Genomic DNA, 55,822 nt, shown 5'->3' with positions numbered 1-55,822 from the left:
GCTGCTCGGCTCGTGGCTGCACGTCCGCGGCGAGGACTGGCCGGACCGGGTGCGGTCGTGGGTCCCGGAGGGCTGCGACGCGTGGATCGTGCAGCGCGAGGTGACCGACCCCGCGCTGCACGTGGGCACCTGGCAGCGCGACGCCGGCCTGGACCCGTCGGCGCCGGCCACCCGCGCGCAGGCGGCGGCCTGGCTGGACTGGCTCGAGGCCGAGCGCGTCGAGGCCGTGGGGTTCGGGTTCCTGCTGCTGCGCACGGTGCCCGACGGGCGGACCCCGGAGGTCGTGGTCGAGGACCTGCCCGGCGAGCTCGCCGACCCGTTGAACGCCGAGATGGCGGGCTGGCTGGACCGCGTCGACTGGCTGCGGGACCACGCCCGCGACGAGGCGCTGCTGGGCGCCCGGCTCACGCTCTCGCCGAGCGCGACCCTCGAGCGCTACGCCGTGGCCGGCGACGAGGGCTGGTCCGACGCGGGCGCGGCGGTCGTGCTCGCCGACGGGCCGCAGTGGCGGCACGAGGTCGACGAGCCCGCCGCCGCGCTGCTCGCGGGGTGTTCGGGCGCGCTGCCCCTGGCGGAGCTGTTCACGCTGCTGTCCTTCGCCCACGACCGCCCGGTCGACGCCCTGGTGCAGGCCGCCCTGCCCGCCGTCCGCGAGTTCGTGCGGCACGGCGTGCTGCTCCCCGCCGGGGCCGCCCGGTGAGGGCGGTCGCCTCGCGGGTCCGCGGCGCCTCGGTCACCGTCGACGGCCGGACCGTCGGCGCGATCGAGGGCGAGGGCCTGCTCGTCCTGCTGGGTGTGACCCACACCGACGGCGACGAGGACGTCGAGCGGATGGCACGCAAGCTCTGGGAGCTGCGGCTGCTCGAGGGCGAGCGGTCGTGTGCCGACGCGGGCGCCCCGCTGCTCGTGGTCAGCCAGTTCACGCTCTACGGCGACACCCGCAAGGGCCGCAGGCCCTCGTGGTCCGCCGCGGCCCGGCCGGAGGTGGCCGAGCCGGTGGTCGACGCCGTGGTGGCCGCCCTGCGCGCGCGGGGTGCACACGTGGAGACGGGCCGCTTCGGCGCCGCCATGGCCGTCGCGTCGGTGAACGACGGCCCGTTCACGGTGATCGTCGAGACCTGACCGGCAGGTCAGACGGTCGGCGTGGTCTTGCGGGCCGCGGTGGTGCGGGCCTTGGCGGAGACCTTGTCCGCCTGCTCGCCCACGGTCTCGACGACCTGCACGCCCGCCTCGAGCACGCTCTTGGCGAAGTCGCGCTGGCTGGCGAGGACCTTCTCCGCCGCGCCGTACGAGCTGTCGAGCAGGCTCTGCGCCTCGGCCGCCGAGGGGCGGAACGACGTGAGCGAGCCGACGGCGTCGGTCCAGGCGTCGAACGCGGAGCTGACGGCCTCCTGGCCGCGCTTGGCGAAGTCGGTGAGCTTCTCGCTGGTGTCGGCCATCCCGGCCTCCCTTCCTCTGCCCCTTCGTGCGGGGCGGGTGTCTCGGAGAGTTCTGGTGGCGCACGCCGATCGGCGTCGCGCTACCTAAACTACGCAGCAGCGTTAAGTATGTCAATCAGACCTGGTCGTGGGCCGGGTCACGGCCCGGCCGGCGCGCGGTCAGGACTCCAGGAAGCTCCGGTACACCCCGAGCAGCGCGGTCTTCTGCTCCTCGGTCAGCCGCGACTCCGCGCGCACGGCCTCCTCGACCGAGCACGGGCCGGCGGGGGCCTCGTCGGCCGCGGCCTCGGCGCGGCCGTTCGCCGCGGCGGCACCGGCTCCGGCGCCCCCGCCCCAGCCGGCCTGCTGCAGCAGCTGCTCGGTGTTGAGGTGCAGCGCGTCGGCGATGGAGTGCAGCACCTTGAGCGACGGCTGGTGCAGCCCGCGCTCCACCTGGCTCAGGTAGGCGTTCGAGACCCGGGTCATGGAGGCCATCTCGCGCAGCGAGAGCTTGGCCATCTGGCGCTGGGCGCGGATGAACCCCCCCAGCGCGTTGACCTGATCGGACCAGCCCCCGTCCCGCACCCGGTCCTCCGCCGGACCGGCACCGCCACCCGTCGTCATGCCCCCAGTCTTCCCGATCCGGGGCCGCGGTGTCGCGGCCCCGGTCGGCCGGACGTCAGCTCCGCAGCACGTAGGTGCCCGGCGCGTCGCCGAGCGGGGGGTGCGCGTCGGAGCCCAGCGACGGCGGGGCGACCTTGTCGCCGCCGTGCTGCTCGGCCCAGTTCGCCCAGTCCTCCCACCAGCTCGCGCGCTGCTCGGTGGCGTCGTCGCGCCAGTCCTGCGCGGTCTCCGGCAGCTCGGACTGCTCGGTGAACCAGTGCCGCGACTTCGGCGAGGGCGGGTTGACGACCCCGGCGATGTGCCCGGAGTTCGACAGCACGAACCGCACGGTGCCGCCGAGCCGGCGCGCACCCAGGTAGACCGACTCCCACGGCGCGATGTGGTCCCGCTCGGCGGTGATGACGTAGGCGTCCTGGCGGACGTTCTGCAGGTCCAGCCGCTCGCCGGCGAGCTCGAGCTTGCCCTCGGCAAGCTCGTTGCGGATGTAACAGGTGCGCAGGTACTCGGCCTGCATCTCGGCCGGCATCCGGGTCGAGTCGGCGTTCCAGGTGAGCATGTCGAACGGCTCGGGGTCGCGGCCCTGCAGCCAGTTGGCCTCGACGTAGCGCCACAGCAGGTCCGTGGCGCGGAGCAGGTCGAAGGTCATCTTCATGCTCGAGGCGGGCAGGTACCCGTCCTTGCGCATGGTCCGCTCGAGCCGAGCGACGGTGTCCTCGTCGGTGAACACGCCCAGGATGCCCGGGCCGGTGAAGTCCAGGAGGGTGTTCATCAGGGTGAGGCTGTTGACCCTGTCGTCGCCGCGGGCCGCGAGCCACGCCAGCATCGACGCCGCGATCGTCCCGCCGAGGCACAGCCCGGCGACGTTGACCTTGGGCGCACCGGTGATCTCCTGCACGACGTCGAGCGCGGCCAGCGGCCCCTCGAGCAGGTAGTCGCTCACCGTCAGGTCGCGCAGCGTCGAGTCCGGGTCCCGGTAGCTGATCATGAACACGGTGTGTCCGTGCTGCACGGCCCACTCCACGAGGCTGCGCCCCGGGGCGAGATCCATGATGTAGAACTTGTTGATCCACGGTGGGCTCATGAGCAGCGGGATCTCGTGGACCTGCGGGGTCTGCGGGGCGTACTGGATCAGCTCGATCAGCCGGTTGCGGTAGACCACCTTGCCGGGGGTGGAGGCGAGGTGCTCGCCCACCACGAACTCCCCCGGCGTGTTCTGCCGGGGCAGGCCGCGGTTCTGCACGAGGTCGCGCAGGGCGTTGCGGGCGCCGCGGACCAGGCTGCGGCCGCCGGTCTCGAAGGCCTTCTGCACCATGCCCGGGCTGCCGGCCGGCCAGTTCGGCGGCGCGGCGGCCTCGATGAGCTGCGCGACCAGGAAGTCGATCTTGCGCCGGGTCACCGGCTCGAGCTCGAGGGCCCCGGCCAGCTCGCGGAGCCGGGTGGCGAGGAGCGTGTACTCCTGGCGGCACAACCAGTACCAGGCGTTCTCCTCCCAGACCGGGTCCTTGTAGCGCGGGTCGCGCTCGGAGAGCACGGCCGGGCCGGCCGTCGTCGCCCCGACCGCGCGCAGCGCCCCGACGGCACCGGCGCGGGACGCGTCGAGGCCCCAGCCGAGGCCGACCTTGGCGGCGGTGCCGGGGTGGGTGGCGACCGCTTTGGCCGCGTCCGCGAGCGCGGGCACGAAACCGATCGGGTCCAGACGGGCGGCGACGGCGCGCGGGTCGAGTCGCTCCTTCACCGCGTCCGCGACCGAGCCGACCACCCGGCGCGCACGCTCCTCGGCCCGTGCCCGGTCGGACGGCGCGTCCGTTCCGGGCGCGCCCGCGGCCGGCGGGACTGCTGCGAGTGTCTTCCTGGACGTCATCGGCGGTGGCCTCCCCCTTGAACGGCTTGTGCCCGCCCCGGGCCGATCGGGCTCTCCGGCAGGCGGTCGCACCATGGTGGGGGGTACTCCCCGGTAGCGGGGGGCGACAGATCCACGTCACTTCGTAAGCCCCGTCACCTGCGCTTGGCATAGCAAGCACTACTCCCGGGTAGGTCCCCAGTTGCTCGGGATCCCCATCACGACTTACCGTCGAGTAGCACACGACGGTCGACATCACCGGCGATGGGAGACGACCTATGACCAGCGCGCTGTCCGGAGACACGGGCGAGAGCACCCTCGAGCGGATCGGCACCGAGGAGCTCGCGGGCACCCCGGTCGGCGGCCCCGCCGCCGAACACCCCTACCGGTTCCTCCTCCGCTACGGCACGGAGACGGCGGCCCGCAGCCTGGCCGAGGCCGGCAAGGCGGCCGGCGCCGCCTGGTGGTCGCTCGCCCGGCGCCCGTGGTCGGCCCCTGCGCGCACGGGCCTGTGGTGGACGACCGTGCTCGACCGGGCGGAGCCGCGCTGGCACCTCCCGCACCGGATCACGCTCGAGACGGACTTCGCGCTGCTGCGGGACTTCACCGCGGACGAGGACCGCGCCGACCCCGTCGTCCCCACGCTGGTACTGCCGCCCCAGGCGGGGCACAGCTCGACGGTCGTCGACTTCGCGCCGGGCCAGAGCCAGCTGACCGCGCTGCGCGAGTCCGGGCTCACCCGGCTGCACTCCCTCGACTGGCGCCCGGCCACGCCCGCGACCAAGCGGGTCACCATCACGGACTACATCGAGGTCGTCGACCGCTCCATCCGCCGGATGGGCGGGCGGGCCAACCTGGTGGGCGACTGCCAGGGCGGCTGGCTGGCCACCATCTACGCGACCCTGCACCCGGAGCGCGTGCACACGCTGACGCTGGCGGGCGCCCCGATCGACTTCCACGCGGGCGACTCGGTGATCGCGGCCTCGACGCAGGCCCTCGCCGGCAAGTTCGGCCTCGCGCCGTACCGGGCCCTGGTCGCGGCCAACGGCGGCACGATGGCGGGCGCCGCGGTGCTGGCCAACTTCGTGATGATCCAGCCCCAGGCGGAGATCGGCCGCCAGCTGCGGCTGCTGGCCGACGTCGACAACCCCGCCCACGTGCAGCGCTACCGCGTGTTCGAGGACTGGTTCAAGCACACCCAGGACATCCCGGGGGCGTTCTACCTCTGGCTGGTCGAGAACCTGTTCTGGCGCAACCGGTTGGTGCGCGGCGAGCTCGAGGTCGACGGACGGCCCGCCCGGCTCGACGCGATCTCCTGCCCGCTGTTCCTGCTCGCGGGTGCCACGGATCACATCACCCCGCCGCCGCAGCTGTTCGCGATCGCCGACCACGTGTCCACGCCCGCGGAGTCGATCACGAAGCGGGTGGCGGCGGGCGGCCACCTGGGCCTGTTCACCGGGCGAAACGCCCTGCACCGGGACTGGCCGGCGCTCATGGCGGAGGTCCGTGCGCTCTCGACGAGCGGCATCTCGGGCGTCGCCTGACGCGGGGGGACGTTCCCGGCATCCGTCACCCGCACGGCGGATGCGCGGAGCCGGGAACGTTTATCCGCACCCGTGCGTTCAACCCTGTAGAACCCCGGCGGAGGGCCTTTCCCACCGGCGAACCGCCCGGGTCGCGTTAGGGGAGGAACGTCCATGACAGTGGCACCGACGGTGGATCCCGCACTGGACCCTGCACACACCGGATCCGCACGCCGGAGCACCGGTAGCGATTCCGCGACGGCGCCCACCCGGCGCCGCGCGCCGGCTCGCGTTCCCGGCCAGCGTACCTCGTCCTCGCGCTCCGGCGCCGTGAAGAAGCCGGTGCGTGGGCGGACCACGGCGGCCCCGGCGTCCCCCGAGGCGCCGGAGGAGGTCACCGAGGAGACGATTGACGAGGTCCAGGAGACCGTGCGTCCGGAGCTGACCGCCGAGGATCTCGACGCGCAGAGCCCGGCCGCGGACCTGGTCCGCGTGTACCTGAACGGGATCGGCAAGACCGCGCTGCTCACCGCGGCGGAGGAGGTCGACCTGGCGAAGCGCATCGAGGCCGGCGTCTTCGCGACGCACGTGCTCGACACCGCGCGCGCCGAGGGCCGCGATCTCGACGCCGCCTACGCCCGCGACCTGCGGGCCGTGCTGCGGGACGGCGAGCGGGCCCGCAACCACCTGCTCGAGGCGAACCTGCGCCTGGTCGTCTCGCTGGCCAAGCGCTACACGGGTCGCGGCATGCCGCTGCTCGACCTCATCCAGGAGGGCAACCTGGGCCTGATCCGCGCGGTCGAGAAGTTCGACTACGCGAAGGGCTTCAAGTTCTCGACCTACGCCACGTGGTGGATCCGGCAGGCGATCACCCGCGGCATGGCCGACCAGGCCCGCACCATCCGGCTGCCCGTGCACCTGGTGGAGCAGGTCAACAAGCTGGCCCGGATCAAGCGGGACATGCACCAGCGCCTCGGCCGCGAGGCCACCCACGAGGAGCTGGCCGCCGAGTCCGGCCTGCCCGAGGAGAAGATCGCGGACCTGCTCGACCACGCGCGGGACCCGGTGAGCCTCGACATGCCGGTCGGCAGCGACGAGGAGGCCCCGCTCGGGGACTTCATCGAGGACGACCAGGCGGCCGACGCCGAGAACACGGTCATCTCGCACCTGCTGCACGACGATCTGCGCCGGGTGCTCGGCACCCTGGAGGAGCGCGAGCAGGCGGTGATCCGGATGCGCTACGGCCTCGACGACGGCCAGCCGCGCACGCTGGACCAGATCGGCCGCCGCTTCGGGCTCTCCCGCGAGCGGGTGCGCCAGATCGAGCGCGAGGTCATGGCGAAGCTGCGGGTCGGCGAGCGGGCGGACCGCCTGCGCGCCTACGCCAGCTGAGTACCCGTCGGCCCCGAAGCCGAGGCCCCTTCGAACGAGGGGCACTCCGCTGATCCCCTTCACAGCGGATCGACACACGGCGCACGCGGCCCCGCACCCCGATCGGGTACGGGGCCGCGTCGCGTCCGTGGCCGGGCCGCACGGGCCCCACGCGGACGGGGCCGACGCCGCCCACCGGGCTCCCCACGAGCGGTGACGCCGCCGGCCGGTGATCATTCTGGGACCGGCCCCGTCCCGGGCCCCGGCGACAGGCGGGCCCGATCGGTGGATCTCGCCCGCCGCCCGCGCGGGGTGTGTCACACCGCCCTGTCGCGAGGCATGGAGATCCGGCCGGTCGCTGCCTAGGCTCGGGGCATGCCGAGAACGACGGAGACTCCCCAGCCGGTGACCCCCGAGGCGATGCGCGACGTCCTGGGGCACTTCGTGTCGGGCGTCGTCGTGATCACCGCGCAGGGACCGGACGGGCCGCTGGGCTTCACCTGCCAGTCGTTCGCCTCGTTGTCGCTGGACCCGCCGCTGATCTCCTTCTCCCCCGCGCGCACGTCCTCCACCTGGCCGCGGATCCGCGAGGTGGGGTCGTTCTGCGTGAACGTGCTCGCCGAGGACCACCAGGAGTACAGCAACGGGTTCGCGCGTTCCGGCACGGACAAGTTCGCCGGCGTCTCCTGGAACTCCGCTCCCTCCGGCTCCCCGGTGCTCGAGGGCGTGAGCGCCTGGATCGACTGCACCCTGTGGAACGAGTACGACGGCGGCGACCACACCGTCGTCCTCGGCCGGGTCTCGGACCTCGGCGCCGACGCCAGCCGGCTGCCCCTGCTGTTCTACCGCGGCGGCTACGGGATCACCCCGCCCGCGGTCAGCGAGTCCGAGGAGACCAGCTGACCGTCCGGCCCCGCACCCCGGCGCCGGGCCGCCGGCGGCTGGGGTAGGCCGAGCCGCGCCGGGAGCTCCACGACCGACTCGAGGACGTCGTGGGCTCCGGCCGCCCGCAGTCGCGCGGGCGTGTGCGCCCCGCTCTGCACCCCCAGCGCCAGCCCGGCGCCCGCCCGCGCCGCGGCGGCCATCCCGGCCGTCGAGTCCGCCACGACCACGCAGTCCGCGGGCTCGGCGTCGGCCGCCTTGGCGGCGGCCAGCACCAGGTCCGGCTCGGGCCACCCGCGCCCGCCGACGTCCGCCGGCGCGAACAGCAGGTCGGCGGCCAGGCCCGCGCGGGCGACGAGCACGTCCCGCGTCTCGGCACGGAGCCCGCCCGCCAGCGCCACCGTGGTGCCGGCCTCGCGCAGTGCGGCGATCGCCGCCCCCGCCCCCGGCACCTGCCGCACCCGGCCCTGCGCCGCGGCGTCCCGCAGGTGGGCCTCGTAGGCGTCGGCCGCGAGCCGCGCCCGCCGCAGGTCGCCGTCGAGCAGGTCGGCGAAGACCCGCAGGACCGGCCGGTCGGTGGTCGCGCGGGCCTGCCGCTGCAGAGCCGGGAACCGCGGGCCGACGACCGGCACGCCGACCGACACGAGGCCGCGCCGGACCGCGTCGAGGACCAGGCCGCCGTCGACGATCGTGGTGCCCACCAGGTCGAGGACCGCCAACCGCATCGGAGCACTCCATCGCGCCCGGGTGAGCGGCGGGCGGACGGCGGGCGGCGCCCGGGTGAACGGCTCACCTCCCGCGGGTGTCCCCGTCCTGGTCGGGGCCGGGGGCGGGCGCGTCCGGCCCGGCGGCACCGGCGGTGCGGGCCGCCATCACCCCCAGGCTGAGCAGCAGCCGGTCGCGCGGCTCGGAGATCCGCCGCCCCGTCACGGCCTCGATCCGGCGCATCCGGTAGATCACGGTGTTGCGGTGGCAGAACAGGGCCTGCGCCGCGTGCGTGGGCGAGCCGCCGTGCGCGAGCAGCGCCTCCAGCGTCTCGAGCAGGACCGCGCGGTCGGCCTCGGGCAGCGCCGGCAGCCCGCCGAGCCCGGCGTCGAGGACCCGCGGCAGCAGTTCGGGGCTGTCGGCGAGCAGCGCCTCGGGCAGCCGGTCGTCGAGCACCGCCAGGCCCGGCCCGGCGAGCGTACGCAGCGCGGTCCGGGCCATCCGGTAGGCCGCGTCGGCCGCGCCGAGGTCCGCGACGGCCGCGGACAGTCCCACCCGCCCGGCGACCTGTGCCTCCAGGATCCGCGGCACCTCCCCCGCCCGTCGCGGCGACGGCGCGACCAGCCCCACCAGCTCGTCCTCGCGGAGCATCCAGAACGAGGCGATCCGGTGCGCGGCCAGGGTCTCGTGCGGGTCCCGCAGGGGGTCGCACCCGGCCCGGTCGATCCCGCCGACCACGCACAGCACGGGCCCGCCGGACGGCAGCCCGAGGATCGCCGCGGCGTCGCGCGCGAAGCCGGGATCGCGGCCCCGCCCGGCCAGCAGCGCGTCGAGCGTGGCGCGCCGGCGGCCGAGGTCCCGGCCGCGCATCCGGTGCTCCTCGTGGCGGTACGCGTCGACGAGCAGCGCGGAGCTGCCGTCGTTGGTGCGCAGCACGAACCCGGCCGCGTCGAGCAGGCCGGCGTCGTAGGCGCCGTCGAACCGGGTCCGCGAGGCCGTGCGCAGCGCGTCCCAGAGGATGCGGCAGCCGAGCCGGTAGGCGTGCAGCACGGCCTCGAGCGGGACGCCCTGCCGCGCCCGCTGCCGCCCGGTCTCCCGCGTGGTGTCGCCGGGGTCGACGCCGTCGGGCACCGCGTCGGCCAGCACCTCGATGCCGCGCAACAGGTTCACGCGGCAGGCCTGGCGCAGCTCGTCGACCAGGTCGAGCTCCAGGTAGCAGCGCTCGTGCCGCAGGACGCTCAGGGCCAGCCGGTCGGCGAGGGCGTCGAGCTCGTCGAACAGGGCGGCGCCCAGCACGCGCAACGCCTCGTCGGCTGCCTCGTCGAGGTCCCGGACGGTCCGGTGGCGTTCGGTCCCGCGCCGGTCGGCCCCGGGGTGGTCGGCGCGGCGGCCCGGGGCGCGCCGCTCCTCGTCGACGGGACGCACCCGGCCACTGTGCAACAGGTCACAACGGGCCGTCCACCCATTCGGGCGTTCCGCCCAGGATCCGGACACGGATCCTGGGCGCCGCGCCCATGGCCTTCGCTGGTCGCGGCGCCCAATCTGGATCCCCGTCCGAGTGATCCCGCTCACCTCGGGTAACCGGATGCCCGTCCCGCCATGCACCCCGCCCGACACCGCCGTCGCAGCCCGGGAGGCCCGCAAGTGACCGCACCGCCCGCCGATCCCGCCCCCGGTCCCGGCTCCCCCACCGCGGGAAGCGGCGGCGACGACGTCCTCTTCGCCGTCGACGACGTCTCGGTGCGGTTCGGCGGACTGGTCGCCCTGGACCAGGTCTCCCTCGCCGTTCCACCCCGCGGCGTGCACGGCGTGATCGGCCCCAACGGCGCGGGCAAGACCACCCTGTTCAACGTCTGCTGCGGCTTCGTGCGGCCGGACTCCGGCACCCTGCGCTGGCACGGCGCCGCGGTCCGCCGGCTGCGCCCGCACCAGCTGGCCGGCATGGGGATCGCGCGCACGCTGCAGGGCGTCGGGCTCTTCCGCGGGCTCACCGTGGCCGAGAACGTCATGGTCGGGGCCGACCGGCACCGTCGCGCCGGGTTCCTCTCCGGCCTGCTGGCCCTGCGCCGCTCGGACCGGGACGAACGGGCGCTGCGCGAGCGGGCCCTCGCCGCGCTCGGCGAGCTGGGCGCGGCGCACCACGCCGACCAGCTGCCCGGCAGCCTGCCCTACCCCGTGCAGAAGCGGGTCGCGCTGGCCCGGGCGCTGGTCGCCGAGCCCGAGCTGCTGCTGCTCGACGAGCCGGCGAGCGGGCTGGGCGGCGACGAGATGGACGAGCTGGGCGACCTGCTGCGCGGACTGGCGGACCGGATGGCCGTGGTGCTGGTGGAGCACCACATGGACCTGGTGATGAGCGTGTGCGACCGGATCACCGTGCTGGACTTCGGGAAGGTGGTCGCCCAAGGCCCGCCCGACGACGTCCGAGACGACCCCGCCGTCGTCGCGGCCTACCTCGGCGAGGAGGCCCACCGGTGAGCGCGCCCGCCACCACCGCCGCTCTGCGGGTCACCGGCCTGACCGCCGGGTACGGCCCCGTCACCGCGCTCGACGGTGTCGACGTCGCCGCCGAGCCGGGCCACATCACCGCCGTGCTCGGGGCGAACGGCGCCGGCAAGACCACGTTGCTGCGCACGGTCTCCGGCCTGGTCCCCGCCCGGTCCGGCAGCGTGCACGCCGGCGACGTCGACCTCACCGGGGCGGCGCCGGAGAAGATCGCCCGCGCCGGGATCGCGCACGTCCCCGAGGGCCGCGGCGTGATCACCGAGCTCACCGTCGAGGAGAACCTGCGGCTCGGCGCGCTGCTGGGCAAGGCCCGCGGGCGCACCGACACCGCGATCGACGACGTCTACACGATGTTCCCGCCGCTGGCCGAGCGCCGCCGCCGCGACGCCCACACCCTGTCCGGCGGCGAACGCCAGATGCTGGTGATCGGCCGCGCCCTGGCCTGCGGGCCCGACGTCCTGCTGCTCGACGAGCCCTCGCTGGGCCTGGCCCCGCGGGTCGTCTCCCAGATCTTCGAACTGCTCCGCGAGCGGGTCGAGGGGTCCCGGCTCGCGGTGCTGCTCGTCGAGCAGAACGCCCGCAGCGCCCTGTCGGTGGCCGACGTCGGGGTGGTGCTGAACCTCGGCCGGGTGGTGGCGAGCGCCCCGGCCGCCGAGCTCGCCGCCGACGACGCCCTCCGGCATGCCTACCTGGGCTTCTGACCACGCCGCCGACCACGCCGCCGACCACGCCGCCGACCCGCACGACGGGAGGAGACCCGTGCTGCAGTTCGTGAACACCCTGCTCACCGGCCTGGGCCAGGGCGCGGTGTACGCCGCGTTCGCACTGGCCCTGGTGCTGATCTGGCGGGCGACCCGGGTGGTGAACTTCGCCCAGGGCGCGATGGCCGCCTTCACCACCTACCTCGCGCTGCTGGTCGTCGAGTCGACCGGGAGCTGGTGGATCGGGCTGCTCGTGGCCCTCGCCTGCGGCCTGGTGCTGGGCGCCGGCGTCGAGCGCGTGGTGGTGCGCCGGGTCGGGCCGCACAACGAGCTGGGCGCGGTGATCGTGACCCTCGGCCTGTTCGTGGCGCTGCAGGCGCTCGCGTCGATCCTGTTCGGCGCCCAGTTCCGGTCCTTCCCGGCCCCGGCCGGGCTCGAGGGCTTCTCGATCGGCGGCGTGACGGTCGCGCTCACCCCGAGCATGCTGATCACGATCGGCGCGGTCGCCGTGGTGCTGCTGGGCCTGGTCGCGCTGTTCCGGTTCACCGACGTCGGCCTGCGGATGCGCGCCTCGGCGTTCGACGGCGAGGTCGCCCGGCTGCTCGGCGTGCCGGTCGGGCGGATGCTCACCCTCGGCTGGGCGCTGGCCGCTCTGGTCGGCTCGCTGGCGGGCGTGCTGATCGCCAGCGGCAGCCTGGTGTGGCCGGCGTACATGGACACGGTGATCGTCAACGGCTTCGTGGCCGCCGTGCTGGGCGGGCTCGACTCCCCCGGCGGCGCCGTCGTCGGTGGGCTGGCGATGGGCGTGATCCTCGCGCTGGTCACGGGGTACGTGGGCGCCGACCTCGTGCCGCTGGCCGCCCTGGCCGTGCTGGTGGCGGTGCTGCTGGTCCGGCCGCAGGGCCTCTTCGCCCGCACCGCGGCGCGGAGGGTCTGATGGCCACCCCGGTGCGGCCGACGGAGAAGGCCGGCTCGGCACCGCGGTCGGGCCGCGAGCAGGGCCGCTGGGCGGGGCTCGCCGCCCGCCTGCGGCCCCGGGCCACCTTCGCCCGGCACGCCCTGCTCGCCCTCGTCGGGCTGGTCGTCGTCGTGCTCCTGCTGGAGCTCACCGGCCCCTTCCGCAACTCCCAGTTCGCGACCATGTCGTACTACGCGATCGCCGCCGCGGGGCTGACCGTCCTGACCGGGCTCAACGGGCAGATCTCGCTCGGGCACGGCGCACTGATGGCCGTCGGGGCGTACACGACCGGCCTGCTGCTGCCGGCCGGGATCCCGCTGCTGGTGGTGCTGGTGATCGCCGCGGGCGTCACGGCGGTGGTCGGCGTGATCGTGGGTGCGGCCGCGTCCCGGCTCAAGGGCCCCTACCTGGCCGGCGCCACACTGGCGTTCGCGGTGGCGGTGCCCGGCCTGGCGATCCACTTCGACGAGGCGCTCGGCGGCGAACAGGGCCTGGCGGTCCCGTCGCCGCGCGCCCCGGAGTGGTTCGCCGACGCCGTCTACTTCCTGTCCGCCAACGAGACCAGCAGCGCCAAGTACCTCGCCTACGTGGGCTGGATCGTCGCGATCGTGGCGTTCCTGCTCCTGGCCAACCTGGCCGCGAGCCGGATCGGCCGGATCTGGCGCGCGGTGCGCGACGACGAGGTCGCGGCCGAGCTGGCCGGCATCCGGCTCAGCCCGGTGCGGGTGCTGGCGTTCACGGTGAGCGCGGCCTGCGCGGGGCTCGCGGGCGGCGTGCTCGGCGTCGTGGTCCGCCTCGCCGCGCCGACCGGCTTCACGATCGTGCTGTCGATCTCGCTGCTCACGGCGGTGGTCCTCGGCGGGCTCGGCAGCCTGTTCGGCGCCGTGCTGGGCAGCGCGCTGCTGGTGTTCCTGCCGCCCGCGGTGACCAACCTCGGCGCCTCGGCCGGGCTCAGCGACGTGCAGTCCGCGCAGCTGGCGCCCTTCGTCTACGGCGCGGTGCTCATCCTCGTCATCCTGCTCGCGCCCGGCGGCGTGGTGGGGACCGTGCGCGCCCGGTGGCGCGCACGCACGACCGCTCCGGCCGAGGCGCCGGAGGAGAGGACAGGGAGGTCCTGATGCGCAGGTCAAGGCGGGTGCGGGCGCTGGTGGCCCTCGCCCTCGGCGCCGTCCTGGCGCTCGCGGGGTGCGGGGCGGGCGGGCGGCCCGACTCCGGCTCGGGCGGCGGCGGACAGAGCGAGGGCTCGACCGTCGGCATCACCGCCGACTCGATCAAGGTGGGCTCGCACTTCCCGCTCACCGGGGTCGCCGCGCCGGGCTACAGCGAGATCCCGACCGGCACCAAGGCCTACTTCGACTGGGTCAACGCGCACGGCGGCGTCAACGGCCGGAAGATCGACTACGTCTTCCGCGACGACGCCTACAACCCCACCCAGACCAGCCAGGTCGTCAACGAGCTGGTGCTGCAGGACCAGGTCTTCGCGATCCTCGGCGGCCTCGGCACCCCGACCCACGGCGCCGTGGTGGACTTCCTCAACACCGAGGGCGTGCCCGACCTGTTCGTCTCCTCCGGCTCGCTGCTGTGGGACCAGCCGCAGAAGCACCCCATGACCTTCGGCTGGCAGCCGGACTACGAGGTCGAGGCCAAGATCCTCGCCGACCACGTCGCCAAGACCTTCCCGCAGGCGCGGGTCGGCCTCTTCCTGCAGAACGACGACGTCGGCACGGACGCCGAGCGGGGCATCCGCCGGTACCTCGACAAGCAGATCGTGGCGGTGGAGCGCTACACCCCGGGCAACACCGACATCGGTCCGCAGATGTCGGCCCTTCAGGCCGCGAACGCCGACCTCGTGATCGGGTTCAACGTGCCCTCGTACACCGCGCTGACCCAGCTGCAGGGGCTGAAGCTGAACTACAAGCCGCAGTGGGTCTACAGCAACATCGGCGCCGACCCGGTGCTGGTCGGGTCCCTGCTCGGCCGGTTCTCGCAGGGCCAGATCACCGACAGCGCGTTGCTGAACGGGATCATCACGGACGAGTACCTGCCGCGGGCGGACAACCCGGCGGACCCGTGGACCGCGCAGTTCGACGCGATCTGGAGGGCGCACGGCGACGGCGGCGCCCTGTCCAACTTCCGGATCTTCGGCATGTCCCAGGGCTACGCGTTCGTCCAGGCGATGCTCGCGGCCGGGCCGAACCCGACCCGCCAGGGGCTGGTCGAGGCGATCGAGAAGGGCGGCACGCAGTTCCAGGGTCCGTGGGCCGCGCCCTACCGGTTCACCGCGGACAAGCACAGCGGGATGTCCGGGGTGAAGGTCGTGCAGGTCACCGGCCAGACCACGAAGGCGCTCACGCCGGTGCGCACGACGAGCAACGGCGACGCCCCGATCGAGGACGAGACCGCCGGGGAGACGCCCGTGCCGCCGAACGGGATCCCGACGAACCCGGGGGCCTGACGGCACCTGTCGGGAGGAGCGTGAGGGGCCGGCCGGGGGACGCGCACCCCGGCCGGCCCGTCACGGGTTCGGCCAGCTGTTCTGGGTGCAGCCGTGCAGGCCGAGGGTCTGCTGCTGCATGACGGGCGCGGGCAGCCCCGGCCCGGGGCAGGTGACGTGCCCGTGGCCCAGGGCGTGCCCCACCTCGTGGTTGACCAGGTACTGCCGGTAGCCCGTGGGGTTGTCGGCGTACTCCGCGGTCGCCTCCACCCAGCGCCGGAAGTTGAGCACCACCAGGTCCTGGTTGCGGCAGGACACCTCGCCCGCCGTGTCCAGCGGGGCGCAGAGCCGGTTCGTGGTGCCCGGGGTGGCGAGCACCAGGTGGATGGCGGCCTCGCCGTCCGTGCGCGCGAACGAGAGCGTGCCACCGGCACCCCAGCCGCGCGGGTCGTTCAGCGTGGTCATCACGAAGCCGGCGAACTCCCCGGGGTCGACGGGGAGCCCGGCTTCGACGGCGACGCTCAGGGTGCGGACCGGAGCCGGTCCCGGCGCGGGCGTCGAGCCCGGCACCACGACGAGGTTCCCGCTCCCGTCGGTGGGCACCTCCCGCGCCGTCAGGCCGGCCTCGACGTCGTCCGTGGGGAGGGCCGGGGTCGTCGGGGTGGGGCTCGGCGTGGTCGGCAGGGGGGTGCTCTGGGCGGCCAGTGCCGCCGAGGGCGTCGCCGTGGGGGGTGGCGCCGCCGCGGAGGTCGTCGCGGTGCGGTCGGCCGGGTCCGCGGCCAGCTGGTTCACGCCCGGCTGGGCGCAGGCCACCAGGAAGGGGAGGCACAGGAGCGCCACTACCCGTCCGCTCCGCGGGCGGACGGTCGGAACGGGCGCCGCTCCAGGTGATGGCACGGCGGGGAGCCTGCCATCACCGGGCCGTCGGCGCGCGGACACCACCGCGTCTCACATGATCGTGACCGGCGGGCGGTGCCCGTCAGGCGGCGCGCCGGACCTCGCCGTGCTCGGCCATGATCCGCAGCGCGGCGTCCGGGTAGTCGGCCACCAGCCGCTCCACCAGGTCCTCGCGGCCCTCCTCGACGGCGGAGTTGACCGCCGACACGTACTCGTCGTGCAGCAGCCGCAGCCGCGCACGCACTCGCTCACTCATCTCGCTCCTCGTGTGCTTGAACGTTCCAGCAGTGTCAACGGCGGCGGGCCCGGACGTGTTTCAGATACCGGCCCAGCTCACATCGTCAGTTCTGGGGAACTCCGACGGCGGCTCCCGACCAGCCGAGGGCCGGCGCGACGTGCCGCACGATCGTCTCGAGGATGTGAGCGTTGTACTCCACGCCCAGCTGGTTCGGCACGGTGAAGAGCACCGTGTCGGCCTCGCGGACCGCCTCGTCGGCGGCGAGCTCGGCGGCGAGCAGGTCGGGCTCGCCGACGTAGGTCCGCCCGAACCGGGCGCGGACGCCCTCGAGCAGGCCCACCTGGTCGCCCTCGCCGTGGGTCCCGAAGTACCGGCGGTCGAGGTCGGTGGTCACCGGCAGCACACTGCGGGACACGGAGACCCGCGGCGTGCGCCCGTGATCGTGCTCGACCCAGGCGGTGCGGTAGGCGCGGATCTGCTCGGCCTGCAGCCGGTCGAACGGCTCGCCCGTGTCCTCGGACAGCAGGGTCGAGCTCTGCAGGTTCATCCCCTGGCCGGCGGCCCACACCGCGGTCCCCCGCGTACCGGAGCCCCACCAGATGCGCTCGCGCAGGCCCGGCGCCTGTGGCTGGACCGCCAGCCCGGCCCGCACCCCGGAGCGCTGCGGGTCCGTGGTCGCCACCGCGGCGCCGTCGATCGCGGCGAGGAACAGCTCGGTCTTCGCGCGGGCGAGGTCGGCCGCGGTCTGCCCGTCGCCCGGGCGGTACCCGAAGGACTCCGCGCCGTTCAGCGCGATCTCGGGCGACCCCCGGCTCACACCGAGCTGCAGCCGCCCGCCGCTGATCAGGTCCGTGGCCGCGGCCTCCTCCGCCATGTACAGCGGGTTCTCGTACCGCATGTCGATCACGCCGGTGCCGATCTCGATCCGGTCCGTCCGCGCGGCGATGGCGGACAGCAACGGGAACGGTGAGGCCAGCTGCCGCTCGAAGTGGTGGACGCGCACGTACGCGCCGTCGACGCCGAGGTCCTCGGCCGCCTGGGCGAGCTCGATCGACTGGCGCAGGGCGTCGGCGGCCGACCGGGTCCGCGACCCGGGCGCGTCCTGCCAGTGCCCGAAGGACAGGAACCCGATCTTCGTCGTCATGCCCCGCGCAACGCTGATTGCGGGTTCAACCTTCCCGCGTCAGCTGGTGAGGTTGAGCTCGAACGAGTAGCGGCTGGCGCGGTAGAGGTGCGAGCCGTACTCGACGGCCTTGCCCGCGGCGTCCCAGGCGGTGCGGGTCATGGTGAGCAGCGGCGCGCCGCGGGCCTCGTCGAGGATCCGGGCCTCCCCCGCGCTCGCCACCCGCGCGCCGACGACCTGGTTCGCCATGCGCGGGACGTGCCCGGCGCCGCGCAGCAGGTCGTACAGCCCGTTGCGCTCCAGGTCCTCCCGGCGCAGCCGGATCACGTCGACGGGCACGGCGTTGTGCATGAGCGCCAACGGCTCGTCGCCGGCGAAGCGCAGCCGCTCGATCCATGTGACCTCGGCGCCGAACGGGATCCCGAGGGCCTCGGCGATCTGGTCCGGGGCGGGCCGCACCTCGAACTCCCGGATCTCCGTGCGCGGCGCCTGTCCGCTCTTGAGCAGGTCGTCGTACAGGCTCGACAGCTCGACGGGGCGGCGGACCTTGGGGTGCACGACCTGGGTGCCCACGCCGCGCTTGCGCACGAGCATCCCGCGTTCGACCAGGTAGGAGATGGCGCGGCGCATCGTCGGCCGGGAGACCCCGAGCCGGTCGGCGAGCTCGACCTCGTTCTCCAGCCGGGAGCCGACGGGGATGTCGCCCTCCTCGATCTGCTGCTGCAGCCTCGTCGCGACCTGGTAGTAGAGCGGCACGGGGCTCGTCCGGTCGAGGGTGACGTCCGGGACCAACGCTCCGCTCGCTTGTCGGTCCACTCCGTCACCGCTCCTTTCCATGTCCTGACAAAATATGTCAGGACAAACCATTGACGTACAGCGCTGACGAGCGTACACCTATCCCCGGTGTTCGGAGTCACAACGAATTCGATCACTGACCCGGCAACGGCTGCCGGGTGCCACCCGGCGGAGGGACACGTGGCGATGCGGCTCGTGAGACTCGGTGCGTGAGGCCGTGCTGTCGGCCCTCGTGCGCACCCGCGCGCACCGGCCCGACGCCGTGGCCGAGGCCGCCGCCGCCCGTCGTCGCCCCGCCTCTCCCTTCGGCGAGCACGGCCGGCTCATGATGGTCGCCGCGGACCACCCCGCCCGGGGTGCGCTCGGCGCGGGCGACCGCCCGATGGCGATGGCCGACCGCGCCGACCTGCTCGACCGGCTGGCGCTCGCCCTGTCCCGCCCCGGCGTCAACGGCGTGCTCGGCACGCCGGACGTCCTCGAGGACCTGCTCCTGCTGGGCGCCCTCGACGACAAGGTCGTCGTCGGCTCGATGAACCGCGGGGGCCTGGCCGGCACCGCCTTCGAGCTCGACGACCGCTTCACCGCCTACGACCCCGCGAGCATCGCCGCCGCCGGGTTCGAGGGCGGCAAGATGCTCCTGCGGATCGACGCCGACGACGCGGCCAGCGTCGCCACGCTCGAGTCCTGCGGGCGTGCGGTGTCCGGCCTCGCCGGGCACCGCCTGATGGCCATGGTCGAACCGTTCCTGTCCCGCCGTATCGACGGCCGGGTCCGCAACGAACTCACCGTGGAAGCGATGACCCGGGCGATGACCGTCGCCGCAGGTCTGGGCACCACGTCGGCCTACACCTGGCTGAAGGTGCCGATCGTCGGGGACGGCGGGCAGGACATGGCGCGGGCGATGGCCGCGACCACCCTCCCCGCGGTGATCCTCGGCGGGGAGGTGGCCGCCGACCAGGAGGCCACCTTCGCGACATGGAGCAAGGCGCTCGCCCTGCCCACCGTGCAGGGGCTGGTCGTCGGCCGGTCCCTGTTGTACCCACCGGATGACGACGTCTCGGGGGCCGTCGACGCCGCGGTCCGGTTGCTGTAGAAGCACCGCACCACACCACTCACCGTTGAGAGTTCGGGAAGGACAAGGATGTTCCGATCAGGCAAGCGGGTCGTCGCCCTCGTGGCGGCCCTCGCGGGAGCGGCGCTCGTCGCGGCCGGTTGCAGCAGCCAGGGCGGTGCGCAGCAGAGCAACACGAACGCCACGGCGCAGCGCTACACGATCGCGATGATCACGCACGAGCAGCCGGGCGACTCGTTCTGGGACAAGATCCGGGCGGGCGCCGAGCAGGCGGCCAGCGAGCTCAACGTCGACCTGAAGTACTCGAACAACAACGACGCCGGCCAGCAGGCCACGCTGGTCCAGAACGCCATCGACTCCAAGGTCAACGGCATCGCCGTGACCCTCGCGTTCGCCGACCAGGTCGGGCCGGCGGCCCAGAAGGCCGTGCAGGCGGGGATCCCGACCGTGGCGTTCAACTCGGGCATCAACGAGTACCAGAAGTACGACATCCCGATGTACTTCGGTTCCGACGAGGACCTGGCCGGCCAGTCTGCCGGCCAGCGGCTCGCCCAGGCCGGCGGCGGCAAGGCCCTCTGCGTGGTCCAGGAGCAGGGTTCGGTGGCGCTCGAGGCGCGCTGCGCGGGCGTGAAGAAGAGCTTCCCGAGCACGGAGAACCTGCAGGTCAACGGCGCCGACCTGCCGTCGGTCCAGCAGACCATCGGGGCCAAGCTGCAGCAGGACCCGTCGATCACCGACGTCGTCACCCTCGGCGCGCCGTACGCGCTCGCCGCGCTGCAGGCCAAGACGGACGCCGGCAGCCAGGCCAAGGTCGTGACCTTCGACCTCAACGCCGACGTGGCCAAGGCCATCCAGAGCGGCCAGATCCTGTTCTCGGTCGACCAGCAGCCCTACGTCCAGGGCTACATGGCCGTCCAGTCGCTGTGGCTGAACCTGACCAACGGCAACGACCTCGGCGGCGGCAAGCCCGTGCTCACCGGCCCGTCCTTCGTCGACAACACCAACATCAGCAAGATCGCCGACTACGCGGCGAAGAACACCCGCTGACCCGATCCGTCCGTGGGGGCCGCCACCCGGCGGCCCCCACGGACGGGACCCGATCCAGGAGCGTCCAGCGATGAGCTCACCAGTCGCGACCCCGCCGTCGCCCCCGTCCACGCCCTCCACCGGTACCGAGCCCGTGCGCGTGCAGCGTTCCCTCGGCGCGCGCATCCTCTCCCGGCCCGAGGTCGGTTCCCTCGCCGCGGCGATCGCGATCTTCGTGTTCTTCTTCGCGATCGCCCCGCCCTTCCGCACCGCCGAGGCCTTCTCCACGATCCTCTACTCCGCCTCGACCATCGGCATCGTCGCGCTCGGCGTGGCGCTGCTGATGATCGGCGGCGAGTTCGACCTCTCCTCCGGCGTCCAGGTCACCACGGCCGCGCTGGCCTCGTCGATGATCAGCTACCAGTTCTCGCTCAACGCCTGGGTGGGCGCGCTCGCCTCGCTGGTCATCGCGCTGGCCATCGGCTTCGCCAACGGCTGGCTGCTGATCAAGACCAAGCTGCCCAGCTTCCTGATCACCCTGTCGACGTTCTTCATGCTGCAGGGCATCAACCTCGGCGTGACCAAGCTGCTCACCGGCGCGGTGGCCACCCAGAACATCTCCGACCTCGACGGGTTCGACTCGGCCAAGGCGATCTTCGCCGCCGACGTCAATCTCGGCTTCGTCAACGTCAAGGTCTCGGTGTTCTGGTGGATCCTGTTCACGCTGGTCGCCACCTGGATCCTGCTGCGGACCAAGACCGGTAACTGGATCTTCGCCGTCGGCGGCAACCAGGACTCCGCCCGCGCGGTCGGTGTCCCGGTGGCCAAGGTCAAGATCGGGCTGTTCATGGGCGTGGCGTTCTGCGCCTGGTTCCTCGGCCAGCACCTGCTGTTCAACTTCTCCACCGTGCAGGCCGGCCTGGGCGTGGGCAACGAGCTGATCTACATCGTGGCCGCGGTCGTCGGCGGCGCGCTGCTCACCGGCGGCTACGGCTCGGCCATCGGCGCGGCGATCGGCGCGTTCATCTTCGGCATGACCACCCAGGGCATCGTCTACGCCGGCTGGGACCCCAACTGGTTCAAGACCTTCCTGGGCGTCATGCTCCTGCTCGCGGTCCTGCTCAACCTGTACGTCAAGAACTCCGCCTCGCGGCGCAAGTAGGGATGTGACCCGGATGACCGACACGATCATCGAACACGCCGACCGCAGCCTCGAGGTCGGCACCCCCCTGGTCGAGATGGAGGGCGTGGGCAAGGCCTACGGCGCCATCCGCGCCCTGGAGGGGGTCAACCTGACCGTCAACGCCGGCGAGGTCACCTGCGTGCTGGGTGACAACGGCGCCGGCAAGTCCACCCTCATCAAGATCATCTCCGGGTTGCACCCGCACACCGAGGGCACGGTCAAGGTCGACGGCGCCGAGGTGCACTTCGGATCGCCGCGCGAGTCGCTGGACCACGGCATCGCCACCGTCTACCAGGACCTCGCCGTGGTCTCGCTGATGGAGGTGTGGCGCAACTTCTTCCTCGGCTCCGAGCTGCGCAAGGGCCGCTGGCCGGGCGCGCCGCTCGACATCGCGGCGATGCGCGAGATCGCCGACTCCGAGCTGAAGAAGATGGGCATCTTCGTCAAGGACATCAACCAGCCCATCGGCACGCTGTCCGGCGGCCAGCGCCAGTGTGTGGCGATCGCCCGCGCGGTGTACTTCGGCGCCCGGGTGCTGATCCTCGACGAGCCCACCGCGGCGCTGGGGGTCAAGCAGTCCGGGGTGGTGCTCAAGTACACCGCCGCCGCCCGCGACGCCGGCCTCGGCGTGGTGTTCATCACCCACAACCCGCACCACGCCTACATGGTCGGCGACCACTTCATCATCCTGAAGCTGGGCCGCCGGGTGCTGGACAAGAAGCGCTCCGAGGTCTCCCTCGAGGAGCTGACCGCCGAGATGGCCGGCGGCCAGGAACTCGCAGAGCTCGCCCACGAACTCAAGCGCTGACCCGCGCACCTGCGGCCGGTCCCCGCCCGGGGACCGGCCGCAGCCGTGTGCGCCCCTCCCCCCGAAAGGCGGTTCCCCGTTGAGCACCCTCCGCATCGGCCTCGCCGGCCTCGGCCGCATGGGCCGCATCCACGCCGACAACCTCGCCGGGCGGTGCTCCGTCGCCCGGCTCGGCGCGGTCTACGACGCCGACCCCACCGTCGCCCGGGAGGCGGGCGAGCGCTACGGCGTGCCGTGGACGGCGAGCTTCGAGGAGCTGCTCGCCCACCCCGACGCCGAGGCCGTCGCCGTCGCGACGCCGACCGGCGCGCACGCCCCGATGACCGTCGCGGCGGCGCAGGCGGGCCGGGACGTGTTCTGCGAGAAGCCGATCGCCCTGGACCGGGCGACGACCGTCGCCACCGTCGAGGAGGTGCGGCGGGCCGGCGTGCAGTTCCAGGTCGGCTTCCACCGGCGCTTCGACCCGGACTGGGCCGCGGTCGCCGAGCGGATCCGGGCGGGCGAGCTGGGCGAGGTCGCGCTCTTCCGCAGCTCGCTGCGGGACATGGCGTCGCCGCCCGCGTCGTTCCTCGCCGGGTCGGGCGGGTTCTTCCGCGACGTCACCGTCCACGACCTCGACGTCGCCCGCTGGCTCGTCGGCGAGGTCGTCGAGGTGACCGCGCACGGTGCCGCCGTCTCCGACCCGGAGGGCTTCGCGGCCGTCGGCGACGTCGACACCGCCGTCGTGGTGCTGCGCTTCGCCTCCGGCGCGCTCGGCGTGATCGACAACAGCCGGGCGTCCGGCTACGGCTACGAGTGCTCCACCGAGGTCATGGGAAGCCGGGCCACCGCGCGCATCGACAACCCGTACCGCCGCGGCTACGAGTGGCGCACCCCCGGCCTGACCAGCCGCGACCTCGTCGCCGACTTCCAGGAGCGCTACCCGCTGGCCTACGCCGCCGAGCTCGACGCCTTCGCCCGCGCGGTCCTCGACCGCTCCCCCGTGCAGGTCTCCGGCGAGGACGCCCTCGCGGCCTTCGACCTCGCCGAGGCCGCGGACGAGTCCTGGCGGACCGGCCGGACCGTCGCCGTCCGGTACACCGGCACGGGCTACGCGCGGTCCTCCGTGAGCGGAGTGAGTGCGTGACCGGGCTGCGGATCGGGCTGCTCGGCGCGTCCCGGATCGCCGACGAGGCCGTCGTCCGGCCCTCGGCGACGACGCCGGACCGGCTCGTCGCCGTCGCCGCCCGGAACCGTGGGCGGGCCGAGGAGTTCGCCCGCCGCTTCGGCGTCGAGCGGGTCGTCGAGGACTACGCGGCGCTGCTCGCCGACCCCGAGGTCGACGTCGTCTACAACGCGCTGCCGAACGCCCTGCACGCGCCGTGGAACCTGCAGATCGTCGCCGCGGGCAAGGCCCTGCTCGCCGAGAAGCCCTTCGCGGGCTCGGCGGCCGAGTGCCGTGACGTGCGCGAGGCGGCCGTCGCGGCCGGAACGCCCGTGTTCGTCGGCTACCACTACTTCCACCACCCGCTGTACCGGCGGCTGGCCGAGGTGGTGGCCGCGGGCGCGATCGGCGAGGTCACGGCCGTCGAGACGCGGATGCGGATGCCGGCGCCCCCGCCCGACGACGTCCGCTGGTCCCTCCCCCTCGCCGGCGGCGCGCTGATGGACCTCGGCTGCTACGCGGTGCACACCCTGCTGATGATCGCGCCGTCCCTCGGCGGCGCGCCCGTGCTGGTGGACGCGCGGACGGGCGAGCGCTCACCGGGCGTCGACGAGTGGGCCGACGCCACGTACCGCTTCCCGGGCGGGGCGGAGGGCCGGATCCACTGCCACATCGCCGCGCCGGGCTGGGAGATGTCGCACCGGGTCGTCGGGACCCGCGGCGAGGTGCTGGCCCCGATGTACGCCCTGCCCCACCGCGACGACCGGCTGATCGTGCGGGTCGGCCACGACGAGCGGGTGGAGCGGCTCGGCACCACCCCGACCTACGACTTCCAGTTCGCCGCGCTGCGGGGGTACCTGACCGGCACCGCGCCCCTCCACCGCGGCGCCGCCATGGACTTCAGCGTGGAGATCGCGGAGCAGCTCGACGCGATCTACCTGGCCACCGGCCTCCCGCTGCGGCCGGCCGGGGTGGCGGTGACCTGAGCGCTCATACCCGCTCGCGTTGTGGAACCGCAGTGCGCTCGAATCGGCCGCGAAACCGCATTGTGGAACCATGATGCGCTCGATGCGGGGCCGAGAGCGCGTTGTGGAACCACGATGCGGCGCGCTCCGCTCCTGCACGGCTGCTGATGCGCTCAGTCGGAGGGGCGGGGCGCGGCGGTGGTGCGGCGGACCGTGAGGTAGGGCTCGAGGACCTGCTCGGGCCCCGCCTCACCGCGCCCGCCGTCCAGCCGCGCGACCACGGCCTCGACCGCGCGGCCGGCGAGGCCCGCGGTGTCCTGCCCCACCGTCGTCAGGCCGACGTGGGCCATGCGGGCGAGCGGGTCGTCGTCGTAGCCGACCACGGAGACCCGGCCGGGGACGTCGATCCCGTTGCGGGCCAGAGCGTCGAGCAGCCCGACGGCGGTGCGGTCGTTGAAGGCGACGACCGCGGTGGGCAGGTCGCCCTCCGCGAGCAGGGCCTCGGCCGCGCGGATCCCGATGATCTCGGTGCCCGCGGGAGTGCCGTGGCCGGGCAGCACCCGCGGCTCCAGCCCCCGCGCCGCCATGGCGCGCAGGTAGCCGTCGCGACGGTCCTGGGCCACCGTGCCGGGGCCGCCGTCGACGTAGGCGATCGCGGTGTGCCCTAGGCCGTGCAGGTGGTCGACGGCCAGCGCGGTGCCGGCCTCGTCGGCGGTGCGCACGACGTCGGGCCGCGTCCGGCCCGGGCCCGGCGGCGGGTCGAGGCGGCGGCAGAGCAGCACCAGCGGGACCGTCGCGGCGAGCTCGCTCAGCCGGTCGACCGGCGCGTCCGGGCCGATGAGGACCAGCGCCTCGCAGCGGGAGTCGAGCAGTGTCTCCACCGCGCGGTCCTCGCCGCGGCTGCGGGTGATGGTGGAGAGCACGAGGTCGTAGCCGCGGGCCTCGGCGGCGTCCTGCAGGTGCTCGGCGACGTCGGCGTGGAAGGGGCTGCGGACGTCGATGAGCAGGCCGATCAACCGGCTGCGACGGCGGGCGAGCAGGCTCGCGGCCCGGTCGGGCCGGTAGCCGAGCCGCTGCGCCGCGTCGAGCACCCGGGCGCGGGTCTCGGCGCTGGGGCCGGGCGCGCCGCGCAGCACCAGGGACACCGAGGCGGGCGAGACGCCCACCGCGGCGGCCACGTCGTCGAGCCGGACCCGGCGACCGCCGTTGCCCGCCATCCCACCTCCTCGGCCGCGCGTCGTCCCGCGGCCCCCGTATCGAAGCACGCCACCCGTCCGCTCCCCCGACGAGCGAACGGCCCGCTCGCTCACACCTACTGAACGAGAGTGCCGCTCGTGCATCCGGGAAGCGCGGGGGGCCTTGACACCACCCCGCCGCGGCCTGGACCATACTCGTGGTTGAAGCGCTTTAAAACTCCAGCGCTCCCGGCGGCCCGACCCGCCCCCCGATCCTGGAGGACCTTCGATGACGAGCTCCGTCCGCCCCTACGCGCCCGTGTGGCTCGACCCGGCCGACGCCCGCCTCGACGACCTGCGCACCGTCGTCGAGCAGGGGACCGATCCGGCGGCCTTCCCCCTCGCCGAGGTCGTCTGCGGCGTCCCGGTCTACGACGGCGAGCGGCTGCGCCGCGAGGCCGCCGGCGACGGCCGGCGCGCGGTCCAGGCCGAGCTGGTGCGCGCCCTCCTCGACGGTCCCGGGATCGTCGTGATCACGGGCGCCTACCCGGACCGGGCCGTCGTCGACCGCGCCACGGACGCCTTCTTCGCGCTGATCGAGCAGCAGAAGGCCACCGGCGCCGCCGTCGGGGACCACTTCGCCGCGCCCGGCAGCAACGACCGGATCTGGAACGCGCTGGAGAAGCTCGCGGTCGCCGACCCGGACACGTTCGCCGCCTACTACGCCAACGACGTCCTGGCCGTGGTCTCCGAGGCCTGGCTCGGCCCGGCCTACCAGATCACCTCGCAGGTCAACGTCGTGAACCCGGGCGGGAAGGCGCAGTCCCCGCACCGCGACTACCACCTCGGCTTCATGAGCCCGGCCGGCGCGGCCCGCTACCCCGCCCACCAGCACGCGCTGACCCCGGCGCTGACCTTGCAGGGCGCCGTCGCGCACTGCGACATGCCGGTCGAGACGGGGCCGACGCTCTACCTGCCGCACTCGCAGAAGTTCGCGCACGGCTACCTGGTCGCCGAGCACGAGGAGTTCCGGGCGTTCTTCGCGGAGCACCACGTGCAGCTGCCGCTCGGGTGCGGCGACGCGGCGTTCTTCAACCCGGCGCTGCTGCACGGCGCGGGCACCAACCGGTCGGCCGACGTCCGGCGGATCGCCAACCTGCTGCAGGTCTCGTCGGCGTTCGGGCGGGCAATGGAGTACGTCGACCGCGGCCGGGTGTGCCGCGCGGTGCTGCCCGCGTTGCGCCGGATGCGGGCGGCGGGCGCCGACGAGGCGCAGCTGCGCCGGGTCGTCGCGGCCTCGGCCGAGGGCTACGCCTTCCCCACCGACCTGGACCGCGACCCGCCGGTCGACGGGCTCGCCCCGCCGTCGCAGGCCGACCTGCTCACCGAGGCCGTCCTGCTCGGCCACGACGACGACACCTTCGCCGCGACCCTCGCGGCCCATTCCGCCAAGCGAGGCTTCTGAATGCTGCTCGAGGACAAGGTCGTACTGGTCAGCGGCGGGACGGCGGGGGTCGGCGCCGCCGTCGCCCGCGCCGCCGCCCGGGCCGGCGCCTCGGTTGCCGTCACCGGGCGCCGCCGGGAGCCGGGTGAGAAGGTGGCCGCCGAGCTGCGTGAGCTGGGCGCGGCCGCCCTCTACCGGCCCTGCGACGTCGCCGACCCCGCGCAGGTCCGCGCGGCCGTCGACTCCGTGGTCGCCGAGTTCGGCCGGGTCGACGGGCTGGTCAACGCGGCGGGCCTCACCGACCGCGGGAGCCTCGTCGACACCACGCCCGAGCTGTTCGACCGGCAGATCGCGATCAACCTCAAGGGCCCGTTCTTCGCGATGCAGGCCGTCGTGCGGGACATGCTGCGGCGCGGGGCACCCGGCTCGATCGTCAACATCGGGTCGGAGGCCGCCCACGGCGGCGCGCCCGTCCTGGCCCCGTACGTCGCGGCCAAGGCCGGGCTGGCCGGCGTGACGAAGAACGCCGCGCACGCCCACCGCTTCGACCGGATCCGGATCAACCAGCTGAACATCGGCTGGACGGACACCGAGGGCGAGGACCTCACCCAGCGCCGGTTCCACGCGGCCGGCGACGACTGGCGCGAGCGCGCCGCCGAGCGGCTGCCCGCCGGCCGGCTCGCCGACCCGGACGAGATCGCCGAGATGGTCGTGCTCCTGCTCTCCGACCGCAGCGGCGTGGTCACCGGGTCCGTCCTGGACTGGGACCAGGCCGTGCTCGGCGCGCACGACTGACCCGCCCACCACCGACCCCGCTCACCAGCGACCCCGTTCACGACGGACCGAGAAGAGGCACACCGATGTCCGCACCCAAGATCGCCGGCGCCCCCATCTCCTGGGGCGTGTGCGAGGTCCCGGGCTGGGGCCACCAGCTCACACCCGAGCGCGTGCTCGCCGAGATGGCCGAGGTGGGGCTCGTCGCCACCGAGTTCGGCCCGGACGGCTTCCTGCCCGACGACCCGGCCGCCAAGGCCGCCACGCTCGCCGCGCACCACCTCACCGCTGTCGGCGGCTTCACCCCGACGCTGCTGCACCGGCCCGACCACGACCCGGTCCCCGGCGTCGAGGCGCTGCTCCCGAGCTACGCGGCGGCCGCGGCCGGCACCCTCGTCCTCTCCGCCGACACGGGCCTGACCGGCTACGACTCCCGCCCCGAGCTCGACGACGCCGGCTGGAAGACCCTCCTGGTCAACCTCGACCGGATCAGCGCGGTCGCCGCCGCGGCGGGCATCGAGACCGTGTTGCACCCGCACGTCGGGACGATGGTCGAGACCGGCGACGACGTCCGGCGCGTGCTCGAGGGCTCGTCGATCGCGCTGTGCCTGGACACCGGGCACCTGCTGATCGGCGGCACCGACCCGGCCGAGCTGAGCCGCCAGGCCCCGGAGCGGGTGGCGCACACGCACTTCAAGGACGTCGACCTCGGCCTGGCCCGCCAGGTCCAGGACGGCCGCCGGACGTACACCGAGGCCGTCCGGGACGGCATGTACCGGCCGCTCGGCACCGGCGACGTCGACTTCGGCTCGATCGTCGCGAGCCTGCAGGGGCGCGACTACCAGGGCTGGTACGTGCTGGAGCAGGACACGATCCTCACCGAGGCCCCCACCGGCGTGGGTCCGGCCGCCGACGTGCACACCAGCGTCGAGCAGCTCAGGAGCCTGCTGTCCCGGCCGTGACGGACCGACCTCGCCCCGCGCGGGTCCGACCGGGGGTCACGCCCGGACCCGGGTCCCGACGGCGAGGAGGGCGGCGGCCGCGCCGGTGCCGGCGAGCAGCACGAACAGCTCGGGGTAGCCGCCGAGCGCGGCCGCCAGCGTGGCGCCGGCCCACGGGGCGACCGCGGTCGCGGTCATCGCCGGCGCGGAGAGGATGCCGCTCAGCCGCCCGTAGTGCGCCGCGCCCCACCGGTCGCTCACGGCCGTCGCCTGCAGCAGCGTGAAGATCCCGCGCGCCGCCCCGGTCAGCATGGCCAGCGCGACGAGCAGCGGGACGGGGCCGGGCGCCAGGCCGAGGAGCAGGGTGGTCGCGCCGAGCGCACCGAGCACCAGCACGGATCGGGCCCGTGCGGGCATCGCCGTGAGCCGCCCGTAGCCCAACCGGCCGAGCACCTGCCCGACGCCGCCGAGGCCCAGCGCCCACGCCGCCGTGCCCGTGGAGAGACCGCGCTCGAGCAGCAGCGGGACCTGGTTGACCACCACCGCGAACGCGGTGAAGGCGCCGAGCCCGACCGCGGCCGTGACCAGGACGAACGGTCGGCTGCGGGCGATCGGGCCGGGGTCGGTGTGCAGGCCGTCGACGGGCGCGGGTGCGTCGGGCCAGGTCCCGCGCAAGCCGAGGAGGTGGGCCGGGACGGTCACCACCAGGAGCACCCCGGCGAGCACGAGGTAGGCGTCCCGCCAGCCGAGGTGCCCGAGCAGCGTCGCGGTGAGCGGGGCGAACACCGTGCTGGCCAGCCCGCCGAGCAGCGTCACCGCGGTGAGCGCGGTGACCCGCCGGGGCCCCCACCAGCGGGTCAGCGCGGCGAACGCCGGCGGGTAGAGCGTCCCGGCCATCGCGATCCCGGCGAGCAGCCAGGCCCCGAGGAACGCCGCGAACGAGGGCGCGAGCGCGATCCCGACGACCGCGGGCACGCCGACCGCGGACGCCGCGGTCATGATCCACCGTGGTCCCCAGCGGTCGAGCGCGCGGCCGAGCGGGATCCCGACCAGCGCCGAGGTGACCAGCCCGGCCGAGAAGGCCCCGGTGACGGCCCCGATCGACCAGCCGGTCTCCCGGGACAGCGTGGGCGCGAGGACCGGGAAGGCGTAGTAGAGGACGCCCCAGCTGGTCACCTCGGTCACACAGAGGACGGCGAGCACCCGGCGCAGCCCGCTGCGCCCGAGCTCCGCCGTGCCGTCCACGCCCGCCACCCTGCCTCCACCGACGCGGGCCCGCAGGACCGGCCACGGCGGGGACGGGCGGTCGTCAGCGAAGCGTCAGGTCGGTGAACGCGTCTCGATCTCCGCCAGGTACGCCTCCTCGGCGGGCCTCGGCCGTCGCGAGGTCGAGCCGCACGGTGTCCCCGGCGGCGAGGCGCTCAGCGCATCCGGCGCGCCGAGGCCCCGGCGCCGGCCACCAGGCTGCTGATCACCAGCCCGATCACCAGGTGGATCACGGAGGTGGCCACCCGCTCGCCGATCGGCGCGGAGCCGAGCAGCGGGAGCAGGGCCGCGACCACGGTCACCAGGCCGACGATCCACGTCAGGTAGGTCATCGGCCGCGGCGTGGAGACGAGCAGCAGGTGCGCGAGGCCCGTCGCGGCCAGCGCGGCCACCGCCGAGAGGACGCAGAGCAGCACGGTGCGCGAGTCGCCGAGCGCCCCGGAGCTGGCCGGTCCGTTGAAGGCGATGCGCAGGACCGCGCGCACGATCAACGTCCCCACCATCGCGACCAGCGCCGCGACGATCGCCGTCGCGATGCCCGCCGCCCAGAGCCGGCCCGCGTCGACCGAGGGCTTCGGCGCCCGCGGCGGCTCGTACTCCTGGGCGTACTGCGGGTCGCCGTACCGTTCCCCGTGCTGCTGGTACTGGTCCTGGTCGGGGAGCCGCCGGGTCTCGTCCCCGCGGTCCCAGGTGCCGTACCCGCCGCCCGATCCGTAGCCGCCGGCCATCCCGTTCCCCTCGCCGCACCGCCGTCGCTGTCTGCCGCGCCAGTCTGTCGGCGCGGGCTCGAGCGGCCAAGGCGCCACGGCGCCACGACCGGGTGGGCCTACGCTGGGTCCGTGTCCGTCCCCACCCCGCCCGGTCCCGCGCTCCCGGGTGCCGCCCTGCAGCTCCCGAAGCTCCTGCTCGGGCTGGTCGCCGCGGCGGCCGTCGCGCACGGCGGGCTCGCCGTCGTCGGCGGGGTGCTGTGGGCGCAGGTGCTCTCCGCGGTGCTCTGTGCGGCGGGGCTGGTCGCGGTCGCGTACCTCGTCGCGCGGCCGGTGCCGCACGTCGTGCTGGGCACCGCGGTGCTGGGGATGCTCGGCGTCGCGAGCTTCCTGGGCGTGCTGGGCGCCGCCCTCGCCACCGGCGGGCACCCGGTGTCCGGCTGGGTCGGGCCGTGGGGCATCGCCGCGGTGATCCTCGACTCCTCGGTGGTCCGGATCGCGGCGGCCGTGCTGCGCCGCGCGGAGAACGCGGGTCGCGCACGGCCCTGAGCCCTCGCGACGATGAGCCACGAGATCCGCACGCCGATGAACGCGATGATCGGCATGTCCGGGCTGCTGCTGGACACCGACCTCGGGCCCGAGCAGCGCCACTTCGCCGAGATCGTCCGGGACAGCGCGCACGCCCTGCTGCTCATGATCGACGACACCCTCGACTGCTCGAAGATCGAGGCGGACCGGCTCGAGCTGGAGCGGCGGCCGTTCCCTGTCGCCGAGTGCATCGAGGGCGCACTGGAACTGGTCGCCGCCGACGCCGCCGCCAAGGACCTCGAGCTGCTCTGCGTGGTCGAGCCCGGCACCCCGTCCGGCCTGGTCGGCGACGTGACCCGGGTGCGCCAGGTGCTGCTGAACCTGCTGAGCAACGCCGTGGAGTTCACCGCCCACGGCGAGGTCACGGTGACCGTGGACTCCCGGCCGTCCGGGGACGGGCACGAGTGGCGGTTCACTGTGCGGGACACCGGCGTCGGCATCCCGGCGGACCGGCTGGGGTCGATCTTCGAGGCGTTCACGCAGGTCGACGCGTCGACCGCCCGACGCTACGGGGGCACCGGCCTCGGCCTGGCGATCTACCGGCGACCGGCCGAGCTCATGGGTGGGTCGGTGACCGCGGAGAGCCCCCGGCGACGGGACGTCGGTCACCGTGACCGTGCAGGCGGAGGCCACCGAGGGCGGGCGCCGCGATCCCGTGCCCGACGCCGGCCGCGCGCTCTCCGGCCTGCGCGCGCTCGTCGTCGACGACCATCCCGGCAGCCTCCGGCTGCTGCGCCGGCGGCTCGGGGCGTGGGGCATGCAGGTCAGGGACACGACCTCGCCGGCCGCTGCGCTGCACTGGCTGGACGAGGGCCGCCGGTTCGACGTCGCCGTGCTCGACGAGCGGATGCCCGGGCTCGACGGCCCGGGCCTGGCCGCGGCGACACGCGCGGCCCGCGGGCGCGGGGATGCCACTGGTCCTGCTCACCTCGCTCGGCAGCCTCCCATGGAGCGACCGCACCGGGATCGCCGCGGTGCTGAGCAAGCCGTTCCGACGGCGCTGCGCGGCATCTGACGTGCTCAGGCGGCACTTGGTGGTCGTTTAGCTCCGGCCTGTTCCCTGTCGTCGGGGTCGTCGACATCGCGATCAACAAGTACGTGCTGCACCTGCGGCGCACCGACGACGGTCTCGACCTGCCGATGTTCGACGAGCACGGCAACCCGTCGGGCGAGGTCCTGCACTGCCACGTCTGCCGGCAGGACTTCGAACGCCCGGACGTCACGAAGTGCGAGACGCGACGCCGTCGTGTGCTCGCTGTGCCTGTCCACGGCCAAGGTGGGAGATCACGTCCTGCCCGCGTGAGGGGCGGGGGCGGTCGTCGCGCACGTGCGGCGGCCGCCACCCGGGCGTGCGCGGGGCAGAATCCCCCGCGTGCCCCGCGTGATCAGATTCCACGAGCTCGGCGGACCCGAGGTGCTGCGCGTCGAGGACCTCCCGGTCCGCGCGCCCGGCCCCGGCGAGGTCCGCATCCGGGTCGACGCCGTCGGCCTGAACCGGGCGGAGGTGAACTTCCGCCGCGGCACCTACCTCGAGGACCCGCGGCTGCCGGCGGGGCTGGGCACCGAGGCGGCCGGCGAGATCCTCGAACTCGGGCCGGACGTCGCCGGCTGGGCCCCGGGAGAGGCCGTCAGCGTGGTCCCGGCCTTCTCCCAGAACGACTACCCGGTCTACGCCGAGGAGGCCGTGGTGCCCGCCGCGGCGCTGGTCCGGCGGCCGGCCGGGATGGACGCCGTGACCGGCGCGGCGGTCTGGATGCCGTACGTGACGGTGTACGGGATGGTGGCCGAGATCCTGCGGGTCCGGCCCGGTGACCGGGTGGTGGTCACGGCGGCCGCGAACAGCATCGGCGTCGGGGCGCTCCAGGTGCTGCGGTACCTGGGCGCGGTGCCGGTCGCGACCGTCCCGGCACCCGGGCCGGAGGCGGCGCTCCGCGAGGCGGGCGCGGCCGAGGTCGTCGTGACCGGGCCGCACGACGGCGACGGCCGGGAGGTCCCCGGCGGCGGCTCCCTCGCCGACGCCCTCCGTGCTGCTCTGGAGCGCGCCGACCCCGGCGGGTCGGCAGGAGCCGACCTGGTCCTCGACGCGGTCGGCGGGCCGCAGGTCGGCCAGCTGGTCACGGCCTGCGCACCCGGGGCGAGCGTGATCGTGCACGGCGGGCTCTCGGGGCTGCCCACTCCCCTGCCGGGCGGCGGGTACGCGGCCGTCTGGCTGCGGCGCTACCGGGTCTTCGAGATCACCGGCGACCCGGCCGCGCTGCGCCGGGCGGTCGCGTTCGTGCGGGCCGGGCTGGCGTGCGGGGCGCTGCGACCGGTGGTCGACCGGGTCTTCGACTTCGACGACGTCGCCGCCGCCCACACCTACCTCGACTCCCCCGACCGCGCCCCCGGCAAGCCCGTCCTCCGCGTCCGGTAGTCGGACGGACGAACGGCGCTCTCGCTCACGAGGAATGAGCGAACGCGCCGCTCGCCTACAACCGTCGCGGGTCGGCGCACGGCCTTCGTCAGGTCCCGGCGGCGATCACCGGCTCGGGGCCGTTCAGCCCGCCAGCCATTGCTGCACGCGCTGCTGGTTCGCCGCGAGCCACTGCTTGGCGACCTGGTCGGCGGGCTGCTTGTCGATGTCGACGCTCTTCTGCATGGCCTCGACGTCAGCCACCGGGATCTCGAACTTCTGCAGCATCGCGTAGAACTTCGGGGTCTGCTGCTGCAGGGTCGTACTCGCCGCGGTCCAGGCCGAGTAGTCCGGCATCGCGCAGGCGCCGTTGCCGGTGGTGAAGCAGTCGGGCCGGTACGGCGTGGGCTCGGTCAGCTGGGTCATCTGGAACTGCGTGAACACCCAGTGCGGGTGGTAGAGGTACACGAGGATCGGCTTCCTGCTGTCGTACGCCCGCTTCAGCTCCGCCAGCTGGGCCGCCTCGCTGGAGGTGACCTGCTGCAGGGTCAGGCCGTAGCCCGCGAGCCGTTTGGCGTTCTGCTGCGTGGTGATGAAGCTCGGGTCCGCATCGACGAGCTTGTTGCCGAGCGCGGCGGCGTAGTTGTTGAGTTGCGTGACGCTGGTGAGGCCGGTGAGCGGCTGCCCGGGCTCCGTGGCGTAGGTGGGGACGAACCAGCCCTGGGCGGCGCCGCCGTAGGTCTGGTGCACCAGGCTCATCCGGTCCTTGGCCTTGTCTGCCAGCTGCTGCTGGTTGGGCAGCGCGACCTCGGCGAGCAGGTCGATGTCGCCCCGCTGTGCGCCGGCCCACGCCGGGGCCGGCCCCAGTGTGGTGGTGTCGATCCGGGAAACCCCCAGCTCCGGGTGCTGCGCGGCGACCTCGGAGAGGATCGCGTTGGTCAGCGTGGCGGCGCTCCAGGGGAACTCGCCGGCCTTGACCGTCATCCCGCCCCCCGAACCGGACCCCGAGCCGGAGGTGCCGCCCCCGCCGCAGCCGGCCAGCACCGTCGCGGCGACCCCGATCGCACCGAGGACCACACCGGCGCGGCGACGTGCTGATGTCCGCAACATCGGCCGTTCTTCCCTTCCCCGCGGCCGGCACGCCGGGTGCGTCCGGACCAGGATGGGAGCTTTCTACCCGAACCCGTGACGCAGGTAACACCTCTTCGGAACGGCCCGTACGGGTTCAGGCCCAGGCGCGGGTTCAGGCCCAGGCGCGGGCGCCGCGGGCGGCCCAGTACTGCTCGGCGGGCTCGGCGAGGTCGAGCAGCTCGTCCTCCACCTCGGCCGGGATCTTCAGCCCGGTCGCGGCCACGTTGCTCGCCACCTGCGCGGGGTCGACGGCACCGGACAGCACGATCCCCGCCCACGGCTCGGCCAGCACCGCGGCGAAGGCCAGCCGGTCCACGCTGGTGCCCAGCTCGTCGGCCAGGTTGGCGACCCGGTCGTCCCGCGAGTCCGTCGCACCGCCCGGGGCCAGCCGCCCGTTCGCGACGGCCTCCTTGACGATCACCCTCGCCCCGGCGTCCGCGGCCTCCGCCAGGGCCGGACCGACGGACGGCTCGAGGATGTTCCAGGTGCTCTGGAACGAGGTGAACAGCGGCTCGCCGTCCACGATCACGTCCAGCGCCCGCCGCACGGCCTCGGCCTGCCGCGGGCCGGACGTCGAGATCCCGACCCGGATCCCGTGCTCGCGCAGGTCCGCCATCGCGCGGTGGAGCTCGGCGTCGTCGAGCGCGCCGGTGTCGAGCGTCGCCGAGTGCACGTGGTACACCGCGAGCCGGTCCCCGAGCAGCGCCAGCGACTCCGCGGACTGCTCGGCGAACGCCTCGACCGAGTGGTCCTTGACCTCGTGTGTTCCGGCGTCGAGCCGCCAGTCGCCGACGTACCGGTACCCCCACTTCGACCCGATCTCGACGTCCGCCGTGTCCGGGCGGGCGGCCAGCCAGCCGGCCAGGAACTCCTCGGCCCGGCCGTAGGACCGGGCGGCGTCGACGTACCGGATCCCCGCCGCGTAGGCCGCGTCGAGCACCGCCCACGTGCGTTCGCGCAGCGCCTCGACGTCCCGCGCGTCGCCGAGGTCGCGCTCCCGTCCGGCGGTGATGTACGCGGGCCGGCCGACCGCGGCCAGCCCGATCCCGATGCGGCGTACGGAGGTCACGCCACCACGCTGCCACATCACCCGGCCGCGGTGCCGTGACGACGGCCTTCGAGGTGCACGAGCCCCGCCGCGGAGTTGCAACGGCGCTGCAACCCTTGATCCCCGTGTCGCGGGGGGCTTCAGTGGAGTGGCACGCACCACACGGGAGACGGACAGGGAGGTCCGCATGACCCAGACCCTCGAACCGGCCGCCGCCACCGGGGCCCGCGAGCGGGTCGACACGTGGCTCGCCGACTTCGAGGCCGCCCTCGCGGCCCGGGACGCCGAGCGGGCGGCCGGCCTCTTCGCGACGACGTCGTTCTGGCGCGACCTGGTCGCGTTCACCTGGAACATCAAGACCGTCGAGAACCGCGACGGGATCGCGGACCTGCTGCGGTCGACCATGGAGTCGACGGACGCACGCAACTTCCACGCCACCGAGGAGCCGACCGAGGCCGACGGCGTCGTCGACGCCTGGATCGCGTTCGAGACGGCCGTGGGCCGGGGCCGCGGGCACCTGCGGCTCACCGACGAGGGCGCCTGGACCTTCCTCACCACGCTCTACGAGCTGAAGGAGCACGAGGAGCCCCAGGGCGAGCGCCGGCCGATGGGCGCCGAGCACGGCGTCAACCGCGAGCGCGTGACCTGGTCGGAGGCCCGTCAGGCCGAGGTCGAGGAGATGGGCCGCACCCGGCAGCCGTACGTCGTCGTGGTCGGCGGCGGGCAGGGCGGCATCGCGCTCGGCGCCCGGCTCAAGCAGCTCGGCGTGCCGCACGTGGTCGTCGACCGGTACCCGCGGCCCGGCGACCAGTGGCGCGGCCGGTACAAGTCGCTCTGCCTGCACGACCCGGTCTGGTACGACCACCTGCCGTACATCGACTTCCCGAAGAACTGGCCGGTCTTCGCGCCGAAGGACAAGATCGCCGACTGGCTCGAGATGTACACGAAGGTCATGGAGGTCAACTACTGGTCCTCCACGACCTGCAAGTCGGCCTCGTACGACGAGGAGGCGAAGGAGTGGACGGTCGTCGTCGACCGTGACGGCGAGGAGATCACCCTCCATCCCAAGCAGCTCGTGCTGGCCACGGGCATGTCCGGCAAGCCGAACGTGCCGCAGCTGCCCGGCCAGGACGTGTTCCGGGGCGAGCAGCACCACAGCTCGAAGCACCCGGGCCCGGACGCCTACAAGGACAAGAAGGTCGTGGTCGTCGGGTCGAACAACTCGGCCTTCGACATCTGCGGCGCACTCTGGGAGGTGGGCGCCGACGTCACGATGGTGCAGCGCTCCTCGACCCACATCGTCAGGTCCGACTCCCTGATGGAACTGGGGCTGGGCGACCTGTACTCGGAGCGTGCGGTCGCCGCCGGGATGACCACGCAGAAGGCCGACATGACCTTCGCGTCCATCCCGTACCGGATCATGCACACCTTCCAGCAGCCGGTGTACGCGGCGATCAAGGAGCGGGACCAGGAGTTCTACGACCGGTTGGAGGCCTCCGGGTTCCGCCACGACTGGGGCGACGACGACTCCGGCCTGTTCATGAAGTACCTGCGCCGCGGCTCGGGCTACTACATCGACGTCGGTGCGGCGGACCTCGTCGCCGACGGCGAGGTCACGCTGGTGCAGGGCCAGGTCGTCGAGCTGACCGAGCACACCGTCAAGCTCGACGACGGCACCGAGCTCGAGGCGGACCTCGTCGTCTACGCGACGGGGTACGGCTCGATGAACGGCTGGGCCGCGGACCTCATCAGCCCGGAGGTCGCCGACAAGGTCGGCAAGGTGTGGGGGCTGGGCTCCGACACCACCAAGGATCCGGGCCCGTGGGAGGGCGAGCAGCGCAACATGTGGAAGCCCACCCAGCAGGAGGGGCTGTGGTTCCACGGCGGCAACCTGCACCAGAGCCGCCACTACTCGCTGTACCTCGCGCTGCAGCTCAAGGCGCGGCTCGAGGGCCTCCCGACGCCGGTCTACGGCCTGCAGGAGGTGCACCACACCGGCTGAGCCCGGCGCGGTGCCCGGCGGCGGGGCGAGTGGATCACGTGAGTCGATCTCCGCCGCCGGGTATCCCGCGTCACATGCATGCCGAACTCCTCGTCGTCGGCGGCGGGCCGGCCGCGCTGGCCGCCGCCACCAGCTACCGCGACCACGGGGGCGAGGGCGCGGTCGTGCTCGTCTCGGACGACACCGCGCCGCCCTACTTCCGGCCGCCGCTGTCGAAGGACTACCTCCGCGGCGAGTCCGAGGCGGGCGACACGGAGCTGACCCCCGCCACCACCTACACCGACCGCGGCATCACGTTGCTGCTGCGGCAGATGGTGACCACGTTGCACGGTGAGGAGCGCGCCGCGCAGCTGTCCGGCGGCGCGCGGATCACCTACAAGGCCTGTGTCCTGGCCACCGGGTCCGCCCCGAAGCCGCTCCCGGTGCCCGGCGCCGACGCGCCCGCCGTCGCCATGCTGCGCTCGCTCGACAGCGCCAAGGAGCTGCGGTCGGCCGCCCTCACCGCCCGCAGCGCCGTCGTGGTCGGGTCGGGGTTCATCGGCTGCGAGGCCGCCGCCTCCCTGGCCCGCCGGGGGCTGGCCGTCACGGTCGTGAGCACCGAGGAGCTGCCGCAGGAGAAGCGCCTCGGCGCCGACGCCGGCCGCCGGATCGCCGGCTGGCTCGCCGAGGACGGCGTCACGCTCGTCGGCGGCGTCCAGGTCGAGGCGATCGAGCCGCTGGGCGACCCGGACGAGCGCCCGCGCCGGGTCCGGGTGTCCGGGCGCGCCCCGCTGGAGGCCGACCTCGTGCTGGTCGCAGGCGGGATCGACCCGCACGTCACCCTCGCCCGCGCCACCGGCGCGCGTGTCGAGCAGGACCGCGTGGTCGTCGACGAGCACATGCGCACCTCGCTGCCGGGCCTGTACGCCGCCGGCGACGTCGCCTATGCGCGCAACGCCACCGCGGGCCGCCACCTCGTCGTCGAGCACTGGGGCGAGGCGGAGGCGATGGGCACCATCGCGGGCGGGGTGGCCGCCGGGGCCGACCTGCGCTGGGACGCCGTGCCGGGCTTCTGGACCGAGATCGGCGACCGCACCCTCAAGTACGCGGCCTGGGGCGACGGCTACGACCACGACCGGCTCGTCGACCACGGCGACGGCGCCTTCACCGTCTGGTACGCCGACGAGCAGGGCCACGCGGTCGGGGTCGCCACCCACCGGGCCGACGAGGACTACGAGCGCGGCGAGCAGCTCGTCGCGGCCGGGGAACCGGTCCCGGACGTGGCGACGATCACAGAGGAGTAGCAGGCGGACGACCCTCCGGGTACCTCCCTGTTGATCGTTCTGCGGTTCGACAGGGAACCCGGCGCGCACGCGACGCACCGTGTGATCCCCCACGGAGGTGCGCGTGTCACTGCTGTCCGCCGGTGCCGGCCGGCCGACGCCCGGACCGGACGGCGCCCGCCCCGCCGACCGGCTGGCCGCTCTGCTCCGCGCCGGCGGGTTGGAGCTGCCGCCGCCCGGGCAGGGCGCGACCGGCGTCCGCTGGGCGCGGCTGGCGGCGTGGGGCCGGGAGAGCCTGCCGCTCGCCCGGCTCGCCGAGGGCCACACCGACGCCGTCGCGATCCTGCGCGAGGCGGGCGCCGAGCCGGTGCCCGGCGCCCGGTACGGCGTGTGGGCGGCCCGCTCGGGCGGCACCGGCGCCGAGCTGGCCGGGGCGGCCGGGTCGTGGGTCCTGCGCGGACGGGTCCGCTTCTGCTCCGGCGCCCCGGACCTGGAGCGCGCGCTCGTGGTCGCCGCCGCGCCCGCTGGCAGCCGGATCGTCGACGTGGACCTCTCCCGCACCGGGGTCCGGCGGCACGCGGACTCCTGGCGCGCCGCCGGCATGCGCGACAGCGACACCCTCGACGTCGACCTCGACGACCTCGAGGTGACCGACCTGGTAGGCGAACCCGGCTTCTACACCGAGCGGCCGGGGTTCTGGTGGGGTGGCGCCGGCGTCGCGGCCGTCTGGTCGGGCGGCGCTGCCGGGATCGTCGACGCGCTGCGGGAACGGTTGCGGGAGAACGCCGATCCCCATCAGCTGGCCCGGCTCGGTGAGCTGCACACCGGGCTCGAGGCGGTCGACGCCCTGCTCACCCGCACCGCCGACGCCATCGACGCCGACCCCAAGTCGACCCACCGCACCGCCGCGTGGACCGCCCGCGCTGCGGCCGAGCGGCTCTGCCGGACGGTCCTCGACGTCGCCCCGCGGGTGGCCGGGGTCGCCGCGCTGGCCGGCGGGCTGGCCGACCGGCTGGCCGACCTGGGGATGTACGTCCGCCAGCACCACGGCGAGCGGGATCTGGCGGCGCTGGGTGAGGCGGTGCTGGGTGAGGCGGCGTCGGGCGGTGTGCCGGGCGGGACGGGGCCGGGCGAGGCGGGTCGGGCCACGTTCGGGGGTGAGCGGTGACCGCGACCGTCCCGGGCTGGGCCGAGGCCCTGGCCATGCACGCACCGCCCGCGATGGACCCGGCCCTCGCCCGGCTGGTCGTCGTCGCCGCGCACCCGGACGACGAGACCCTGGCCGCCGCGGGGTTCCTGCGCGCGGTGCACGCCGCCGGCGGCACCGTGGAGCTGGTCGTCGCGACGGACGGTGAGGCCGCCTTCCCCGACGCCGCGCCCGCCGACCGGGCCGCGCTGGGCCGGACCCGGCGCGCCGAGCTGCACGCCGCCCTCGACGCCCTCGGCGTCGGCGACACCCGGGTGACCTGGCTCGGCCTGCCCGACTCCGGCCTCGCCGACCGCGAGGACGAGCTGACCGACGCGCTCGCCCCGCTGCTGCGCTCGGCCGACGCCTGCCTCGCGCCCTGGACCGGCGACCCGCACCCGGACCACGCCGCCGCCGGGCGCGCCGCCGAGCGGGCGGCCCCGGTGCGCGCGCACCGCTTCGCCTACCCGATCTGGATGTGGCCCTGGATGCGGCCGGACGACCCGGCGATCCCGTGGTCGACGGCGTGCGAGCACCGGCTCGACGAGTCCGCCCGACGGGCCAAGGCCGCGGCCGTCGAGCGGTTCGCGTCCCAGCTCGCCCCCGCCCCGGACGGCGGCCCGCCGATCCTGCCGCCGGACGTCCTGACCCACTTCGCCACCGGCCGGGAGCTGTTCTTCCGGGTCCCCCGCCCGGACAGCGCCCCGGCCGCGCGGTTCGCCGACCTCTACACCGGCGGCGCGGACCCCTGGGAGACCCGCACCAGCTGGTACGAGGAGCGCAAGCGCACGATCGTCGCCGCGTGCCTGCCGCACCGGCACTACGCGCACGCCGCCGAGCCGGGCTGCGGGCTCGGCGGGCTGACCCGCGTGCTGGCCGGGCGGTGCGACGCGGTGACCGCCTCCGACTACACCCCGGCCGCCGTCGCCGCGACACACGACGCGACCAGCGGGTTCCCCGGCGTCAGGGTGCTGGAGGCGGCCCTGCCCGACCTGCGGGCGGTGCCCGACGGCGTCGACCTCGTGGTGCTCAGCGAGGTGCTCTACTACCTCTCCCCCGCCGACGTCGACGCCGTGACCGACCGCCTCGCCCACGCGCTGGTGCCGGGCGGGGACGTGCTGCTGGCGCACTGGCGGGGCTGGCCGGCGGAGGCCCCGCAGGACGCGGCCGCCACCCACCGCAGGCTCCTCGACGACCCCCGCTTCGACCTCCTCGTCGAGCACGTCGACGAGGAGTTCCTGCTGCACGTCCTGCGCCGCTCGTGAGCGGCCCGCACGCCGCGTACTCGACGGCGGCCGTCGAGGCCGTCGCGGTCGTGGTCCCGGCCCGGGACGAGGCGGAGCGGCTCGGCTCGTGCCTGCGCTCGGTCCGCGTGGCGCTGGCGGGCGCCGGGCTGCCCGGCGCGATCTGTGTGGTCGCGGACCGGTGCACGGACGGGACCGAGGCGGTTGCGGCCCCGCACGCCGAGGTCGTCCGGGACACGGCCGCGCGCACGATCGGCGAGCTGCGCACCCTGGGCGCGCGACGGCTGCTGGCCCGGCTGCCCGCCCGGACCTGGCTGCTCAGCACCGACGCGGACACCGTCGTGCCGCCCGGCTGGGTCGCCGACCACCTCCGGCACGCCCGCCGCGGGGCGGACGCGGTGGCCGGCGTCGTGGACCTCGACGATCCCGAGGTGTTGCCGGCCGACGTGCTCTGCCGCTACACCGACCTCGTCCGCGCCGGCACCGGCGCCGACCGGCACACCCATGCCTACGCGGCCAACCTCGGGGTGCGGGCGGAGGCGTTCGTGCAGGTCGGCGGCTTCCCGGCGGTCCCGTCCGGCGAGGAGCACGCGCTGCTGGCACGGCTGCGGGCGGCGGGGTACCGGGTCGTCTCCCCCACGGACGTCCGGGTGCGGACGAGCGCGCGGACCGAGGGGCGCGCGGTCGGTGGCCTGGCGGACCTGCTGCGCGGGCTGGGCGCGTGACCCGTCAGGCGGGGCGCTCGAGGTCCTCGAGCGCGCCGACGAGCTGCAGCTGGCCGTCGACGCCCGTCACCTGCATCGGGCGGAGCACGACCCGGCTGCCGCCGGTGATCACGTAGAGCGCGGTGCCGACGGCCTCGGCCGCGCGCTGCGTGCGGATCAGCGCCGCGAGCCCGCGGGAGGCGAGGAAACGGACGCCCGAGAGGTCGACGACCAGATACCTGGCCGTGCGGACCAGGTCGATCGCGGCGTCCTGGAAGGCGGCGGCCTCCGCGGCGTCGATCTCGCCGCGCACCGCGAGCACCCGGATGCGCTCGCCCGCGCGGCAGAGGTGCAGCTCGATGCCGCTGCCGGGCTCGTCGAGCCGTTCCCAGTCGCCGGCCTCATCGCACCATGCCGCGACCTCGGGCAGGTCCGGCGGCAGGCCCGGCGCGGGGCCGGCACGCTCGGCACTGTCGGGAGCGGGGCACACGGGATCTCGTCCTCTCGGCGTGGGAGCAGGCTTCTCGACTCCGGACCAGTGTGCCTCGACCGTACCTCCCCGCGGCCGCCCCGGCGCGACGGCGACCACCCGGATGCGCGATCGTTCGCCACGGAGGAGGACGGTTGGCCGCTCCGTCCGGGGGAACCCGGGCCCATGCCGACCGAGCCCACTCCCGATCCCGCCGAGGCGCCCGGGCGTGTCTTCCACCGGGACCGGGAGGACCGCATGGACCACGGCGACCCGCGTGAGCGTCCCGGGTCGCCGGAGTCGTCCGAGGAGTCCGAGGAGACGCCGCGGGACCGCGAGGGCGGCCCGAACTCCGGCGCGAGCGGGGACTGGCGGGAGGAGCCGCCCCGTTAGGCGCGCTCACCGCTGGCAGCCGGGGCACCACCAGGTCTCCCGGCCGTGCGGCGTGCGCGCCGCGGGCCGGAAGGCGACGGGGGTGCCGCAGCGGTAGCAGTGGCGGCGCGCCCGGCCGTAGACCCAGTGCGGCCGGCGCGGGTCGCCGGTGGTGACCTGCCGCGGGTTGGTGGCGACGGCCTCGCGCAGCCGCGCGCGCCCGTCCTCGAGCAGGGGGCCGACGTCGACCTCCCCGATCGGCCGCCACGGGCTCACGCGGTGGAGGAAGCACAGCTCGCCCGCCCACATGTTGCCCAGTCCGGCGACGCGCCGCTGGTCCAGCAGCGCGGCGATCGCGGCGGTGTCCGGGGTGGCGTGCAGCCGACGGGCGGCGCGGTCGGCGTCGAAGTCCGCGGCCAGCAGGTCCGGACCCAGGTGCCCGACGACGCGGGCCTCGTCCCGTGTCCGGACCAGGTCGAGGACGGGCAGCGCGACGCCGGCCAGGGTGCGGCCGTCGTCGAGCCGGAGCAGGACGCGGGCCTCCACCGACCGCGGCAGCCGCTTCCCGGGGCCGAGCACCGACCACGACCCGCTCATCCGCAGGTGCGAGTGCAGGGTCAGGCCGGCCGAGGTCCGCATCAGCAGGTGCTTGCCGCGCGGCAGCCAGGCCTCGATGCGCTGCCCGGAGAGGTCGGCGACGGCGAGGCGGGGATGCCGGAAGGTGCCGCCGACGACCGTGCGGCCCGCCGTCGCCGCGTGCAGCCGGGCGGCCAGCCGCGCGATGGAGTCGCCCTCGGCCACGTCCGCACGCTACGCGCTCCGTCCGCTACGCGCGCCGGACGTGTCGTACTGACGGCCGGGTGACTCACTTTGCTCCATCCGGCCGGTGCGGAACCGAGCCCGTGCTGTGATCGTCGGCGGACGTCACACCGATGTGGACGGGAGCGCGGATGCTGCGTGCGGCGGAATGCCTGATCGAGGCCGAGCGGGTGCTGAACCAGGTGCTCGACGGGGTGGCACCCGACCAGTGGCGCATCCGCGTCCCGCCGCTGCCCGACGGGCCGGATCCCGCCCGGCCGACCCCGCTCGACGCCCTGGTCCGCCACCACGTCCGGGCCAACGCGGCGTTGCCGGACCTGCTGGCCGGGCGCGAGCCGGAGGGCACGTCCGAGCTCGCCGACCTCACCGACCTCGAGCACCGGCGGGACCTCCCCGCACTGGCCCGGGAGGTCTCCGACAAGGCCTGCGCCGCGGCCGCGGCCGTCGCCGACCCGGCGAGGCCCACCGGCGACGGGCTGCCCGCCGCGGAGCTGCTGTGGCGGCGGGCGGTCTGTGCCGCGTTCACGGCGCACGAGGTGTCGGTGCACCGCGGCTCGGTCAACCCGCTGACCGAGGACCTGGCCCGGGCCCTCTGGGAGCACACCGAGCCGGAGGCGGCGCGCTGGCGCGAGCTCGGCCTGTTCGGCGAGCCGCTGACGCCGGTGCCCGCGGACGTGTCCTGGCGCGACCGGTTCCTCATGCTCGCCGGGCGCGACCCGCACCCCCTCTGGGACCGTTAGCGCCGCTCGCGCCAGGCCCGCTCGAACGGCAGCCGCCACGCGTTCGGCGCGATCAGCTGGTGGATCGCGTTCGGCCCCCACGACCCGACCGGGTAGTTCTTCGCCGGCGGCGGGTCCTCCAGCAGCGGCATGGACCGTTCCCACAGCGACTCGATGCCCTCGGCCGTGGTGAACAGGGTGTGGTCGCCCCGCATGGCGTCGAGGATCAGGCGTTCGTAGGCCTCGAGCACGTCGCCGGCGGACTCGGTCTCCTGCGTGGAGAACTGCATCGACAGCTTCTCCAGCCGGAAGCCCGGCCCGGGCCGCTTGCCGTAGAAGGACAGCGAGACCTTGGAGGAGTCGGCGAGGTCGAAGGTGAGGTGGTCCGGGCCCTGGGTGCCGACGCCGGACCCCGCCGGGAACATCGTCCGCGGCGCCTCCTTGAAGGCGATCGAGATGATCCGCTGGCCCTCGGCCATCTTCTTGCCGGTGCGCAGGTAGAACGGCACGCCCGCCCAGCGCCAGTTGTCCAGGCCGACCCTGAGCGCGATGAACGTCTCGGTGTCCGAGTCGCGGGCGACGCCCTTCTCCTCGCGGTAGCCGCCGTACTGGCCGCGCACGACGTCCCACGGGTGCACCGGCAGCAGCGAGCGGAAGACCTTGTTCTTCTCCTCGCTGATCGCCCGCGGCTCCAGCGCCGTCGGCGGCTCCATGGCCACGAACGCCATGACCTGCATCAGGTGCGTGACGACCATGTCCTTGAAGGCGCCGGTCGACTCGTAGAAGTTGGCCCGCTCGTCCAGCCCGAGCGTCTCCGGGATGTCGATCTGGACGTGGTCGATGAAGTTGCGGTTCCAGATCGGCTCGAACAGGCCGTTGGCGAAGCGGAACGCGAGGATGTTCTGCGCCGCCTCCTTGCCCAGGAAGTGGTCGATCCGGAAGATCTGCGACTCGTCGAAGACCTTGTGTACGTAGTCGTTCAGCTCGATCGCGCTGGGCAGGTCGTGCCCGAACGGCTTCTCCATGACCACCCGCGAGCGGTCGACGAGGTCGGCGTCGCGCAGCATCGCGATCACGGCCTGGGCGGCCTTCGGCGGCACGGACAGGTAGTGCAGCCGCTGCACGTCCTCGCCGAGCCTGGCCTCGGCCTCCTTCACCGCGGCGGTGAGCCCCTCCGGCCCGGCGCCCTGCGGCACGTAGGTCAGCCGGTCGGCGAACCGGGCCCACGCCTCGTCGTCGGACTTGTGGGTGCCGAAGGACTGCACGGCGGTGTGCGCCAGCTCGCGGAACTGCTCGGTGGTCATGTCCTCCATCGCCGTGCCGACGATGCGGACCTCGGGGGCCAGCGACGACTCGCACAGGTACGCGAGGCCGGGCAGCAGCTTGCGCTTGGCCAGGTCGCCGGTGGCGCCGAACAGCACGATGACGTGCGGCTTCAACGGCTCCTGGTCGCGGCGGAAGGGGCGCGAACCGGGACCGGGGTAGGCGATCGTCTGAGGGCGGGACTCGGGCACGCGGGGACTCCTCGGGAGACGGACCGGTGGGCACGCGACGTCGGGGCCGACCCTAGCCCTTCCCGCGGGTGTCGTCCCGCTCCGTGATCGGCGGGAGTGGTCGAACCGAGTGCACTGTCGGGCGGGGTGCCGGGGTGGTCGGCGCGGTACCGCGCGCGGATCGGGCGGGCACCCGGCACGATGCGGGCATGAGCACGGAGCGGGAGCACGATCTGGTCGTCTTCGGGGCCACGGGCTTCGTCGGGGCCCTGCTGGCCGGCTACCTCGCGGGCGCCGCCCCGGACGACGTGCGGATCGCGCTCGCCGGGCGGTCGCGGGACAAGCTGGAGCAGGTGCGGGCCGGGCTGCCGGAGCGGGCCCGGGACTGGCCGCTCCTCACCGCGGACTCGACCGACCCGGCCTCGCTGGCCGCGCTCGCGGGATCGGCGCGTGTCGTCGTCACGACCGTGGGGCCCTACGCGCAGTACGGGCTGCCGCTGGTCGAGGCGTGCGCGCGGGCCGGGACCCACTACGCCGACCTGACCGGCGAGGTGCTGTTCGTCCGCGAGGCGATCGACCGGTACGACGCCGTCGCCCGCGGGACCGGCGCCCGGATCGTCCACTCCTGCGGGTACGACTCCATCCCCTCGGACCTCGGCACCCTGCTGCTGCGCGAGGCCGCGGGCGTCGAGCTGGGCCGGGTCCGGGCGGTCGCGACGGCCCGCGGCGGGTTCAGCGGCGGCACCCTCGCCTCCCTGCTCGGGCACGTCGAGAGCGTGGCGGGCGACCCGGCGGCGCGGCGGATCGCGCTGCGACCGCACTCGCTGAGCCCCGACCCCACCGCCGAGCCCGCACCGGACCAGCCGCGCGACGCCGGCCCGCCCCGCCGCGAGCCGGACGGCTCCTGGACCGCCCCGTTCGTCATGGCGCCGTTCAACACCCGGATCGTGCGGCGCAGCAACGCCCTGCAGGACTGGGCCTACGGCCGCGGCCTGCGCTACGAGGAGCGGATGGCGGCCGGGCGGGGGCTCGCCGGTGCGGCGGCCTCGGTGGCGATCACCGGGGCGATGGGGGCGATGGTCGGCGGCGCTGCCTTCCCGCCCACCCGGGCGCTGCTCGAGCGCGTACTGCCCAAGCCGGGCAGCGGGCCGAGCGAGCAGGCGCGCGCCAAGGGCTTCTTCCGCCACGTCCTCACCGGCACCACGGCCGACGGCCGGACGGTCACCGCCACGGTCACGGGCTCGGGCGACCCGGGCTACGCCGCCACCGCGGTGATGCTCGGCGAGAGCGCACTCTCCCTCGCCCTCGACGCCGACCTCCCCGGCCGCGCAGGCTCCCTCACCCCCGCCACGGCCCTGGGCCACACCCTGATCGAACGCCTCCGCAAGGCGGGCCACACCTACGAGGCGACCGCGGGGTAGGGCCACACGCTCCCGAGCCTCCGACACGCGTGAGGGATCCATGACGCTCTCCTCGCGCCCTGCCGACCGCGTTATGGAGCCATAACGCGCCTCCGGGACAGATTCTGGCCGCGTTGTGAATCCATAACGCGCCCCTCGCACCTCCCGTAGCGTGTTGTGGATCCACAACGCGCCCCTCGCACCTCCCGTAGCGTGTTGTGGATCCACAACGCGCTCCTCGCACCTCTCCGAGCGGGTGTGGAAGGCGAGCCCGGGTGCGCCACCGAGCCCGACGGGTGCGCCACCGAGCCCGACGGGTGTGCCAGCAGCTTCCGAGCGGGGCGTGAGAAGCGCGAGCGGGCGTGCCGTCGGTTTCAGCGTCCACTGCCGCGACCGCGACCGTATCGGCTCGGCACACCCGATCCGGTGCGCCACAACCGTTCCGACCGCTCCTCACAACCGGCGCGAGCGCGCCACACCCTGTCGACGGCCCGCGCCTGGACCGACCGGGTGTGCCGGCATCCGCCCGGCGCAGCGGAGCGTCGAGAGCGGACTCGCTGCCTTGACCGCTCGACCACGCCGCCCGACCCGGCACACCCATCGAGTCGCCGTACACCCGGTCGACCGGGTGTTCCGGGATCTGTCCGGCGGCAGGACGCGTCGAACAGCCGCGGCACGTCTATCGACAGCCACGACCCTCCGACCCCGGCACACCCGCCGAGCCGCCGTACACCCCGTCGACCGGGTGTGTCGCCGAACTCGCGGGTGTGCCGGCAGGCCCGGGCGGGTGTGGGACGCGAGACCGGGTGTGCCACCGAACCGGACGGGTGTGTCGGCAACTCCCGAGCGGAGCATCAGAGGCGCGAGCAGCGGGCCGCCGCTTCAGCTCCCCGCCTCGACCACTCCCCCGCCCGTACTCCCGCGGGCCGCCCCCGTCCCGCACGTCCACCGCCCGCCCCGCACATCCACCGCCCATCCGGCACATCAACCCTCGTCCTGCACATTCACCGCCCGTCCGCCTCGCACCCCCGCCTCGCAACCCCGCCTCACCCCGCCCCACAGCCCCGTCTCACCCCCGCCCCGCAACCCGCCCCACAGCCCCGTCTCACCCCCGCCCCGCAACCCGCCTCGCAACCCCGTCCCGCAGACCCAGGACCAACCGAGCCGCATCCCATCCCCCATCCCGTCCCGCCCAACCCCGGAACCGACCCCCACCACCCCCCTCCCGCTCACCCCTCGCGCCGGGTAGCGTGCGTCACCGTCGGAAGGAAATGACGATGACGTCACGTTCGCAGTCGTTCGACCACCCCCTTGCGGGCCTGCGCGTCCTCGAGGCCGGGGACACGCTGGCCGCGGCCTACGCGGGCCGTCTGCTGGCCGATCTCGGCGCGGAGGTCGTGCTGCTGGAGGCCCCCGAGGGCGACCCGTTCCGCACCCTCGGCCCGTTCGCGAAGTCGGTGCCCGACGCCGAGCGCAGCGCCTCGTTCGCCTACTTCCACGCGGGCAAGCGCTCGGTCGTCGCCGAGGATCCCGCGGTCCGCCTGCTGGCCGCCCGCGCCGACGTGCTGCTCCGCTCCACCCGGGACGGGTCGGACCTGATCGGCGACGACCTCGTCGTCGAGCTGGAGGCCGCCCGCCCGGAGCTCGTCGTCGTCGACCTGTCGACCTTCGGCCGCACCGGCCGCGACGGCCCCCACCCCACGAACGACCTGCTCGCGCTGGCCGCGGGCGGCCTGCTGTCGATCAACTCGACCACGCTGCGCGGCCCCGACCCGCTCCCCCTGCGCTACCGCGGCGAGCTGTCGAGCGTGCACGCGGCGTGCGGCGCGGTGCTGTCCCTGCTCGGCGCGCTGGTGGAACGCCGGCGCAGCGGGCTGGGCCAGCGGCTCGACGTCTCGCTGCAGGCCTCGGTCGCGAGCGTGCTGGCCACCGCGATGTCGCGCTACCACTACACCGGCGAGATGCCGGTGCGGCAGGGCAACCGCAGCGTCGGGCCGTGGGGCTTCTACCCCTGCCGCGACGGCACCGTGCTCATGCAGATCACGCGCGACGAGGAGTTCCGCCGCCTGGTCACCATGCTCGGCTCGCCGGACTGGGGCACGCTGGAGATCTTCGAGACGACCGCGGGCCGCGACGAGAACGCCGACGTCCTCGACGTGTTCGTCGGCGAGCACCTGGCGGAGTTCACCCTCGCCGAGTTCCTCGAGCTCGCGAGCGTCCACCGGATCGCGGCCGCGCCCATCCACGGCGCCCGGGACATCCTCGGCTGGGACCACCTCGCCGCCCGCGGGTCCCTCCCGCCGGTCGCGCTCGGCGGCGCCCGCGGAGAGTCGCTGCCGGTGCCGGGGCGGCCCTGGCGGGTCGACGGCACCGTCCCGCCGCCCCGCGAGGCCGCGCCGGCCCACGGCGAGGCCGACGCGTCGTCGCTCTGGTCCGGCCCCACCGACCACCCGGCCGGCTCCGGCACGCCCGCCGAGCGCCCGCTCGCCGGGGTGCGCGTCGTGGACCTGACCTGGGTCTGGGCCGGGCCGTTCGCCGCGATGCAGCTGGCCCACCTCGGCGCGGACGTCGTGCGGGTGGAGACCGGGACCCGGCTGGAGACCACCCGCGGCCTCGGTCCGTACGCGGACGGCATCGTCGGCGTCGACCGGTCCGGCTACTTCAACCAGTACAACCAGGGCAAGCGCGGCGTGGCGCTGAACCTGAAGACGGCGCGCGGCATGGAGCTGCTGCGCGGTCTGATCGCGACCGCCGACGTCGTGATCGACAACATGAGCGCCGGCGCGCTGGCCCGGATGGGCCTGCCCTACGAGACGCTCAAGGAGATCAACCCGCGGATCGTCGCCGTCTCGATGACCGGCTTCGGCGAGTCCGGCCCCTACCGGGACCGCACGGCCTACGGGTCGCTGATCGACGCACTGAGCGGCATCGCGTCGTCCAACGGGGACGTCCGGGGTGGACCGACGGACCTGGTCATGTCGCTGCCCGACCCGATGGCCGGGATCACCACCGCGATCGCGACGGTGGCCGCGCTCTACCAGGCGCGGGCCTGCGGCGAGGGCGTCCGCGTCGAGACGGCGATGTTCGAGGCCTGCCTCGCCGCGTTCCCGTGGCCGGTGCTGTACGCCGGGGCCACCGGCGGCGAGGTGCCGGTGATCGGCAACCGCGACGAGCTGGCCAGCCCGCACGGCACGTTCCGCTGCGCGGGCGACGACGAGTGGGTCGCGATCGCCTGCGAGGACGACGCCCGGTTCGCCGCCCTGGCGGTCGTGCTCGGCTCCCCCGAGCTGGCCTCGGACCCCCGCTTCGCCACGCTCGCGGCGCGGCGGGTGCACGAGGACGCGCTCGAGGCGCTGGTGACCCGCTGGACGGAGCAGCGGACGCCGGCGGAGGCGGCGAAGGCGTTGCAGGCCAAGGGGGTCGGGGCCGAGGCCGTCGCGCGGGTCGACGAGGTCTACCGCTCCCCCGTGCTCGCGGCGCGTGGCTTCTTCCCCGAGACCGTGCACGCCGTGATCGGCCCCCGCCGGCTGCCCTCGGTCGGCTGGATCGCCTCGCGCAGCGCCATGGGTCCGCAGGGCGCCGCCCCCGCCCTCGGCCAGCACACCCGCGAGGTCCTCACCGAGATCCTGGGCCTGTCCGACGCCGAGCTGGACGCCCTGGAACGCGAGGGCGTCACCGTCTGACGCCGCCGCGCCACCCACGGCCGGGACCGACCGTGGGTGGCGCGCGGCTGTGCCACGATCACCCGCATGACCGACGCGACGACGCGGGCCACGGAGCTGCGGGAGCACTACGGGCGCGCGGACCTCTGCCTGGCCGCGGAACTGTGCGACCGGCACCCGGCCCGGGACGTGGCGGCCACGCTGGTGGCCGGGGACCTCTCGGCCGTCGACCTCACGTACGGCGAGCTGCGCGAGCGGTCCGAGCGGCTCGCCGCCGGCCTCGCCGGGCTGGGGGTCGGGCCCGGTTCGCGGGTGGCTACGCTGCTGCCCAAGACCGCGGACCTGCTCGTCACGGTGGTGGCGGTGCTGCGCCTGGGCGCGGTCTACGTGCCGCTGTTCACCGCCTTCGCCCCGCAGGCGATCGCGTTGCGGCTCACCGCCTCGGGCACCACCGTCGTGATCACGGACGAGACCCAGCGGCCGAAGCTCGACCCGGGTGAGGACATCCCGGCCGACGCGCCCTGGACCGTCGTCACGGTCGGGTCGGCGGAGTGGGACCGGCTCGCCGGCGCCTCCCCCACCGGCGCGCCCGCCGCCGTCGTCGGGCCGGACGGCGCGATGGTGCAGCTCTACACCTCCGGCACCACCGGCAAGCCGAAGGGCGTGATCGTCCCGGCGAAGGCGCTGGCGTCGATGGTCGCCTACCAGGAGCTCGCGCTCGACGTCACCGCCGACGACGTCTTCTGGAACGCCGCCGACCCCGGCTGGGCCTACGGGCTCTACTACGCGCTGCTCGCCCCGCTGGCCACCGGACGGCGCACCCTCCTGCTGAACGCCGGCTTCTCCGCCAGGTCCACGTGGGACGTGCTCGGCCGGTTCGGCGTCACCGCGTTCGCGGCCGCGCCGACCGTCTACCGCGGGCTGCGCGCCTCCGGGATCGCCCCGCCCGGGGGGTTGCGGCTGCGCACCTGCTCCAGCGCGGGCGAACCGCTGAACCCGGACCTCGTGACGTGGGGCCGCGAGGTCCTCGGGGTGGAGATCCGCGACCACTACGGGCAGACCGAGCTCGGCATGGTCGTCGCCAACGCCTGGCACCCGGACCTGCGCACGGAGATCCGGTCGGGCTCGATGGGCCGACCGCTGCCGGGCTTCCGGGTCGCCGTCCTCGCCGACGACGGCTCCGGGCAGGAGGTCCCGCCGGACACCCCCGGCCGCGTCGCCCTCGACGTGCCGGCCAGCCCGCTGCTGTGGTTCGAGGGCTACGCGGGCGGCGTCCGCGGCGACCGGTTCAGCGAGGACGGCCGCTGGTACCTCACCGGCGACGCGGGCCGCGCCGACGCCGACGGCCACCTGTACTTCTCCGCCCGGGACGACGACGTGATCATCATGGCGGGCTACCGGATCGGCCCGTTCGACGTCGAGTCCGTGCTGTCGACGCACCCAGCCGTCGCCGAGGTCGCCGTCGTCGGGATGCCGGACGAGCTGCGCGGCGAGGTGGTCGAGGCGTTCGTGGTGCTGCGCGAGGGCGTCGAGGCGACCCCCGACCTGCCGGACGAGCTGGCCCGGCTGGTGCGGACCCGCTACGCCGCCCACGCCTACCCGCGCCGGGTCCACCTCGTCGACGCCCTGCCCAAGACGCCGAGCGGGAAGGTGCAGCGCTTCCTGCTGCGGCAGCAGGGTCGTTAGACCGAGACGGGGTCCGGGAGCGGGGTGGGCACCCCGAGCGGCAGGATCGTGAGCCGGTCCGCCAGCCCGGCCTCGGCGAAGGCGCGGTGCAGCGTTCCCGGCCCCTCGGTGAAGTGCAGCCAGCCCTCGGTGTGCACGGGCAGGACCCGGCGGGCGTCGAGGGCCCTGGCCGCGAGAACCGCGTCCGCCGCGGTCAGGGTGAGCGGCTCGGGCCGGTCGGGGCGGCGCGCCGCGCCGCAGAACAGCACGGCGAGGTCGACGCACGGGACGCGCTCTGCGATCTCCTCGACCACGCCGACGGAGGCGTTGTCCCCGGACACGTAGACCGTGGTCCCGTCCGGTGCCTCGAGGACGAACCCGGTCACCGGGCCGGAGAAGGCCTCCGCCCCGGGCGGGCCGTGCCGCGCCGGCACCGCCCGCACGACCAGCGGCCCTGCGGGCGTCGGAACCTCCGCGGTCTCCCACGGCGCCAATCCCTCGCTACCGGGTCACGGTCTGCGCCGCGGAACCGGGCGCGCTGCCGACGCGGGCCGGCTTCGACCTGGCCGTGTACCACGGGCTGGAGGCGGTCGCGGAGGCCGACACGGTCGTCGTGCCCAGCTGGGACCCCGATCTGCCGGTGGCCCCGGAGCTGGGCGAGGCGCTGCGCGCCGCGCACGCCCGGGGCGCCCGGATCGTCGCGCTCTGCCTGGGCGCCTTCGTCCTCGCCGAGTCGGGGCTGGTCGACGGCCGCGAGGTCACCACGCACTGGCACGCCGCTCCGCTCCTCGCGACCCGCCACCCCGGGATCCGGGTGCGGTCGGACGTGCTGTGGACCGACCTCGGCGACGTCGTGAGCTCGGCCGGCACGGTCGCCGCGCTGGACTGCTGCCTGCACCTGGTGCGCCGCGACCTCGGCGCCGCCGTCGCCGGCGAGGTGGCCCGGCGCCTGGTGATGGCCCCGCACCGGGACGGGTCGCAGGCCCAGTTCGTGCGCACCCCGGTTCCCGACGACGACGGCCCCGACGAGATCGCCGCGGCCATGGCCTGGGCGCGGTGGCGCCTCGACCGGCCGCTCGACCTCGACGCCTGGGCCGACGGCGCCCTGATGTCGCGCCGCACCTTCACCCGCCGCTTCCCCGAGCGCACCGGGGAGAGCCCGGGCCGGTGGCTGCTGCGCCAGCGCCTCGAGCTGGCCCGCACCCTGCTGGAGACCACGCAGCTGCCGATGGACGAGGTGGCCGAGCGCTCCGGGCTGGGCTCCTCGGCGTCGCTGCGCCGGCACTTCCGGCAGGTGCTCGGGACCAGCCCGCGCCGGCACCGCGACCAGTTCGCCGACGGGCCGGCGGTCCGCTGATCAGCCGATCCGCCGGCGGCCCGCTGATCACTCGATCTCGTCGAGCTCCCCGAGCATCGCGCGCAGGACGCGCAGGGTGACCTCGACGTCGTCGCCCGTGATCCGCTCGGCCAGCGTGCGCAGGCGCGCGTGCTCCCACCCGCTGATCGCGCCGATCGTGCGACGGCCCTCGGGGGTCAGCCGCACCAGGCCGGAGCGGCGGTGCGCGGGGTTGTCCACCCGCTCCACCAGCCCGGCCTCCCGCGCGTCGTTGACCATGCGCTGCACGAACTGCCGGCTCAGCGACTGCGCCCGGCCCATCTGCGGCACGGTCATCGGGCCGGTGCGGTGCAGCAGGTCCAGCACGGCGCGCACGCCCGCGGACACCCCGGCACCGGGACCGTCGGCCTCGACCTCCCGCAGCACCCGCCGGTACAGCGGGCCGACGACCAGGTAGACCTCGGCGAGCCGGTCCGCGAGGGCGTCGGGATCCGTGCCGTCCGTCATCCGCCCGTCCGCCACCCCGCCCATGCCTCGGCCAGCAGCTCGTGGCTGCGGACCCGGTCGGCGTGGTCGGTGGTGATCGTGGTGACCAGCAGCTCGTCCGCCCCGGTCACGCTGGCGAGGGTGGCGAGCCGCTCGCACACCGTGTCCGGGGCCCCGACGAACTGGGTGTCGACGCGGTCGGCCACCCCGGCCCGCTCCTCCGGCGTCCACTCCCGGGCACGCGCCTCCGCCGGCGTCGCGTACGGCCGGGCCCCGAGGCCGGTGCGGATGTCCAGCACCCACTGGCCGTAGGGTGCGGCGAGCTCGCGGGCCCGCTCGTCCGTCTCCGCGACGACGACGTCCGCGGACACGATCACCTGCGGCTCGGCCACCCGGCCGGGCCGGAAGGCCTCGCGGTAGGCGGCGACGGCGTCGAGCACCAGGTGCGGCACGAGGTGGTAGCTCACCGCGAACGGCAGCCCGTACTGCCCGGCCACCCGCGCGCTCTCCCCGGGCGTCGAGCCGAGCACCACGACGTCGACGTCGGCGCCCTCCGCGGGCGTGACGTGCAGCGGTTCGCCGCGCGGGCCGCGGGCGGTCCCGGCGAAGTACGCGAGGATCTCGCCGACCTCCCGGCCGTAGTCCGGCGGCTCCTGGTCGGGGTCGAAGCCGAGCAACTCGGCGAGGCAGCCGTACAACCCCAGGTCCGACGGGACCTTTCCCGGCTTCGGCAGCAGCAGCCCGTCGACCGTGCGGGTCTCCGGCAGCCGGCCGCCCGGCCGCCCCGTGGGACCGTTCCTGATCAGCCGCAGGATGCGGTGCAGGTCGAAGCGGCCGAGCCCGACGTCGATCCGCCCGGGATGGACGGCGGCCACGGTGCCGAACTGCTCGGCGACCTGCACCGGCCGGGTGTGCGGCAGCTGTACCGCGCCGGACCCCACCCGGATGCGCTCGGTCGCCGCGGCGATCAGGGCGACCAGCACCGGGGTGGACGAGGAGGCGACGCCGGTGACGAGGTGGTGCTCGGCAACCCAGTAGCGGTGGTAGCCCGCCCGCTCCGCCGCCTGCGCGAGGTCGATCGAGTTCCGCAGCGCGTCGCCGGGCGTCCCGCCCGCGGGGACCGGCGAGAGGTCGAGGATCGACAGCGGAAGGCTCACCCGCGGCCCCCCTCGACCACCTCGGTGAGCACGGCCGCCCACCGGTCCGGCGCCTCCACCGGCGAGAAGTGGCCCACGCCGTCGAGCGGGCGCAGGTCGACCTTCTCGAACCAGTCGTCGAGCCGGTCGGACCAGGCGCGCGGGAACAGCGGATCGTGCTCGGGCCACAGC

General features: G+C 74.7%; 55 protein-coding genes and 1 pseudogene (2 of these 56 cut by a window edge). 34 read left to right on the top strand and 22 right to left on the bottom strand.

The genetic code is table 11. The annotated features are described in order from the left end of the window. A protein-coding gene (locus ACQP04_RS16100) for a DUF7059 domain-containing protein (RefSeq protein ID WP_433507840.1) crosses the window boundary here: on the top strand, positions 1-700 show its 3' end. It extends 809 nt beyond the left edge of the window; only the last 700 of its 1,509 coding nucleotides appear in the window; its start codon lies off the left edge, out of view; the stop codon is at positions 698-700. Further along, positions 697-1,122, top strand: coding sequence for a D-aminoacyl-tRNA deacylase (gene dtd, locus ACQP04_RS16095; protein ID WP_433507839.1), 426 nt, complete (start codon positions 697-699; stop codon positions 1,120-1,122). Before ACQP04_RS16100 ends, dtd begins: the two co-directional genes overlap by 4 nt. A gap of 8 nt (positions 1,123-1,130) precedes the next feature. On the opposite strand, the gene ACQP04_RS16090 is transcribed toward dtd, so the two are convergent. From ACQP04_RS16090 to ACQP04_RS16080, 3 genes are all read right to left on the bottom strand, one after another. Continuing rightward, complete coding sequence (locus ACQP04_RS16090) at positions 1,131-1,439, bottom strand: hypothetical protein (protein ID WP_433507838.1); 309 nt, start codon at positions 1,437-1,439, stop codon at positions 1,131-1,133. Positions 1,440-1,598: 159 nt separating this feature from the next. Continuing rightward, a complete protein-coding gene (locus ACQP04_RS16085; protein ID WP_037050506.1) occupies positions 1,599-2,042 on the bottom strand; it encodes a helix-turn-helix domain-containing protein in 444 nt (147 codons plus the stop codon). A 55-nt stretch (positions 2,043-2,097) separates the two neighbouring features. Continuing rightward, complete coding sequence (locus tag ACQP04_RS16080) at positions 2,098-3,903, bottom strand: PHA/PHB synthase family protein (protein WP_433507837.1); 1,806 nt, start codon at positions 3,901-3,903, stop codon at positions 2,098-2,100. Positions 3,904-4,160: 257 nt separating this feature from the next. Here ACQP04_RS16080 and ACQP04_RS16075 point away from each other — a divergent pair, with 257 nt between their 5' ends. From ACQP04_RS16075 to ACQP04_RS16065, 3 genes are all read left to right on the top strand, one after another. Beyond that, positions 4,161-5,426, top strand: a complete 1,266-nt coding sequence (locus ACQP04_RS16075) for an alpha/beta fold hydrolase (protein ID WP_433507836.1) — start codon at positions 4,161-4,163, stop codon at positions 5,424-5,426. 309 nt (positions 5,427-5,735) lie between these two features. Continuing rightward, complete coding sequence (locus ACQP04_RS16070) at positions 5,736-6,797, top strand: sigma-70 family RNA polymerase sigma factor (RefSeq protein ID WP_433507835.1); 1,062 nt, start codon at positions 5,736-5,738, stop codon at positions 6,795-6,797. Between the two features lie 354 nt (positions 6,798-7,151). Continuing rightward, positions 7,152-7,679 (top strand): flavin reductase family protein, encoded by a 528-nt coding sequence (locus ACQP04_RS16065; RefSeq protein ID WP_433507834.1) that lies wholly within the window; start codon positions 7,152-7,154, stop codon positions 7,677-7,679. Here the strand turns inward: ACQP04_RS16065 and ACQP04_RS16060 are convergent. Continuing rightward, entirely contained in the window at positions 7,631-8,383 is a 753-nt protein-coding gene (locus ACQP04_RS16060) for an HAD family hydrolase (RefSeq protein ID WP_433507833.1), read from the bottom strand. The genes ACQP04_RS16065 and ACQP04_RS16060 overlap by 49 nt on opposite strands. A gap of 64 nt (positions 8,384-8,447) precedes the next feature. After that, a complete protein-coding gene (locus ACQP04_RS16055; protein ID WP_433507832.1) occupies positions 8,448-9,788 on the bottom strand; it encodes a PucR family transcriptional regulator in 1,341 nt (446 codons plus the stop codon). A 219-nt stretch (positions 9,789-10,007) separates the two neighbouring features. Between ACQP04_RS16055 and ACQP04_RS16050 the strand changes: the two genes are divergently transcribed. The 5 genes from ACQP04_RS16050 to ACQP04_RS16030 are packed head-to-tail and all read left to right on the top strand — an operon-like array spanning position 10,008 to position 14,979. Beyond that, complete coding sequence (locus ACQP04_RS16050) at positions 10,008-10,838, top strand: ABC transporter ATP-binding protein (protein WP_433507831.1); 831 nt, start codon at positions 10,008-10,010, stop codon at positions 10,836-10,838. After that, entirely contained in the window at positions 10,835-11,566 is a 732-nt protein-coding gene (locus ACQP04_RS16045; RefSeq protein ID WP_433507830.1) for an ABC transporter ATP-binding protein, read from the top strand. The genes ACQP04_RS16050 and ACQP04_RS16045 overlap by 4 nt, the downstream gene beginning before the upstream one ends. A gap of 58 nt (positions 11,567-11,624) precedes the next feature. Next, the gene (locus ACQP04_RS16040; protein ID WP_433508376.1) at positions 11,625-12,503 is read left to right on the top strand and encodes a branched-chain amino acid ABC transporter permease; all 879 of its coding nucleotides are present in this window, start codon (positions 11,625-11,627) and stop codon (positions 12,501-12,503) included. Next, the gene (locus tag ACQP04_RS16035; protein ID WP_433507829.1) at positions 12,503-13,642 is read left to right on the top strand and encodes a branched-chain amino acid ABC transporter permease; all 1,140 of its coding nucleotides are present in this window, start codon (positions 12,503-12,505) and stop codon (positions 13,640-13,642) included. The genes ACQP04_RS16040 and ACQP04_RS16035 overlap by 1 nt, the downstream gene beginning before the upstream one ends. Beyond that, positions 13,642-14,979, top strand: coding sequence for an ABC transporter substrate-binding protein (locus ACQP04_RS16030; RefSeq protein WP_433507828.1), 1,338 nt, complete (start codon positions 13,642-13,644; stop codon positions 14,977-14,979). Before ACQP04_RS16035 ends, ACQP04_RS16030 begins: the two co-directional genes overlap by 1 nt. A gap of 60 nt (positions 14,980-15,039) precedes the next feature. Here the strand turns inward: ACQP04_RS16030 and ACQP04_RS16025 are convergent, their stop codons facing one another. From ACQP04_RS16025 to ACQP04_RS16010, 4 genes are all read right to left on the bottom strand, one after another. Continuing rightward, complete coding sequence (locus ACQP04_RS16025) at positions 15,040-15,798, bottom strand: DUF3152 domain-containing protein (RefSeq protein WP_433507827.1); 759 nt, start codon at positions 15,796-15,798, stop codon at positions 15,040-15,042. 139 nt (positions 15,799-15,937) lie between these two features. Beyond that, positions 15,938-16,111 carry a hypothetical protein gene (locus ACQP04_RS16020; protein WP_433507826.1) on the bottom strand — a complete coding sequence of 58 codons (174 nt, stop codon included), beginning with the start codon at positions 16,109-16,111 and terminating at the stop codon, positions 15,938-15,940. An 85-nt stretch (positions 16,112-16,196) separates the two neighbouring features. Continuing rightward, positions 16,197-17,237: an LLM class flavin-dependent oxidoreductase gene (locus ACQP04_RS16015; RefSeq protein ID WP_433507825.1), complete on the bottom strand. Its 1,041-nt coding sequence runs from the start codon at positions 17,235-17,237 to the stop codon at positions 16,197-16,199. A gap of 39 nt (positions 17,238-17,276) precedes the next feature. Further along, positions 17,277-18,032, bottom strand: a complete 756-nt coding sequence (locus ACQP04_RS16010) for a GntR family transcriptional regulator (protein WP_433507824.1) — start codon at positions 18,030-18,032, stop codon at positions 17,277-17,279. A gap of 184 nt (positions 18,033-18,216) precedes the next feature. Between ACQP04_RS16010 and ACQP04_RS16005 the strand changes: the two genes are divergently transcribed. The 6 genes from ACQP04_RS16005 to ACQP04_RS15980 all read left to right on the top strand — a co-directional run bounded on the left by ACQP04_RS16005 (position 18,217) and on the right by ACQP04_RS15980 (position 24,230). Next, complete coding sequence (locus ACQP04_RS16005) at positions 18,217-19,104, top strand: Cgl0159 family (beta/alpha)8-fold protein (protein WP_433507823.1); 888 nt, start codon at positions 18,217-18,219, stop codon at positions 19,102-19,104. Between the two features lie 48 nt (positions 19,105-19,152). After that, positions 19,153-20,130, top strand: a complete 978-nt coding sequence (locus ACQP04_RS16000; RefSeq protein ID WP_433507822.1) for a substrate-binding domain-containing protein — start codon at positions 19,153-19,155, stop codon at positions 20,128-20,130. 70 nt (positions 20,131-20,200) lie between these two features. Further along, entirely contained in the window at positions 20,201-21,271 is a 1,071-nt protein-coding gene (locus ACQP04_RS15995) for an ABC transporter permease (protein WP_433507821.1), read from the top strand. A 13-nt stretch (positions 21,272-21,284) separates the two neighbouring features. Further along, positions 21,285-22,100: an ATP-binding cassette domain-containing protein gene (locus ACQP04_RS15990; RefSeq protein ID WP_433507820.1), complete on the top strand. Its 816-nt coding sequence runs from the start codon at positions 21,285-21,287 to the stop codon at positions 22,098-22,100. Positions 22,101-22,179: 79 nt separating this feature from the next. Continuing rightward, complete coding sequence (locus ACQP04_RS15985; protein WP_433507819.1) at positions 22,180-23,226, top strand: Gfo/Idh/MocA family protein; 1,047 nt, start codon at positions 22,180-22,182, stop codon at positions 23,224-23,226. Then, positions 23,223-24,230, top strand: a complete 1,008-nt coding sequence (locus tag ACQP04_RS15980; protein ID WP_433507818.1) for a Gfo/Idh/MocA family protein — start codon at positions 23,223-23,225, stop codon at positions 24,228-24,230. The genes ACQP04_RS15985 and ACQP04_RS15980 overlap by 4 nt, the downstream gene beginning before the upstream one ends. Positions 24,231-24,382: 152 nt before the next feature. Here the strand turns inward: ACQP04_RS15980 and ACQP04_RS15975 are convergent, their stop codons facing one another. Then, entirely contained in the window at positions 24,383-25,426 is a 1,044-nt protein-coding gene (locus ACQP04_RS15975; RefSeq protein WP_433507817.1) for a LacI family DNA-binding transcriptional regulator, read from the bottom strand. A gap of 247 nt (positions 25,427-25,673) precedes the next feature. Here ACQP04_RS15975 and ACQP04_RS15970 point away from each other — a divergent pair, with 247 nt between their 5' ends. The 3 genes from ACQP04_RS15970 to ACQP04_RS15960 all read left to right on the top strand — a co-directional run bounded on the left by ACQP04_RS15970 (position 25,674) and on the right by ACQP04_RS15960 (position 28,564). Next, the gene (locus ACQP04_RS15970; protein WP_433507816.1) at positions 25,674-26,849 is read left to right on the top strand and encodes a phytanoyl-CoA dioxygenase family protein; all 1,176 of its coding nucleotides are present in this window, start codon (positions 25,674-25,676) and stop codon (positions 26,847-26,849) included. Beyond that, the gene (locus tag ACQP04_RS15965; RefSeq protein WP_433507815.1) at positions 26,850-27,623 is read left to right on the top strand and encodes an SDR family oxidoreductase; all 774 of its coding nucleotides are present in this window, start codon (positions 26,850-26,852) and stop codon (positions 27,621-27,623) included. It begins immediately after the preceding gene. A 65-nt stretch (positions 27,624-27,688) separates the two neighbouring features. Then, positions 27,689-28,564, top strand: coding sequence for a TIM barrel protein (locus tag ACQP04_RS15960; protein WP_433507814.1), 876 nt, complete (start codon positions 27,689-27,691; stop codon positions 28,562-28,564). A 36-nt stretch (positions 28,565-28,600) separates the two neighbouring features. Here ACQP04_RS15960 and ACQP04_RS15955 read toward each other — a convergent pair whose 3' ends face one another. Together ACQP04_RS15955 and ACQP04_RS15950 are read right to left on the bottom strand one after the other, a co-directional pair. Then, positions 28,601-29,788 (bottom strand): MFS transporter, encoded by a 1,188-nt coding sequence (locus tag ACQP04_RS15955; RefSeq protein WP_433507813.1) that lies wholly within the window; start codon positions 29,786-29,788, stop codon positions 28,601-28,603. Between the two features lie 176 nt (positions 29,789-29,964). After that, positions 29,965-30,537, bottom strand: a complete 573-nt coding sequence (locus tag ACQP04_RS15950) for a DUF6069 family protein (RefSeq protein WP_433507812.1) — start codon at positions 30,535-30,537, stop codon at positions 29,965-29,967. 111 nt (positions 30,538-30,648) lie between these two features. Here ACQP04_RS15950 and ACQP04_RS15945 point away from each other — a divergent pair, with 111 nt between their 5' ends. From ACQP04_RS15945 to ACQP04_RS15935, 3 genes and pseudogenes are all read left to right on the top strand, one after another. Continuing rightward, on the top strand, positions 30,649-31,065 hold the full coding sequence (locus ACQP04_RS15945; protein WP_433507811.1) for a hypothetical protein: 417 nt from the start codon (positions 30,649-30,651) through the stop codon (positions 31,063-31,065). 12 nt (positions 31,066-31,077) lie between these two features. Continuing rightward, a pseudogene (locus tag ACQP04_RS15940) lies at positions 31,078-31,683 on the top strand (sensor histidine kinase); the annotation flags it as partial. 31 nt (positions 31,684-31,714) lie between these two features. Continuing rightward, complete coding sequence (locus ACQP04_RS15935) at positions 31,715-32,119, top strand: response regulator (protein WP_433507810.1); 405 nt, start codon at positions 31,715-31,717, stop codon at positions 32,117-32,119. A gap of 5 nt (positions 32,120-32,124) precedes the next feature. On the opposite strand, the gene ACQP04_RS15930 is transcribed toward ACQP04_RS15935, so the two are convergent. Continuing rightward, positions 32,125-32,373: a hypothetical protein gene (locus tag ACQP04_RS15930; protein ID WP_433507809.1), complete on the bottom strand. Its 249-nt coding sequence runs from the start codon at positions 32,371-32,373 to the stop codon at positions 32,125-32,127. A gap of 103 nt (positions 32,374-32,476) precedes the next feature. Between ACQP04_RS15930 and ACQP04_RS15925 the strand changes: the two genes are divergently transcribed. Beyond that, positions 32,477-33,517 carry a zinc-dependent alcohol dehydrogenase family protein gene (locus tag ACQP04_RS15925; RefSeq protein WP_433507808.1) on the top strand — a complete coding sequence of 347 codons (1,041 nt, stop codon included), beginning with the start codon at positions 32,477-32,479 and terminating at the stop codon, positions 33,515-33,517. 123 nt (positions 33,518-33,640) lie between these two features. On the opposite strand, the gene ACQP04_RS15920 is transcribed toward ACQP04_RS15925, so the two are convergent. Both ACQP04_RS15920 and ACQP04_RS15915 read right to left on the bottom strand, forming a co-directional pair. Further along, entirely contained in the window at positions 33,641-34,606 is a 966-nt protein-coding gene (locus ACQP04_RS15920) for a glycine betaine ABC transporter substrate-binding protein (protein ID WP_433507807.1), read from the bottom strand. 133 nt (positions 34,607-34,739) lie between these two features. Further along, positions 34,740-35,714: an aldo/keto reductase gene (locus ACQP04_RS15915; protein ID WP_433508375.1), complete on the bottom strand. Its 975-nt coding sequence runs from the start codon at positions 35,712-35,714 to the stop codon at positions 34,740-34,742. 148 nt (positions 35,715-35,862) lie between these two features. Here ACQP04_RS15915 and ACQP04_RS15910 point away from each other — a divergent pair, with 148 nt between their 5' ends. From ACQP04_RS15910 to ACQP04_RS15890, 5 genes are all read left to right on the top strand, one after another. Further along, entirely contained in the window at positions 35,863-37,677 is a 1,815-nt protein-coding gene (locus tag ACQP04_RS15910; protein ID WP_433507806.1) for an NAD(P)-binding domain-containing protein, read from the top strand. 74 nt (positions 37,678-37,751) lie between these two features. Further along, entirely contained in the window at positions 37,752-38,960 is a 1,209-nt protein-coding gene (locus ACQP04_RS15905) for an NAD(P)/FAD-dependent oxidoreductase (protein WP_433507805.1), read from the top strand. A 103-nt stretch (positions 38,961-39,063) separates the two neighbouring features. After that, positions 39,064-40,107 (top strand): acyl-CoA dehydrogenase family protein, encoded by a 1,044-nt coding sequence (locus ACQP04_RS15900; protein ID WP_433507804.1) that lies wholly within the window; start codon positions 39,064-39,066, stop codon positions 40,105-40,107. Beyond that, on the top strand, positions 40,104-41,390 hold the full coding sequence (locus tag ACQP04_RS15895) for a PIG-L family deacetylase (RefSeq protein ID WP_433507803.1): 1,287 nt from the start codon (positions 40,104-40,106) through the stop codon (positions 41,388-41,390). Before ACQP04_RS15900 ends, ACQP04_RS15895 begins: the two co-directional genes overlap by 4 nt. After that, on the top strand, positions 41,387-42,094 hold the full coding sequence (locus tag ACQP04_RS15890) for a glycosyltransferase (protein WP_433507802.1): 708 nt from the start codon (positions 41,387-41,389) through the stop codon (positions 42,092-42,094). The genes ACQP04_RS15895 and ACQP04_RS15890 overlap by 4 nt, the downstream gene beginning before the upstream one ends. 4 nt (positions 42,095-42,098) lie before the next feature. Here ACQP04_RS15890 and ACQP04_RS15885 read toward each other — a convergent pair whose 3' ends face one another. After that, complete coding sequence (locus ACQP04_RS15885) at positions 42,099-42,563, bottom strand: STAS domain-containing protein (protein ID WP_433507801.1); 465 nt, start codon at positions 42,561-42,563, stop codon at positions 42,099-42,101. Between the two features lie 165 nt (positions 42,564-42,728). On the opposite strand from ACQP04_RS15885, the gene ACQP04_RS15880 reads away from it, so the two are divergent. Beyond that, positions 42,729-42,935 (top strand): hypothetical protein, encoded by a 207-nt coding sequence (locus ACQP04_RS15880; protein ID WP_433507800.1) that lies wholly within the window; start codon positions 42,729-42,731, stop codon positions 42,933-42,935. Positions 42,936-42,941: 6 nt separating this feature from the next. On the opposite strand, the gene ACQP04_RS15875 is transcribed toward ACQP04_RS15880, so the two are convergent. Beyond that, complete coding sequence (locus tag ACQP04_RS15875; RefSeq protein WP_433507799.1) at positions 42,942-43,715, bottom strand: DNA-formamidopyrimidine glycosylase family protein; 774 nt, start codon at positions 43,713-43,715, stop codon at positions 42,942-42,944. A 149-nt stretch (positions 43,716-43,864) separates the two neighbouring features. Between ACQP04_RS15875 and ACQP04_RS15870 the strand changes: the two genes are divergently transcribed. Then, positions 43,865-44,473: a hypothetical protein gene (locus ACQP04_RS15870; RefSeq protein ID WP_433507798.1), complete on the top strand. Its 609-nt coding sequence runs from the start codon at positions 43,865-43,867 to the stop codon at positions 44,471-44,473. Here the strand turns inward: ACQP04_RS15870 and zwf are convergent. Further along, the gene (gene zwf / locus ACQP04_RS15865) at positions 44,470-45,966 is read right to left on the bottom strand and encodes a glucose-6-phosphate dehydrogenase (RefSeq protein WP_433507797.1); all 1,497 of its coding nucleotides are present in this window, start codon (positions 45,964-45,966) and stop codon (positions 44,470-44,472) included. The genes ACQP04_RS15870 and zwf overlap by 4 nt on opposite strands. Positions 45,967-46,154: 188 nt before the next feature. Between zwf and ACQP04_RS15860 the strand changes: the two genes are divergently transcribed. The 3 genes from ACQP04_RS15860 (at position 46,155) to ACQP04_RS15850 (ending at position 52,693) form a co-directional block, all read left to right on the top strand. Then, positions 46,155-47,366: a saccharopine dehydrogenase family protein gene (locus tag ACQP04_RS15860; RefSeq protein ID WP_433507796.1), complete on the top strand. Its 1,212-nt coding sequence runs from the start codon at positions 46,155-46,157 to the stop codon at positions 47,364-47,366. Positions 47,367-48,622: 1,256 nt separating this feature from the next. Further along, positions 48,623-51,028, top strand: a complete 2,406-nt coding sequence (locus tag ACQP04_RS15855) for a CoA transferase (protein ID WP_433507795.1) — start codon at positions 48,623-48,625, stop codon at positions 51,026-51,028. A 66-nt stretch (positions 51,029-51,094) separates the two neighbouring features. Continuing rightward, positions 51,095-52,693 (top strand): AMP-binding protein, encoded by a 1,599-nt coding sequence (locus tag ACQP04_RS15850; protein ID WP_433507794.1) that lies wholly within the window; start codon positions 51,095-51,097, stop codon positions 52,691-52,693. On the opposite strand, the gene ACQP04_RS15845 is transcribed toward ACQP04_RS15850, so the two are convergent. Beyond that, positions 52,690-53,166 carry an MBL fold metallo-hydrolase gene (locus tag ACQP04_RS15845; protein WP_433507793.1) on the bottom strand — a complete coding sequence of 159 codons (477 nt, stop codon included), beginning with the start codon at positions 53,164-53,166 and terminating at the stop codon, positions 52,690-52,692. The genes ACQP04_RS15850 and ACQP04_RS15845 overlap by 4 nt on opposite strands. On the opposite strand from ACQP04_RS15845, the gene ACQP04_RS15840 reads away from it, so the two are divergent. Beyond that, the gene (locus ACQP04_RS15840; protein WP_433508374.1) at positions 53,127-54,029 is read left to right on the top strand and encodes a helix-turn-helix domain-containing protein; all 903 of its coding nucleotides are present in this window, start codon (positions 53,127-53,129) and stop codon (positions 54,027-54,029) included. The genes ACQP04_RS15845 and ACQP04_RS15840 overlap by 40 nt on opposite strands. Positions 54,030-54,056: 27 nt before the next feature. Here ACQP04_RS15840 and ACQP04_RS15835 read toward each other — a convergent pair whose 3' ends face one another. The 3 genes in view from ACQP04_RS15835 to ACQP04_RS15825 are tightly spaced (each overlapping or abutting the next) and all read right to left on the bottom strand, a layout consistent with a single transcriptional unit that may run on beyond the window. Then, complete coding sequence (locus ACQP04_RS15835; protein ID WP_433507792.1) at positions 54,057-54,515, bottom strand: MarR family winged helix-turn-helix transcriptional regulator; 459 nt, start codon at positions 54,513-54,515, stop codon at positions 54,057-54,059. Beyond that, entirely contained in the window at positions 54,512-55,651 is a 1,140-nt protein-coding gene (locus ACQP04_RS15830; protein ID WP_433507791.1) for an LLM class flavin-dependent oxidoreductase, read from the bottom strand. Before ACQP04_RS15830 ends, ACQP04_RS15835 begins: the two co-directional genes overlap by 4 nt. Continuing rightward, positions 55,648-55,822: the 3' end of an alpha/beta fold hydrolase gene (locus tag ACQP04_RS15825; RefSeq protein ID WP_433507790.1), read on the bottom strand. It continues 701 nt past the right edge of the window; the window shows 175 of its 876 coding nt (coding positions 702-876); its start codon lies beyond the right edge, outside the window — the gene reads right to left on this strand; it ends in the stop codon at positions 55,648-55,650. The genes ACQP04_RS15830 and ACQP04_RS15825 overlap by 4 nt, the downstream gene beginning before the upstream one ends.

The organism is Pseudonocardia halophobica, from assembly GCF_050948485.1.
GTDB classification, from domain to species: Bacteria; Actinomycetota; Actinomycetes; order Mycobacteriales; family Pseudonocardiaceae; genus Pseudonocardia; species Pseudonocardia halophobica.
Note: the sequence above shows the minus strand (reverse complement) of the source record. Positions and strands in the feature narration are given on the sequence as shown.

Coding starts and splice junctions, on each gene's coding strand:
- ACQP04_RS15905 (WP_433507805.1), top strand. CDS start 37,752: ATGCATGCCGAACTCCTCGTCGTCGGCGGCGGGCCGGCCGCGCTGGCC.
- ACQP04_RS15850 (WP_433507794.1), top strand. CDS start 51,095: ATGACCGACGCGACGACGCGGGCCACGGAGCTGCGGGAGCACTACGGG.
- ACQP04_RS15915 (WP_433508375.1), bottom strand. CDS start 35,714: ATGTGGCAGCGTGGTGGCGTGACCTCCGTACGCCGCATCGGGATCGGG.
- ACQP04_RS16020 (WP_433507826.1), bottom strand. CDS start 16,111: ATGAGTGAGCGAGTGCGTGCGCGGCTGCGGCTGCTGCACGACGAGTAC.
- ACQP04_RS15880 (WP_433507800.1), top strand. CDS start 42,729: ATGCCGACCGAGCCCACTCCCGATCCCGCCGAGGCGCCCGGGCGTGTC.
- ACQP04_RS16075 (WP_433507836.1), top strand. CDS start 4,161: ATGACCAGCGCGCTGTCCGGAGACACGGGCGAGAGCACCCTCGAGCGG.
- ACQP04_RS15835 (WP_433507792.1), bottom strand. CDS start 54,515: ATGACGGACGGCACGGATCCCGACGCCCTCGCGGACCGGCTCGCCGAG.
- ACQP04_RS16035 (WP_433507829.1), top strand. CDS start 12,503: ATGGCCACCCCGGTGCGGCCGACGGAGAAGGCCGGCTCGGCACCGCGG.
- ACQP04_RS15920 (WP_433507807.1), bottom strand. CDS start 34,606: ATGTTGCGGACATCAGCACGTCGCCGCGCCGGTGTGGTCCTCGGTGCG.
- ACQP04_RS15965 (WP_433507815.1), top strand. CDS start 26,850: ATGCTGCTCGAGGACAAGGTCGTACTGGTCAGCGGCGGGACGGCGGGG.
- ACQP04_RS15855 (WP_433507795.1), top strand. CDS start 48,623: ATGACGTCACGTTCGCAGTCGTTCGACCACCCCCTTGCGGGCCTGCGC.
- ACQP04_RS16060 (WP_433507833.1), bottom strand. CDS start 8,383: ATGCGGTTGGCGGTCCTCGACCTGGTGGGCACCACGATCGTCGACGGC.
- ACQP04_RS15975 (WP_433507817.1), bottom strand. CDS start 25,426: ATGGCGGGCAACGGCGGTCGCCGGGTCCGGCTCGACGACGTGGCCGCC.
- ACQP04_RS15995 (WP_433507821.1), top strand. CDS start 20,201: ATGAGCTCACCAGTCGCGACCCCGCCGTCGCCCCCGTCCACGCCCTCC.
- ACQP04_RS15910 (WP_433507806.1), top strand. CDS start 35,863: ATGACCCAGACCCTCGAACCGGCCGCCGCCACCGGGGCCCGCGAGCGG.
- ACQP04_RS15860 (WP_433507796.1), top strand. CDS start 46,155: ATGAGCACGGAGCGGGAGCACGATCTGGTCGTCTTCGGGGCCACGGGC.
- ACQP04_RS16090 (WP_433507838.1), bottom strand. CDS start 1,439: ATGGCCGACACCAGCGAGAAGCTCACCGACTTCGCCAAGCGCGGCCAG.
- ACQP04_RS15990 (WP_433507820.1), top strand. CDS start 21,285: ATGACCGACACGATCATCGAACACGCCGACCGCAGCCTCGAGGTCGGC.
- ACQP04_RS15970 (WP_433507816.1), top strand. CDS start 25,674: ATGACGAGCTCCGTCCGCCCCTACGCGCCCGTGTGGCTCGACCCGGCC.
- ACQP04_RS16030 (WP_433507828.1), top strand. CDS start 13,642: ATGCGCAGGTCAAGGCGGGTGCGGGCGCTGGTGGCCCTCGCCCTCGGC.
- ACQP04_RS15960 (WP_433507814.1), top strand. CDS start 27,689: ATGTCCGCACCCAAGATCGCCGGCGCCCCCATCTCCTGGGGCGTGTGC.
- ACQP04_RS16065 (WP_433507834.1), top strand. CDS start 7,152: ATGCCGAGAACGACGGAGACTCCCCAGCCGGTGACCCCCGAGGCGATG.
- ACQP04_RS16000 (WP_433507822.1), top strand. CDS start 19,153: ATGTTCCGATCAGGCAAGCGGGTCGTCGCCCTCGTGGCGGCCCTCGCG.
- ACQP04_RS16015 (WP_433507825.1), bottom strand. CDS start 17,237: ATGACGACGAAGATCGGGTTCCTGTCCTTCGGGCACTGGCAGGACGCG.
- ACQP04_RS15950 (WP_433507812.1), bottom strand. CDS start 30,537: ATGGCCGGCGGCTACGGATCGGGCGGCGGGTACGGCACCTGGGACCGC.
- ACQP04_RS15870 (WP_433507798.1), top strand. CDS start 43,865: ATGCTGCGTGCGGCGGAATGCCTGATCGAGGCCGAGCGGGTGCTGAAC.
- ACQP04_RS16085 (WP_037050506.1), bottom strand. CDS start 2,042: ATGACGACGGGTGGCGGTGCCGGTCCGGCGGAGGACCGGGTGCGGGAC.
- ACQP04_RS16080 (WP_433507837.1), bottom strand. CDS start 3,903: ATGACGTCCAGGAAGACACTCGCAGCAGTCCCGCCGGCCGCGGGCGCG.